Source organism: Kribbella sp. NPDC051952 (assembly GCF_040680855.1).
Taxonomy (GTDB): domain Bacteria; phylum Actinomycetota; class Actinomycetes; order Propionibacteriales; family Kribbellaceae; genus Kribbella.
Map to the genome: position 1 here is coordinate 113266 of NZ_JBFAXQ010000020.1, position 45390 is coordinate 158655.

Consider the following 45390-nt stretch of genomic DNA (forward strand, 5'->3'; position numbering starts at 1 on the left):
CCACAGCCGAGATCCACGACCGTACGAACGTCGTCGGACCGGACCCGCCCGACCAGATCGGCGTACGGGCGACCGCGCTCGTCGGCGTAGGTGCCGTACTGCTCCGGATTCCACACGGGTGACGTGCGCATGGCGAACAACCTCTCTGACGCATTTATCTTGACATCGAGATACTCTAGCGCCGCCACTTGTCTTGATGTCAAGAGTCTTGATGGCGTAGTCTCACAGCATGGAAGACGAGGTCGATCGACTGGTCGAGGCCTGGCGCCGCGAGCGGCCCGACCTCGACGTGACGCCGATGGAGGTGCTGTCCCGGGTCAGCCGGCTGGCGCGCCACCTGGATCGCGCCCGCAGCCAGGCGTTCGAGACCCACGGGCTGGAGTCCTGGGAGTTCGACGTACTCGCGGCGCTGCGCCGGGCCGGAGCGCCGTACCAGCTCTCCCCCGGCAAGCTGTTGAAGGAAACCCTCGTCACCTCCGGCACGATGACGAACCGGGTCGACCGGCTGGCCGCGCGCGGCCTGGTCGAGCGGCTGCCGGATCCGGACGACCGCCGCGGCGTGCTCGTGCAACTGACCCCGGCCGGCCGGGACGCGGTCGATGCCGCGATGGCCGATCTGCTCGCGCACGAGCGCACGTTGCTGGGCACGATCAGCGAGCGGGACCAGGCCAAGATCGCCCGCGTGCTGCGCGACCTGGTCGGCCCGTTCGACCTGGAAAAGCACTGATCCCATTCGTTTGCCGGGAAAGCCGACACGCCGCTAATACAGCCGCTTGAATTGTGCCGGAATAATCCGAAAAGACATCCCGTCACTTCCGCCCGGTTTCGATCGTTGCTAGTTGCAACGAGATCGAGAGGCTGTTGTAGCCGACCGCTATCGACACTGAGTGAACGCTCGCACTAGGGTCCTCACTGTCGGTGGTTGATCGACTACGAGACGTACTGAACACGGTGACTTCGGCGGCGAGAGGTGGTCCGCCGAATGACCGCGCGGTGTCCGGGGCTCGGGGCCCGAACAACGCCGGTCGGCACGGGGCCCGCTCACCCGGTAGGCGCGGCGAGTCCCTCCGAAGTACAGGGGATCGGAGGGACTCGCCGCGACTCAGTCCGGTCCCGGCCGCAACGTGCTCGCCCCGGGCGGCTCCCGCCGGGCAGCGGAACTCCTTCTATTCGGCGCGTTCCGCGGCTTCGAACCAGGCGGTCTCGAGCTCCCCGCGTTCGTCCGCGAGCTTGCGCAGCTCGGCGTCGAGCTCGGCCAGCCGCTCGTAGTCGCTCGCGCTGGCGGCCAGCTGGTCGTGCAGTTTCGCCTCGGCCTGGGTGAGCTTGCTGAGCTGCCGCTCGATCCGGTTCAGCTCTTTCTTCGCCGCCCGGACCACTGCCGCGTCAACCACCGGCGGGTCGTCAACGGTGGTATTTCCGGCCGGCGCCAAATCGCTGGACACAATGGCCGCCGGCGTCAACGCATTTGACGGCGTACGCCGCGGAATTCCGGTCTCGAGTTCCTCGAGATACTGTTCGACGCCGCGCGGCAGATGCCGGACGCGACCATCTCCCATGATTGTATACACCATGTCACTGACCCGCTCGAGGAAGTAACGGTCGTGGGTAACAGTGACGACAACGCCGGGCCAACTGTCCAGGAAGTCCTCGAGCACCGTCAGGGTTTCGACGTCGAGGTCGTTGGTCGGCTCGTCCAGGATCAGCACATTCGGCTCGTCCAGCAGGATGCGCAGCAACTGCAGCCGCCGCCGCTCACCACCGGACAGATCGGAGATCCGGGTGGTCAGCTTGTCACCGGTGAACCCGAACCGCTCCAGCAGCTGTGAGGACGTGAGCTCGCCCCCTCGACCGGCCAGGGCCGCCGTGCGGCGGATCGAGGTGATGTGGTCGAGGACCGTCACCGTGCCGTCGACGTCCTCGAGGGTCTGGGACAGGTTGGCGATCCGGACGGTCTTGCCCTGCTTGACCACGCCGTGGTCGGGGGCGAGCTTGCCGGTCAGGACGTTCAGGAACGTGGTTTTGCCGGCGCCGTTCGGGCCGAGCAGCCCGATCCGGTCCGCCGGGCCGAGCCGGAACGTGACGTGGTCCAGCATCACCCGGTGGCCGAAGCTCAGGCTGACGTCCTCGACGTCGAAGACATCCTTGCCGAGCCGCGCGGTCGCGAGCTGGGACAGGGCGAGCTTGTCCCGCGGCGGCGGCTCGTTGGCGATCAGCGCGTTCGCGGCGTCGATCCGGAACTTCGGCTTCGTGGAACGGGCCGGTGCACCGCGACGCAACCAGGCGAGCTCCTTGCTCAGCAGGTTCTGCCGCTTCTCCTCGGAGACCTGCGCGCTCCGGGCCCGCTCGGCCTTCGCGAGGACATAGGCCGCATAGCCGCCGTCGTACGACGTGATTTTGCCGCCCTGCACTTCCCACGTGTTGGTGCAGACCTCGTCGAGGAACCAGCGGTCGTGGGTGACGACGATGAGCGCGCCGGCCCGGTCGACCACGTGATCGGCGAGCCAGTTGACCGCCTCGATGTCGAGATGGTTGGTGGGCTCGTCGAGGATCAGCAGGTCGACCTCGATCAGCAGCAACCGTGCCAGGGACGCGCGCCGGCGCTCGCCACCGCTGAGGGTGCCGACAAGGGCCTGGTGGTCCACTCCGCCGAGCAGGTGTTCCATCACCGATCGCGCGCGCGGGTCCGCAGCCCAGGTGTAGGTCTCCACGTCCCCGAGCACCGCATGCAGCACGGTCATCTCGGGATCGAGGTCATCGCTCTGCCCGAGGTATCCGAGCCGGAGGTCGCGGTTGTGGGTGATCCGCCCGCTGTCCGGCTCCTCTCGCCGGGCGAGCAGTCGCAACAGCGTCGACTTGCCGTCGCCGTTCCGCCCGACCACGCCGACGCGTTCGCCCCGCCCCACGCCGAGGCTGACCGTATCGAGGAGTGTGCGGGTCGCGAAGCCCTTGGAAACGGCTTCCAGATTGACCAAGTTAGGTGACGGCATAACTGCCCAAGGGTAACTGACGGACCCACGCGTGCCAGGATCGTCCGGGTGCTGACTACTTCCTGGCTCGACGGACTGGACCTGGGCGACCCGGTGTCGTCGGACCCGCTGGAAGGCGGATACGCCAGCAAGACCTACCGCGTGCGTACGACGCTCGGCCGATCAGTGGTCGTGAAGACGCAGACCGGGCTCCCCCTCGACCTCTACGGTTTGGAAGCCGAAGGCCTGGAGGCACTCCGCTCCACCGGCGGCTTCGCCGTACCCGAGGTCCTTCGGGTGACGCCTACGTTCATCGTCCTGGCCGATCTCGGTGCGTCGGAACCGTCCCCGACGTACTGGGAGGATGCCGGCCGCGCTCTGGCCACGCAGCACGAGCAGACGGCCGGCAAGTTCGGCTACCACCACGACAACTACCTGGGTGTCCTTCCGCAGCAGAACCCGTGGAGCACCGACGGTCACACGTTCTTCGCGGAACACAGGCTGCTCCGCTATCTGGAAGAGCCCAAGTGCCATCAAGCCCTCCCGGCCGACGACCGCGAGCGCTTGGAACGGCTGGCCGACCGCCTACCCGACCTGATCCCCCGGCAACCTCCGTCCCTGCTCCATGGCGACCTGTGGCACGGCAACCTGATCCCCACCCCCGAAGGCGAACCCGCCTTGATCGACCCAGCCGTGTACTACGGCTGGCCCGAGGCCGAGCTCTCCATGCTGGACGGCTGCGGCAAGATCCCCGACGCCTTCTTCGCGTCGTACGCCGAAGCACACCCGCTCGAACCGGGCTGGCGGGACCGTCTGCCCATCCTTCATCTCCGCGAGCACCTCTGCGTCTTGGCGCACTTCGGCGAGGTCCCCGAAACTCTCGGCAAGATCCACACCACGCTGGCCGCCTTCGCCTGACTCAGCTCTGGTTGAGGTGGAGGATGTACTCCTTCTGGTTGAGCGGGTTGCCATCGGTGCGGGCGCGAACTGGTGCGACGCCGGGGACCTGTCGGTAGGTCGTGAACGTCGGCGTGAGGATGCCCTCGCCGTGGGTCTGGCCAGGCAGCTGGGTCTCGAACGAGTGCGTGGTGGCCGCGGGGATGCTGCCCTCCAGGTGGGCGTGGCTGTCCTGAACCGTGGTTTCCTCAACCACAGCGCGGGATTCGGCCAGCAGGGACAGGACCCGGGAGACCGAGTCCGGCGGGATGTCCAGCTCGAAGTGCGTGACCGGTTCGAGCACCGTCGTACCGGCCTCCGCGATTGCCTGCATCAGGACCAGCGGGACGAGCCGGCGGAAGTCGGAGGCGCTCGTGCCCACACTGTCATAGGCGGTGTGGGTGACGTCGATCCGGCAGTTCGGGATTCCCCACCCGTACAGACCCTGCTGAAGGGTCAGGTGGACGGTCTCCTCGATGGCGGTGTGGAAGGCCCGCAGCAGCCCGCCGAGCTCGACCTCGAGGTTGTACTCGATGCCCTCGGCAACAGGTGAGACCCGGAAGCCGACGCCGGCCGCCCAGGGGTTGTCGGGGGCACCCATCTCCCGGCGGGCCGAACCCACGCCGTCCAACCGCTCGATGTGGATCGGCCGGGTCTCACTGAAGGAGACCGCGACGCCGTACTCCGTCTCCAGCAGCGACGCGATCACCTCCTTCTGCACCTCGCCGTACAGGCTGACCGTGAGATCGTCCGCCTTCCGGACATGGATGAGCGGATCCTGCTCGGCGAGCTGCGTCAGCGCCTGGAACAGCTTGACCCGGTCCCGCGCGGTCACCACCGTCTCGAGCGTCGGCGGCGCGAACAGGCGACCGACTCCACGCTCCGGTACGCCGAGTTGGTCACCGATCCGGATGTCCTTGAGCCCCCGCAACGCGACGATCTGGCCGGCCTGGACCTGGTCGACGGTCCGGCGTCCGCCGCGCTCGAAGAGCTCCATCGCCGTCGGTCGCGCCTGGTACGACGGACCGTCCGCCGGATGCACCTCGACGTACGCGCGGGTCGAGAGCGACCCGGTGTAGATCCGTGCCGACGCGACCTTCTGGCCGGCGGTCGCCCGCTCGACCTTGAAGACGCGCGCCCGGAGCGGTCCCGCTACTGAGGTTGCTCGCGGCAACCAGTCCTGGATGCCACCGATCAGCTCGTCGATGCCGTCACCGGTCATGGCCGACCCGAAGTAGACGGGGTGGAGCCGCCCGGCCGCAACCTGCCGACGGACCTCGTTGGCGTAGTCCTGCTCCGTCAACGCGTCATCCAGATAGCCACTCAGGAACACGTCGTTGTGCTCGGCAAGTAACTCGCCAAGCGCCTTGTTCTGCAGGGGAAACGGCTCGAATCGAGCCTTCCGCGTGCCCAGATCGGTCACCGAGCCCATCGGTACGGCGTTCGGCGTCAACAACCGTGCAACGTCCGCGAGGAGCTCGTCGTACCGGGCTCCGACACGGTCGATCTTGTTGATGAACAGACAGGTCGGGATGCGCAGCCGGGCCAGCGTCCGCATCAGCAGGCGCGTCTGCACCTGCACGCCCTCGACCGCGGAGATCACCAGCACGGCACCGTCCAGCACGGACAGCGCGCGCTCGACCTCGGCGATGAAGTCGGAGTGTCCCGGGGTGTCGATCAGGTTGACGGTCAGGTCGCCCAGCTCGAACGACACCACCGCGGAACGGATCGTGATGCCACGCTTCCGCTCGAGGTCCATCGAGTCGGTCTGGGTGTTCCCGTCATCGACCCGGCCGACCCGGTCGATCACACCGGCGGCGAACAGCAGCCGCTCGGTCAGGCTGGTCTTACCGGCGTCGACATGCGCCACAATGCCCATCGTCAGAGAGTTCAAGAGTCCTCGCGAATACGTCGAAGCGATCAGTACCGATGAGGTAGATCGATCCTCGGCGCATCCCGGTCTCCAGTCACTCGACGATGGGTGTTTCCGCTCGGACGCTAGCAGCGCGTCGCCGCGGCCGCCAGCGAATATCCCGGGGGTTCAAACGTTCGCTTGCTCAGGCGCCGGGAATCCCTTTGTTTTCAAGGGTTTTCGGGGCTGGCGAGGAAGCGAATCCCGGAGTAATGTCGCGGACTGCGACCGTACCAGTGAGGAGAGTAACCGGCACGGTCGTGCTCACCCATCCACCGCCGCCCCGGGAGGACCTTCGCATGAGCAGCGCGACGCCTGCCGGTGCGACCGTGGTCGTGACGCCACCCGCCAGGACCGACGGTCCGCTGTCGATCGGCCAGCTCGCCGGACCGTATCTCGCCGCTGATATCGCGGCCAGGTCGGCGCGGGTGCGGGGTGAGCGGGTGGTGACGACCGCCGGTGTGGACGTCCACCAGGACTCGGTACGTGCGCGTGCCGAGGCCGAGGGCGTCGAGGCCGAGAAACTCGCGGCCACGCTCCGGGACGAGTTCGTCGACACACTGGATGCCGCCAGAATCCGGTACGACGTGTTCCTCGACCCGCTGAGCGCTGAATACCAGCGCGGCGTCACCACCCTGGCGGCCAACCTCACCGAGGCCGGCCGGATCCCCCTGCGCAAGCGGACGATGCTCGCCTGCGCCGACTGCGACGCCCGCGCCGCGGCCGGGAGGTGCGCCCGCTGCGGCGGTCAGCCACGCTCCCTGCACGTCGCGGTCCCGGTCCTGTCGATCGAGGACTACCGCCAGGAGCTCACCGAGATCTGGCTCCGCGCCACCCTTCCCGACCGCGCCCGGCAGGCCCTCACGCACCACCTCGAGCGCCGGTTGCCCGACGTACCGATCGCCTATCCGGCCAACTGGGGCCTGGAGGGCATCGGCCCGCACGAGGGCCTCCGGATCGACCCATACGCCGAGATCGGCCTGTCCACGGTGTACGGCGTGGCACAGACGCTCCGGCCGGGATCCGTGGGACTGGAGGAGATCGCGGAAGCCTGGTCCGAGGCCGACTCGCTGTGGCACTTCAACGACTTCAACGTCTGCTTCTACTTCACGCTGCTGTGGCCGGCGCTGTACCTGGCCTGCGGCATCTCCCCGGAGACCCTGGCCGGCGCCTACGTCACCACGCCGTACCCGCAGACCGACCCGATCTGCGCGACCGAGTTCCTTCACAACGAGAACATCGACATCGCCCGGCTGTACCTGGCCTGGACCCATCCGGCGCCGATCAGCTGGCCCACGTACCGTGCCTTCGAGTCTCACGTCGATCCCCAGCTCGAAGGCACGTCACCACTTCTGGCCGAGGTGGACCTGCACCAGGCCCGCACCGCCCTCGATCCACAGACCCTCAACCCGCCCACAGCAACCAGAGCTCTGCTCACCAACCCGCACGCGACTCACCTCCGCGAGATCCTCACGGGCCGATGAGTGCTGCTAGCGGTTGACGATGGCCGGGAGGATGCGGGCTCCGGGGACCGGGGCCTCGGCCTGGCGGACCATGCGGCAGAGGCCGGACTCGGCGAGTTCGACGGCCAGGTCCACTGCGCTGCGGCTGTCGGCGGCCAGGAAGAGACAGGTCGGTCCGGACCCGGAGATCTGGGCCGCGAGGGCGCCTTGGTCCAGGCCGAACTGGAGAGTCTCGCTCAGTTCGGGGCGGAGCGAGAGTGCCGCCGCCTGGAGGTCGTTGCTGAGGGCAACCGCGAGGGCGGCCGGGCGACCGGACAGCAGTGCCGAGAGGAGTTCGGGCCGGACCTGCGGTGCCTCAACCCGGCGAAGCGGCCGGAGCCGGTCGAGTTCCTGGTAGACGGACGGCGTGGACAGCCCGCCGTCGGCGATCGCGAAGACCCAGTGGAAGGTCCCGCGTGACATCACCTCGGTCACCTGCTCACCGCGGCCCTGACCGAGCGCGGTGTGGCCGACCAGGCAGAACGGTACGTCGCTGCCCAGCTCGGCCGCGTGCTGCCGGAGCTCGGTCTGCGACAGTTGCAAGCCCCACAGCCGATTGCAGGCCACCAGCGTCGCGGCCGCGTCGGTGGAACCGCCCGCCATCCCGCCCGCGACCGGGATCGTCTTCCGGATCGTGAGCTCAACGCCCTCGTCGACGTCGTACTCCGCCTGCAGCAGCAGCGCCGCCTTCACGGCGAGGTTCGTCTCGTCGGTCGGCACGTCGTTCGCGAAGTCACCGACCACCTCGACCGAGACCGAGGGATCGTCGTCCCGCACCACCGCGGTGACATCGTCGTACAAGGCAACGGCCTGGTAGACCGTCGCGACCGGGTGGAACCCGTCCGGATGCGGCGGACCGACCGACAGACCAAGATTGATCTTCGCCGGCGACCGCACCGTGACCTCAGAGGAAGGTGGCACGGGCACAGGCTAGTGCCTCAGGCAGTTCTACCCGCACCTGCGAGCGCGGCGAAGTCGGTGATTCCGAGCATCTCGCCGCGCAGCCGTGGGTCGATCCCGGTGACGCGGAACACCTCGTCGAGGCGGTCGCGATCCGGAATCCAGCGGGCCAGCGCGGACCGCACGGTCTTCCGCCGCTGCGAGAACGCGGCCTCGATCACCGCGAACACCTCCTCCCGCGTGGCGGCGGTCGCCGGCGGTTCGCGCCGCTCGAACGCGACCAGCCCGGAGTCCACATTCGGCGCCGGCCAGAACACGTTCCGCCCGATCGGACCGGCCCGGCGGACCTCGGCGTACCAGGCCGCCTTCGCGGAGGGTACGCCGTACGTCCGGGAGCCCGGCCCGGCGGCGAGCCGGTCTGCGACCTCGGACTGCACCATCACCAGCCCGTGCCGCAGCGACGGCGAGATCGCCAGCAGATGCAACAGGACCGGTACGGCGACGTTGTACGGCAGGTTGGCGACACAAGCCGTCGGCGACCCGATCTGGTCGGGCGTGACCGTCATCGCGTCGGCCTCGACGACGGTCAGCATGCCGGCCTGATCCGGCGCGTACGACGTGATTGTCGACGGCAACGCCTGCGCGAGCAGCCTGTCGATCTCGACCGCGGTGACCGGATGTCCCGCGGCCAGCAATGCCAGCGTCAGCGACCCGAGCCCGGGGCCGACCTCGAGCACCGTCTCCCCGTCGGTCAGCTCGGCCGCGCGAACGATCCGGCGGACCGTGTTCGGGTCGATGACGAAGTTCTGCCCGCGCTGCTTGGTCGGGCGGACCCCGAGGGCGGCGGCCAGTGAACGCACTTCCGCCGGACCGAGAAGCCTCGGTCCGGCGGAAGTGGATGAATCAGACGAGCTCACGCCGTCAGTGTGTCAGCTTTAAGCCCGCTTGCCGCACACCGGCCAGGCGCCGTAGCCACCGCGGTCGGCCTTGACCTTCTCCGCGATCGCGATCTGCTGCGCCTTGGACGCGCCGTTGGCGTTGTTCGCGTACGCCGTGCCGCCGTACGCGGCCCAGGTGCCGTGGTCGAACTGCAGACCGCCGTAGTAGCCGTTGCCGCTGGCGATCGACCAGTTGCCACCCGACTCGCACTCGGCGATCCGGTCCCACGCCCCGGTGTTGCTGCTGGGCGGGGTGGCCGGGGTGTCCTCCTCGGTGGTGGTCGGCTCCTCGGGCTTCGGCTTGGTGCCGACGAGGACCTTCTCGTCCACCGGCGCCGTGACGAGCTTCGACGCGACGACCTTCGTGGCCGTCAGCTTGCCGTCCAGGTAGGTGTAGACGTAGGTGACCGACTTCGAACCGTTGGTGCCCTTGGCCGAGGTCTTCTTGGTGCCGACCTCGAGCGTCGCCGACTTGGTCTCGGCGGTGCCGTGGGCAACGGCAATGGTCTTGGTGACCGTCTTGACGTCGACCTTCACATACCCGATCCGGTTGACTCCCGGCTTGAGTGCGGTGGTCGGTGCCGGGCTGATCCGGTCGTCCTTGTCCCAGACGATCTTCGCCCCGGTCAGCGCCTCGCCGACCGTGCCGGCCATCGACTTGACCGTGGCGGTCTTGCCCTGGTGGACGATCTGCACGGTCTTCGGGGTCTTGACGACCAGCTCCAGGCCTTGGCGGCCGAGTGGCGCGCTCCGGCTGGTGGAGAAGAACGCGGAGCTGTCGTACCGCAGACCCAGGTCGGCGAGCGCCTCGTTCACGCTGTCGGCCGTGGTCCAGTAGGCCTTCTTGGTGCCGTCGGCATTGACGGTCAGCTGGCGACCGAACTGAACGGCGATCTCCTGACCGTCCTTCAGCTTCGAGTCCGGTGACGGGGCAACCACATCGTGGTCCCCGACCTGAACCTTCTCGGCCTTCAGGGCGTCTGCCACGGTGGAGCCGAAGGTGTGGACCTTCTGCACCTGACCGTCGACGGACAGACTGACCGTCTTGCTCTTGGTGGCATAGGCCACCGAGCCGCCCGCGACGGCGAACGCAGCCGTCGCACCGACGACCGCGATGATGGACTTACGCACTAACGCTCCCAGGTAGGGCTACCCGGGCACGGGGTGGGACAGCACAGGCGCGGGCCGCGAACGCCAGGCTGGAGGCCTGGAAACCACGGTCGACGCCGAGGGGCGTGCTGTGCCCGGAACCTTCCCCGATCCCGGCCAACATCACGGGACCATAACGAAGATATCCCGGAAGCGCCAATCCTCTCGTCGGCGAGTCGCCAAAAGGTGTAATGGGGCCGTCACGCCCGGTGATTACCCCACTGGCCTCTGTGCACGACTTCCGCCGTACTCCGGCGTCCGCGCTTGAGCGACGGCGACCGCTTGTCCGGGGCCCGGTAGCCGACCGACAGCACCCCGATCAGGTCGAATCCGACCGGTACGGCGAACTCGGCCAGCAGATCCTCGACCATCTCCGCCCGCGGGCCGAAGAAGCACGCTCCCAGGCCCTCGTCGACCACCGTCTGGAGCATCAGCAGGACCGCCATACCGGTGTCGACGTACCAGTACGGCGCGGTCCAGTGGGACTCGGAGCGATCGGTCCAGCCCTTGTCGGCCGCGGCGTACCGATCGAGGTACGCGTCCTTGTGCGCGAAGGCGAGGATCAGCAGCGGCGCACGGCGCAGGCCAGTGATCCATTCCACATACTTCTCGTCGGGGTCCTTGGCCGCGATCTGCCAGTACCGCTCCCGGTCGTCACCCTCGAGCGTCAGGAACGCCCAGCCCTGGGAGAACCCGCCCGAAGGCGCCCGCAACCCGTTCTCCAGGATGCGTTCCCGGATCTCGTCCGGCACCGGCCGGTCCGGGTCGTAGTTCCGCACCATCCGCCGCCGCCGGACCACCTCACTGAACTCCATGAGGTGTGTCTATCAGCGACGTCACCCGACGTCGTCGCCAACCTCCAGGTGGCGCCAGAACTCGACGGCCGGCCGGGTGGTCACGCCGGCTGCCGCCATGATCTGCTCGATCTGCGGCCCGGACCTTTCGAAGAAGGCCTGGAACGAGGCTTCGTCGTCCCACTCGTCGACAACGAGTATTTCGCTGTCGCTGCCGTAGAAGTGATGTGAGATCAGACCGCGGCCGGTCGCATCCGCGATCACCCCCTGGAAGAGCGCGCCGTCATCGGCCGCCAACTTCTCTACCGCCACCGGATCCCCAGTCACCCGGAGCGTCATCAGAACGCTCATGAGACCCCTCCCGTGTTGGTCGGCCTCGACCGAGGCCGACGCCCTCAGACTGCGCTCGTCCGGTACCGCGTGCAACGGTTCGCAGAAACGTTGACGGTCGGCGTCCGGACGGTCACGAAACCAGCCGGGCCAGGACGCCCCGGTCGAGGGCGCCGACGGTGAAGATGAGGTCCGTTTACCAGGAACCGCCGAAGACCCGGTCGGCATTGTTGCTGAGGGCATCGCAGAGTTCGGCGACCGAGATGTTCAGGACGCCGGCCATCTTCCGGACCGTGTGCGGGACCAGGTACGACGCGTTCGGCTGACCGCGGTGCGGGGACGGAGTCAGGTACGGCGCATCCGTCTCGACCAGCACCCGGTCGAGCGGGGTCACGGCCAGCGCGTTCCGCAGGGAATGGGCGTTCTTGAACGTCACCACCCCGGCGAAGCTCAGGAACGCACCCCGGTTGACGCACTCGCGGGCGAACTCGGTGTCGCCGGAGAAGCAGTGCATCACCAGGCGATCCGGCACACCCTCGTGGTCCAGGATCTTCAGGATGTCGTCGTGCGCGTCCCGGTCGTGGATCATCAGCGTCTTGTCCAGACGCTTCGCCATCGCGATGTGCGCCGCGAACGACTCGTGCTGGGCGGCCCGGCCGTCCTCGCCGGTGCGGAAGTAGTCCAGTCCGGTCTCACCGATCACCCGGACCTTGTCCGAGCTCGTCGCGAGCCGCTCGATCTCGGCCAGCGCGCTGTCCAGCTCACCCGCGGCCTTCAGCTTGGGCGCCTCGTTCGGGTGCAGGGCGACGCCCGCGATCAGGTTCGGGTACTGCGTCGCGGCCTCGACGGCCCACTGCGCGCCCGGCAGATCGCAGCCCACCTGGACGATCCGGGTGACGCCGACCGACGAGGCCAGCTTGATCGCTTCACCCGGACTCAGCCAGGCACCGTCCTCGCCGTCGGCGATGTCGAGATGGCAGTGCGCGTCGACCACACTCATCGGCAGCGGATCGGGCACCGCCGGCCGGCTCCGATCCCGTGACCTGCCGTCCTCCCCGATCGCAGCCCGCTCCCGGGTCGGCCGCTCGACCTCCACACCATCGTTCGCCATAGGGATCAGATTACTTCGGCCGCTTCCTTGACCTTCGCCACCAGCGACTCCCACATTTCCTGCGAGTGCTTGGCCTCCTCCTCGCTGCCGTTGTTGTCCTGCGTCAGCTTGAGGTGGGTCTCGTCGTCACCGGTCAGCTCATACGTGAGCGTGTGATAGTTCTCCGGTACGTCGGGCTGCCCGGTCAACGGGCTGTAATGGGTCAGCTTCAGCAGCCGCTCCGGCTCGACCGCGAGGATCTCGCCCTTGTCCTGGTAGGGCTTCCCCTCCCACTCACCACTCCACGTGATGGCACTCCCGACCTGCCAGTCCGTCTGCACCTCCGCGCCGAACCACAACGCCTTCAACTGCTCCGCATCGGTCAGCACCGCCCAGACCTGCGCCGGAGTAGCCGCGATATCGGTCTCAGCAACCGCCAGATATCCAGTCATCACCTTCAACTCCTCTCAACCCCAGACCGTACGGCCCCGGTACCCCGTCCGCTTGTAGAAAAGCGTCATTCCAGCAGCCGGATTGTGCAGGAAGTCAGCAGGTGGAGGGATGTCGGGCGTGGCGGTGGGCGGATTAGGTTGCGTGTCGGTTCCGCCCGATGACAGGAGCAGCCGATGATCAGGATTACTGCCGTCCTCGCCGTACTGGGTGTGGTGCTGGGGGTCGGCGCACCGACGACCACAGCCGCCGCCGGTGCTCCGATTCCCGTGCAGGTGTTGAGTTTGACGGATCTGCACGGATATCTGTCGGAGAGTGAGAACCTGACGATCGCCGGTCCGTCCGGGACGCTTGCGGTTGGCGGCGCCGGCTATCTGAAGGCGCATCTGGACGAGCTGCGGGCCGGTCAGGCGAACAGCTTCCTGATCGGGGCGGGCGATCAGTTCAGTGGGTGGCCGGACTACACGCAGGCGTTCGCGAACGAGCCGACCATCGAGGTGCTGAACGCGTTCGGGATGGACTTCGATGTCGCCGGCAACCACGAGTTCGACCGGGAGTTCCCCTTCCTGCGGCGGATGACGACTGGCGCGTGTTACGGCACGCCGGGGTTCGACAGCTGCTTCAAGGACTCGACCGGGCGGAGCTTCCACGGCACCGATTACGCGTACCACGCGGCCAACATCGTCGACCCACGGACGAAGCGGCCGGTGTTGCCGCCGTACTGGATTGCGAAGGCGGGATCGCAGCGGATCGGGTTCATCGCGCTCGGGTTCCCCGGGACGCCGACGGAGACGCTGTCGATCGAGGGGTCCGGGTTCGAGTTCCAGGGCGTGATCGACGCGGCGAACCGGGCCGCGGCCGCGCTCAAGGCCCAGGGTGTGAACGCGATCGTGGTCAGCGTGCACGAGGGCGGCCAGCAGGGCGGGCTGTACGATGAGTGCAAGAACCCGACCGGCCCGATCTTCGACGCCGCGCGGGCGATGTCGCCGGATGTCGACGTGATCCTCGGCGGGCACTGGCACACCGCGTTCAACTGCATGATCCCGGACCCGAACGGCGTACCGCGACCGGTGCTGGAGGCAAGCAACCACGGCCGCGTTCTCGGCGAGGTGAACCTGTCGCTCGACCCGGTCACCGGTGACGTGATCCGCTCGGCGACGACCGCGACCAACCACGCGGTGACCAAGGACCTGACGCCGGATCCGAAGATCCAGAAGATCGTGAAGTACTGGATGGACAAGTGGACCGCCCGGCAGGCCCAGCCGCTCGCGAAGCTCGACCGCGACCTCGACTTCGCCACCACCGCGGAGAGCCGGACCGGCAACCTGGTCGCGGACCTCTACCGATCACAGGCCCGCGCCGACTTCGCCCTCGTACCGGCTGACCTGGGCGTCGACGTGATCGCGGCCGGCCTGAAAGCCGGGACGGTGACGTACGGCGAAGCCTGGCCGGTGGTCGGGATCTCGCCGATCACCACACTGTCGATGAAGGGGTCGACGATCGAGGCCGCGCTCGAGCAGCAGTGGATCCCACCCGCGTACGGCTGCCAGCGGCTGTCCTCGCTCGCCACCTCTGCCAACCTCCGGTACAGCTACGACCTGGGCCGGCCGGTCGGCGATCGCATCGATCCCGCCAAGGTGCTGATCAATGGCAAGCCCTTGCGGCTCGACCAGACCTACCGCGTCGCCACCAGTGCGGCGATGCCGTTGCACGGGGCGCAGTACGGCTACCCGGCGTTCCAGCAGTACACCAAGCTCGTCCGGGCGCCGAAGATGGGCCAAGAGGTCTTTCTCAACTACCTCCGCACGCACCCGCGACTGAAGGCGCCCGCGCTCGGCCGGGTGACCGCGATCCCCGGCACACCGCCTCCGGTCGATGGTCCCTTCGGTCCGCTGAATCTCCTGCCACAGAGGGAGATGACGGCCACCGCGACGAGTCAAGGGTCACCGGCGTACAGCGCGGCCGGGGCGATCGACGGGAGCTGCACGACCATGTGGCACTCGAACTGGAGCCCACATGCCCCGCTGCCGCAATACATCACGCTCGACCTCGGTACGACGCGATCGATCGAGGCGCTCGTCTACACCCCACGCCAGGATGCGGACGTCCCGAACGGCCGGATCTCGTCGTACGACGTCCAGGTCAGCACCGACGGGACTGCGTTCACTTCGGTTGCCAAGGGCAACTGGGATGGCACGGTCGACGCCAAGATCGCCAAACTCCCGGCCGGTACGACGGCCCACTACGTCCGGCTCATCGGGTTGGCGGGAGGTGCAGACTACGCCGCCGCGACCGAGCTCAATATAGCTCTAGCTCCGGGTTCCTGACCGCGCTGCGATGGCTGGTCGGGGCCATCCCAAAACGGCGGCCGAACTGCCGGCTGAAGTAGTGCGGCGACTCGAATCCGACCGCGCGGGCGATCTGCGCGACGGACATGTCGGTCGCGCCGAGCAGTTCGGCCGCCCGCTGCAGCCGCAGCGCGACGACGACGTTCATGATCGAGTCGCCGACCTGCTCCTTGAACAGGTGGGCCAGCCGGGACACCGAGATCTGGGCGATCCCGGCCAAGGAGGTGAGCGTGTGCGGCCGGGCGGGATCCGTCCGGATCGCGTCGAGGACCAACTGGACGCGTGGATCCAGGTGCTGGGTGTTCTGGCGCAGGCTGGCGGCCGCGACCAGTAGCACCTCTTCTATGCCGTTCATCGTCAGTTCGGTTGCCACACTCTTCTCCAGCAGGTTCAACTCGGTGTCACCGGTCGGTGAGAGACCGGCCCGCTGCGCGTCGCGGTGCAGCCGGTCGAACGCCGACACCACCCGGTCCGTCTCCGACGACCGGGTCAGCCGCACGTACGACAGCCCGGGCATTGCCTGCGGCAACGACAGCCACCCGTGCCACTCGCGCCGCGGCTGGAAGTGTGCCCACCAGGACTCCCAGTACGTCCCGACGGTTCCGTAGTCGTGCGGCGTACCCGGGCTGACCAGCACCAGGTCCCCGTGCCGCAGGGTGAGCCGGTCCGGACCGAGCAGGTACTGACCGGTGCCACCGGCTGTGTAGAGCAGGTACCAACTGCCCACGCCGTCCGGCCGGACCACCCGATAGTCGCCGCCGCTGTGGAAGTGCCCGGTGACCAATTTGCTCGGCGGCGGGATCTCGCTGTAGAGCTCGATCAGCACCTGGGTAGCAAGATCGTGATCGAAGTCAGCAGGCTCAGTCATGGTCGTCCCCTCGCTCGGCGCTCAAAGATTAGCCCCACAGCAGCAAGATCCTGTACCCCCAGCGAATCGAGGATCCCGTGGGTTTCAGCACCGTCGCCGAGCTCCAGTACGACGCCAGCACGCTCGTGTTCGAGCATGGCTGGCAGTCGTGGAGCCCCAGCGGCTGGTACCGGCTCGACGCCAGCCCACCCCGGCCGACGGCGCCGAACCACCACGTGATGGCGTACCGCCCCGACGTACCGGCCGTCCGGTTCCAGGGCGAGGGACTGCTCGCGGTCGCGACCGGAGGAGAGGTCGTCGTTGCCGCGGTCACCTCCCCCGACGTCGTCCCGTCGATCCGCTGCGAGATCCGCGACGACCGGCTGGTGATCTCGTCCGACGGCGAGATCGCGGTGACCACGAGCACCCAGGCGAACCCGAACCAGGCATTGGCCGACTGGGCCGACGCCTTCGCCGCTGGTACGCCGGCCGTCCGGGTCTTCGGGCCCTCGTGGTGCAGCTGGTACGCGTACTGGGGCAAGGTCACCGAGCGGGACGTGATGACCGACGTACGGCAGTTCGACCAGCACGACCTGAGTGTCGACCTCGTCCTGCTCGACGAGGGCTACCAGGCGGAGATCGGCGACTGGCTGACTCCCCGCGACGACTTCGGCTCGACCGTCCGGCTGGCCGCCGACATCCGCTCGAGCGGCCGCCGGGCCGGGATCTGGGTGGCGCCGTTCCTGGTCGGGAGCAACAGCGAGACCGCCCGCCGGCACCCCGACTGGCTCGTCCCGGGCATCAGCGCGGGCACCAATTGGGGCCAGGAGCAACTGGTACTCGACGTGACGCATCCAGGTGCCGCCCGCCACCTGCAAGATGTGTTCACCGAGCTCTGCCGGCAGGGCTACGACCACTTCAAGCTGGACTTCGTGTACGCCGGTGCGATCGAGGGCCGGCGGCACGAACAGGTGGACGGGATCGCCGCCTACCGGCACGGGATGCGGCTGCTGCGGGACGTGGTCGGACCCAACCGGATCCTGCACGGCTGCGGCGCACCGATCCTGCCGAGTCTGGGCCTGGTCGACTGCATGCGCATCTCCCCCGACACCGACCCGCTGGTCGAGCCGCCGTCCGGCGACATCAGCCAGCCAGGTCAGCGCGGCGCGCGATCCACCTCAGTGGCGCGGGAGTTCCTGCACGGCCGCTGGTGGGCGAACGACTCCGACTGCCTGATCATCCGACCCAACGTCCAGCAGCGGGAGCAGTGGGCGGACCACATCGAACGCGGTCCCGGCCTGCGGATGTCCAGCGATCCGATCGCCGAGCTGGACCGCTGGGGACTCGACCGCACCCGGGAACTGCTGACGCCGAGCTCACCCCGGCCGCATCCCCTCAAGGATCCCGATGCTTAGGCCCGCACCCCGCCGTACCCGCCGGATCGGACAGGCGCGGCAGACGTTGACGGCGTACGCCTTGCTGGCGCCGAGTCTGGTCGGGGTCCTCGGCTTCCTGCTCGCGCCGGTGCTGATCGTGATCGTGCTCAGTCTGTTCGACTGGAAGTTGCTGTCGACACCGGAATTCATCGGGCTGGCCAACTATCGCAAGCTGTTCGGCGACTCCGATGTCTGGCACTCGATGCTGGTCACCTTGTACTACGTCCTGGTCTGTGTGCCGGGTACGACGATCCTCTCGCTCCTGCTCGCCCTGCTGGTCGACCGCAAGCTGCGGTGGATGAAGTACTTCCGCGCGCTGCTGGTGATTCCGTGGATGGCGACGCCGGTCGCGCTCGGTCTGGTCTGGACCTGGATCTTCGACCCCGGCCGCGGCGCGCTCAACCAGTTCCTCGGGCTGTTCGGTATCGACGGACCGGCCTGGCTGTCGTCGCCGGTGCTGGCGATGCCGAGTGTCGCGGCGGTCCACATCTGGCAGTTCGCCGGGTACAACATGCTGTTCTTCCTGGCCGGTCTGCAGAACATCCCGCAGTCGTTGCGGGAGGCATCGGCACTGGACGGCGCGTCCGCGGTGAAGCACTTCTTCGCGATCACGCTCCCGCTGCTGCGGCCGACGATGCTGTTCGTGCTGATCACCAACGTGATCGGCTCGTTCCAGGCCTTCGACACGATCTTCGTGATGACCGAGGGCGGACCCGGTGACAGCACCGAGGTGGCGACGTACCTGATCTACGACGAGGCGTTCCGCAAGTTCGACTTCGGGTACGCCTCGACGATCTCGGTGCTGCTGTTCGCGGTGGTGCTGGTCGCGACGATCTCCCAGTTCGTCTACTTCGAACGCCGTACGACCTATGAGGTGACCGGATGAGAACGCGCATCTTTCCGTACGCCGTCCTCGTGGCCGGCTGTGTGTTCGCGATCTTCCCGTATCTGCTGACCGTGCTCACGGCGTTCAAGGGCCCGGGGCAACTGTCGGAGACGATGCCGTGGGAGCCGGGGCTGCCGCCGAGTGTCTCCGCGTTCGACCGGCTGTTCGCGTCCGGGTTCGGCGGCTATCTGGTGAACACGGCGCTCGTCACGGCCGGGATCACCATCGGCCAGGTGGTGTTCGCGGTGCTGGCGGCGTACGCGTTCGCCCGGCTGACGTTCCCGGGCCGGGACGCACTGTTCTGGGTTTATCTGTCCACGCTGATGGTGCCGCCGGTGGTCACGATGATCCCGCTGTACCTGATGATGCAGAAGCTCGGCCTGGTCGACACCTGGGCCGGACTGATGCTGCCGACGATGCTCGGTACGCCGTACGCGATCTTCCTGCTCCGGCAGTTCTTCCGCGGCATCCCGGCCGATCTCGAGGACGCGGCCCGGATCGACGGCGCCGGGCGGGTCCGCACGCTGCTGTCGATCGTGCTGCCGTTGTCGAAACCGGTCCTCGTCACGGTCACCACCCTCGCGGTGGTCGCCAACTGGAACAGCTTCCTCTGGCCGCTGATCATCACCAGCAGCGAGGACAAGCGGCTGCTCTCGGTCGGCATCGCCTTGTTCAAGAGCGAGATCGGCGTCGACTACAACGCCGTGATGGCCGGCAGCCTGATCGCGCTGGTCCCCCTGCTGGTGCTGTTCGTCGTGTTCCAGCGCTTCATCGTCCGCTCGGTCGCTGTTACCGGGCTCAAGTAGTTCGGAGGCTCTCATGTCTTTGTCCAGAAGGACATTCCTGATCGGCGCCGGCAGCGTCCTCGCACTGGCCGGCTGCGGCTCGTCGAACGACGGCGGCTCGAGTGGTGGCAGTGGTGGTGGCAAGGTCGAGCTCGTCTACCGGCTGTGGGACGAGCAGCAGGAGGTCGGCTACAAGGCGGTCTTCGCCGAATTCACCAAGCAGAACCCGGACATCACCGTCCGGATGGAGGTCCTGCCCTGGGACCAGTACTGGACCAAGCTGACCACCGAGCTCGCGAGTGGTAAGGCTCCGGACGTGTTCTGGCTGACCGTCGACTACTTCCCGGACTTCGCCGGCAAGGGCGTGCTCGCGCCGCTGGACGACCTGATCTCGAAGGCCGGCCTGAAGCTCGACGCGTACAACCCGAACGTCGTGCAGTCGTACAAGTTCGAGGACAAGCAACTGGGGATGCCGAAGGACATGGGCATCGTCGGATTGCTGTACAACAAGGACCTGTTCGCCAAGGCCGGCGTGGCCATGCCGGCCGAGCTGACCTGGGCGCCGGACGGTTCGGGCAGCTTCCTCGAGGTCGCGCGCAAGCTGACCGCCGGCACCAAGCAGTGGGGCTTCTGCTCGTGGAACCACAACCAGACCCAGTGGCTGAACTGGATCGCCTCGAACGGCGGCCACGCGATGGACAAGCCGTACGGCGCCTTCGACTTCGCCGGCCAGAAGTCGGTGGAGGCACTGCAGTTCGCCCGCGACCTGATCTTCAAGTGGAAGGTGTCGCCGGACGGCACCCGGACCAACCCGCCGACCGGACAGGCGACCGAGATGTTCTACCGGGGCGAGGTCGCGATGTTCCCGGCGAACAACGCGCTGCTCCCGTTCGCGCTGCCGGAGGTGAAGTTCCCGATCGGGGTCGCCGCGATGCCGGCCGGCCCGGCCGGACGTACCGTCGTGATCAACGGGCTCGCCGAGGCGATGTTCGCGAAGACCAAGCACCCGGACGAGGCCGGCAAGCTGGTCGCCTACCTCGGCACGGAGAAGGCACAGCGGCTGATGGGCGACGCGGGGTACATCATCCCGGCGCTGACCGACGCCGGTGCCGGGTACGAGGCGTTCTGGAAGAAGAAGGGCATCGACGTGACGCCGTTCCTGGAGTCGGCGGCCGGAAGCACGGTCAACCTGCCGATCGCGGAAGGCTGGACCTCGAAGAGCACCGAGATCAACAAGGCCGCCAACGACCTGTTCCTCGACAAGACCGACGTCGCCTCGATCGCGCGGGCCATGGACAAGATCGGAAACGACAAGTGAAGGATCTCAGGGATTCGTCCCACGTGCTGACCGATGCCGAGGCGCTCCGGGCGCGGTTGGCCGACGACGGGTATCTGTTCTTCCGGGGGTTGCTGCCGTCGGATGTCGTCAGCGATGTGCACAACCAGATCGCACGGATTCTGTACGACAGCAATTGGCTCGCGCCCGGGACGGCTGCTGAGGAGCTGGTGGCCTCTGATCGGGCGGTTGAGGAGGGGTCGCCCGGGTTCTTCGGGGCGTACACGGCGATTCAGAGCACGGAGGCGTTTCATCAGCTGGCGGTGCGGCCCGAGCTGCTCGGGGTGACGGGCCGGCTGCTGGGTGAGGAGTCGTTCGCGCATCCGGCGCACATCTGCCGGATCGCGCCGCCGTCGCCCGGGGCCAACCCGACCCCGATTCATCAGGACTACCGGTTCATCCAGGGGTGTGTGGACACGCTGACGAGCTGGATCCCGCTGAGTGAGGCACCGCCGGAGATCGGCGGGCTCCGGGTGTTCGCCGGGTCACCGCGGCTCGGCGTACTTCCGGTGAAGGCGTCCGATGGGCCAGGCATGATGCGGGCGGAGGCCGACGAGAACCACCCGGAGTGGCGGACCACGTCGTACCAACCGGGTGATGTGTTGCTGTTCGGCAGCCTCACCGTGCACGGCGCGATGCCGAATCGGACGAAGCAGCTGCGGTTGTCGGCCGACTTCCGGTATCAGGCGTTGAGTGCGCCGATGGCCCGCGACCTCCTCGGCACCGGCAAGCCGCACTATCACCCGGAGGTGCCGGACTTCCCGACCCTCACCCGCGGCTGGACCTCGACAGCCTGCGTCGAGATCCCAGCCGGGGTGAACTTCGTCGACCGCTGGGACCCGCGAGTGGACGACGTACCAACGCCACCCTCGCGATTCGCCTACGCCTAGATTGCGGACCGCCAGCACTCACTAACCCGGGGCTGGCGACCGAGGCCGCGCCTGGGCACGCGCTCCCGGACGCGATCCGCCCAGGTTGGTGAGTGGTGGATGTCCGGGCGGCTACGGGACAACGACGACCTTGCCCTTGGCGTGACCGGATTCGCTGAGCTCCTGGGCCTTGGCCGCGTCGGCGAGGGCGAAGGTCTCGGCGATCCGGACCTGGAGCTGTCCGGCCGCGGCGGCCTCCAGCTGGGTGGTCAGACCGGCGGCGATCTCCTCCGCAGTTGCGGTGGCACCCATCGACGCCGTGACCCCCAGCTCCGCGGCGCCGAAGTCGGCGATCGTGATGATGCGGTCGGTGCCGCCGCGGAGCTCGATCGACTCCTTCAGGCCGCCCTGACCGGCGGTGTCGTACACCGCGTCGATGCCCTGCGGTGCCACCGCGCGGACCCGGTCGACCAGGCCGTCGCCGTACTCGACCGGGGTCACACCCAGCGAGCGGAGGAACTCGTGGTTGGCGGGCGACGCCGTACCGATGACCGTGAGACCGGCCGACTTGGCGAGCTGGACCGCGATCGAACCGACCGCTCCGGCCGCGCCGTGCACAAGCAGGGTCTCGCCGTCCTTGACCTGCAGGTCGTCGAGCACGCGCTGGGCAGTCTCCCCCGCGACCGGCAGCCCGACCGCCTCCTGCCAGCTCAGCCCGGCCGGCTTGCGGGCGACATTGCCGACAAGCGCGTACTCGGCGTACGCACCGGTCTCGGACCAGCCGACCACCTCGTCACCGACGGCGAACGCCGACCCCTCGCCGACCTCGTCCACCACACCGGCGACCTCAAGCCCGGGCGTCGCCGGGAAGGTCACGTCGATGAACCCCTTGGTCCAGCCACGGCGAACCTTGAAGTCGAGCGGGTTCACTCCAGCCGCGTGGACGCGGATCCGGGTCTGCCCCGGCCCGGCGTGCGGCTCGGCCACCTCCCGGGTCACCAGCACCTCGGGACCGCCGAACTCCTCGAATACGACCGCTTGCATATCTCTGCCTCCATCAATTGGTTGATGCTTCAAATAAATCATCCCGCGCCGCTCCGCATTCCCAACTAGCCGAACGAACGGTTGTTCGCCCTCCGAAAGACGGGCTCGGGTGGACGCATCAACCGACGTAGGCTGGTCTCATGGACGTGCTGGGGGCTGCGGCGCAGATCATCAACGGGCCGACCGAGGACCTGCTGGTCCGGCTGTCAGCCGCGACCGCCGGCCTGGTCCCGCATCGTGCGATCGCGCAGCTCGCCTCGTTGTGCGCGTCCACCCCTGTCACCACCCACGGCGAACCTGCCCTGGCCGGGGCGATCACCGGTGCCGACCTGGCCGCCCTGCTCGGCACCGTCACCGCCGGTCACCCGTGGCAGGGCGTGATAGAGATCGCCGGCTCGACCCACCCCGTCCTGGCCGTCGCCAGCGACCAGGCTCCACGCGGATCGGTGGTTGTCTTCATCCGGTACGACGAGACGCCCGTCGACGCCACCACCCTCCAGGCCCTGTGGGACCTGCTCACCGCGCACATGTACCAGCTCACCCTCGAACGTGAACCCGGCGCCCTGGCCCAGAACCGGGCAGTGGCCGAGGCACGCGCCGACGTGGCGGCCGAGCTGGGTGAGGCTCACGCAGCCACGCTCGCGACGCTTCTCGGCGTACTCCGGAACCAGCGGATCGACGACAGCGCGGCACGTTCGATGACGGTGGAGCTCGCGCTGAACGGACTGGCCGACCTCCGCACCGACGCCCAGCGGGACCGGGTGCCGAACGGCGAGGAACCGGCCGGCAAGGCGTTCGACCGGCTGGCCGACTCGCTCCGCGCTCTCCTCCGGCACGGCCCGGTCGACCTCGAGCTCGATGCCCCCGGCAACGACCGGCTGATGCCGGCCGGTGTCGCCCACCGGGCCCGCGTCGCCGTCCGCTCGGTCGTCCTCGCGATGCTCACCCAGGACCGCGTACGGCGGATCCGGGTCGGCTGGAGGTGGACCGGGACAGACCTTCAGGCGACCGTCCGCGACGACGGCCCAGGCCGGCTCGAGGACGTGCTCGACCTAGGTCAACTGGCCGAGCGCCTCCGGCTGCATGAGGACGACCTGGATCTGGACGCCGTACCGGGCTGGGGTCTGACCGCCCGGATCACCCTGCACGCCCACGAGACGATGCCGGCGATGACCACCTCGGATCCCCTGGGCACGCTCGGCACCCGCGAACTCGAGGTGCTCGAGCGCATCGCCCAGGGGCATCGCAACCGCTCGATCGCCGACGACCTGCACATCAGCGAATCAACGGTGAAGTTCCACGTCGCCAACATCCTCACCAAGTTGGCCGTCACCAGCCGAACCCAGGCCGCCGCGCTCTACCACGCGACGGCCGCGGTTTAGGCCTCTTCCAGCCTGGGGAACAGCGGGTCGCCCTTGGTCAGGACCGAGCCGGCTGGGAGCTGGCCCCAGGTGCCGGCGTCCTGGACCCGCTGGTCCTGTAGCGATCCGAGCTTGGCCTCGGCGCCGAGGAGCTCCCACAGCTTGGCGGAGGTCTTCGGCATCGTCGGGTTGTGCAGTACGGCGACCGCCCGGAGGACCTCGGCGGCCGAGTAGAGGATGGTGGCGAGGCGGTCCCGCTGGGACTCGTCCTTCGCGACCTTCCACGGCTCCTGCTCGGTGACGTAGCCGTTGACCGCGCCGACCAGCTCGTTGATCGCGGCCAGGGCATCCTGGAAGGCCAAGGTGTTGATCGCCTTGTCCGCGGTCGCGACGGTCTGCGCGAGCTTGTCGGCCAGCGCCTGCTCGGCCGGGCCATGGTCGGTGGCCTCGGGCAGCGCGCCGTCGAAGTACTTGCCGACCATCGCCGCGATCCGGCTGGCCAGGTTGCCCAGGCCGTTGGCGAGCTCCGAGGTGTAGACCGCGCTCAGGTGCTCCCACGAGAACGAGCCGTCCGAACCGAACTGGATCGTGCGCAGGAAGTAGTACCGGAACGCGTCCGAGCCGAAGTGGTCGGTGATCTCGTGCGGCGCGATCGCGGTCAGCTTCGACTTGCTCATCTTCTCGCCACCGACCAGCAGCCACCCGTGCGCAAACACCTGGCGCGGTACGGCGACCTCCGCAGCCATCAGCATGGCCGGCCAGATCACCGCGTGGAACCGGAGGATGTCCTTGCCGACCAGGTGCACGTCGACCGGCCAGAGCTCTTCGAACCGCTTCGGGTCGGTGCCGTAGCCCGCGGCCGTCACGTAGTTCAGCAGCGCGTCGATCCAGACGTACAGAACGTGGTCCTCGTCCCACGGCACCGGGATGCCCCAGTCGAAGGTCGAGCGGGTGATCGACAGGTCCTGCAGGCCCTGCTTGACGAACGCGATCACCTCGTTGCGCGCGCTGGCCGGCGCCACGAAATCAGGCTGCGACTCGTACAGCTCGAGCAGCCGATCGCCGTACGCCGAGAGCCGGAAGAAGTAGTTGGTCTCCGAGACCGTCTCCAGCTCGGTGCCGTGGATCATGCAGCGCTGGGTGCCGTCCTCGTCGGTCCGGATGTCCGCGGGGAGCTTGAACTCCTCGCAACCCACGCAGTACAGGCCCTCGTACTCGCCCTGGTAGACGTCGCCCTTGTCGTACAGCGTCTGCCAGAACTCGCGGACCCGCTCGGTGTGGCGCTGCTCGGTGGTCCGGATGAAGTCGTCGTACGCGATGTCGACGTCGACCCAGGCCGGCTTCCAGGACTCCTCGACCAGCTTGTCCGTCCAGGCCTGCGGCGACATGCCCTGCGCCTCGGCGCTGCGCATCACCTTCTCGCCATGCTCGTCGGTACCGGTCAGGTACCACTTGCGCTCGCCGCGCTGGGCGTGCCAACGGGTCAGGACGTCCCCGGCCACCGTCGTGTAGGCGCTGCCGATGTGCGGCGGAGCCGTGACGTAGTAGATCGGGGTGGTGACGTAATAGGCCTTCTCGGACATGACTCAAGCGTAGTGCCGAAGGCCAGTGCTATTTACCGGGGTCTCGGGCGGCCAGTACGGCGTCGTACACGGTCCGTTTCGGCACGTTGTACCGCTTCGCGACGTCGGAGATGGCCTGCTTGCGCGGCGTACCCGCCTCTTCGTCGGTCGCGACCTCTGCGGCGAGCTGTTCCGGCGTCATCACCCGGTTCGGGTCCGCACCGGCGACGACGACGGTGATTTCACCCCGTACGCCGTCCTTCGACCAGGTCACGAGTTCGTCGAGCGGGCCGCGCTTGACCTCTTCGTACGTCTTGGTGAGCTCACGGCAGACCGCCGTACGCCGGTCCGCGCCGAAGGCCTCCGCCATCGCCTCGAGCGACTGCGTCAGGCGGTGCGGCGCCTCGAAGAACACCATCGTCCGGGGCTCCTCGGCCAGCTCGCCCAGCCGCCGCGACCGCTCGCCGGGCTTCCGCGGCAGGAACCCCTCGAAGGTGAACCGGTCCACCGGGAGGCCGGAGAGCGCGAGCGCTGTCAGGACCGCGGACGGGCCCGGGACCGAGGTGATGTCGACCCCGGCCTCGATCGCGGCCGCGACCAGCCGGTACCCGGGATCCGAGACGCTCGGCATCCCGGCGTCCGTCACCACGACCACGGTCAGCCCGTCGGTCAGCGCCTTGAGCAGCTCAGGCGTCCGCTCCCGCTCGTTCCCCTCGAAGTAGCTCACGACCCGCCCGGCCAGCGAGATCCCCAGCTCGGACGTCAGTCGCCGCAACCGCCGGGTGTCCTCCGCGGCAATAACCTCGGCCGCCGCCAGCACCCGCCCCAACCGCGCCGAAGCGTCCGAAACGTCCCCAATAGGAGTCCCTGCCAACACCAATCGCCCGGTCACCCGGCCATCATCCCAGCCCCCTGCGACAGACGGGGGGAGGCGGTGGTACCAGGGCGTCCGTACGATGGCGGGCGTGACTGCTGTGATCGAGGACGGGGCCGCCCGGCAAGATGACGCCTCCGAGGGTCAGGAGACGCTGGGGCGGGACGTGCTCGGGAGACGGCTGCCGCCGCTGAAGGACCGGCTGTACCCGGCCATGCCGCGGGACTTCGACGGTGGCTGGATCGCGACCCTGGCGATCACCGTGATGGCCGGCATCCTGCGGTTCTGGAACCTCGAGAACCCGGTGAAGTTCGTCTTCGACGAGACGTACTACGCCAAGGACGCGTACAGCCTGCTCAAGTTCGGGTACGCGCGGCAGTTCATCGACCAGCCCGAAGGGGCCGCGGACAAGGCGATCCTGGCCGGCAACCTGGACGTCTTCAAGGACACCCCGAGCCTGACCGTGCACCCCGAGGTCGGCAAGTGGATGATCGCCGCCGGGGAGCAGCTGTTCGGGATGACGCCGTTCGGCTGGCGGTTCATGCCGGCCCTGTTCGGCACCCTGACCGTCCTGCTGGTGATCCGGACCGTACGGCGGATGACCCGGTCGACCCTGATCGGCGCGATCGCAGGCCTGCTGCTCGCTGTCGACGGCCTGTCGTTCGTGATGTCCCGGGTCGCGCTGCTGGACATCTTCCTGGCGTTCTGGATCGTGGCCGCGGTCTCGTGCCTGATCGCCGACCGGGACTGGACCCGGCGACGGCACGCGGACTCCCTCGATACCGCGGTGCCGGACGGTGAACGCCGTAGGGTCGGCCGTTGGCTGTTGATCCGGCCGTGGCGGATCCTGGCCGGTATCTGCTTCGGCCTCGCCTGCGGGACCAAGTGGTCCGCGATCTGGGTGCTGGCCGGGTTCGGCATCCTCGCGTTCGCCTGGGACTACGGTTCCCGGCGCGCTCTCGGCGTACGACTCGCGTTCCTGAAGTCTGTGCTCGTCGACGGGATCCCGGCGTTCGTCAGCATCGTGCTGGTCGCGCTCGTCACCTACCTGGCGACGTGGACCGGGTGGCTGCTGCACGACAACGCCTACGACCACGACTACGCGTCCAAGAACCCGGCCCATGGCGTGATGAAGGTCGTCCCGGACGACTTCCGGTCGCTGATCCACTATCACCACGAAGTCCTGGCGTTCCACACCGGCGACTACATCAAGCACGCCACCCACCCGTACCAGTCGAACCCGGCCGGCTGGCCGATCATCGCCCGCCCGATCGGGTTCGACGCGGTCAACGACATCAAGGCCGGTACGCCGGGCTGCAACCCGCCGGCCGGGACCAACTGCCTGTCGGTGATCTCCGCCCTCGGCACGCCGGCGCTGTGGTGGGCCGGCGCCCTCGCGCTGCTCGCGGCGCTGGTGTTCTGGATCGGGTCCCGCGACTGGAGGTACGGCGTCCCGATCGTCGGCTACGTCACCTGCTGGGTGCCGTGGTTCGCGTTCGACGACAGACCGATCTTCTTCTTCTACGCCGTGACGATGATCCCGTTCACGGTGATGGCGCTGGCCCTCGTCCTCGGCAAGATCCTCGGGCCGGCCCGGACCGCACTCGGTGCGGTGACGTCGCGAAGACTCATCGGCAGCGCGGTCGTCGGCGCCTTCGTCGTACTGGTCGTGCTGAACTTCGCCTACATCTGGCCGATCCTGACCGACAAGGTATTGCCGCATCCGGACTGGCTGAACCGGATGTGGTTCAAGTCGTGGATCTAGCCGCGTAGTCGACCGTTTCGAACGGCCAGAGCGTGGCCAGCCAGGTGCTGACGGCCTCGTAGAGAACCACGTCCAGGTCGGCCCGGTCGGCGCGGACCCAGGAGCGGACGTCGGTGACGTTCTCGTCCTTGCGGGACGGATAGATGTACAGGCAGCCGATCACGTCGCCGCTGTCCGCCTCGAGCACTGTGTAGGTGAATCCCCGGCGCTGGGCGAAATCGTCCGCGTGACGCTGCAGGTCACCGAGGTTCGCGTCCAGGCTCATACCGTCGACCGGCGGCCAACTACCCCCGAAGCCCGGGGTCGCGCGAATGTGGTCGATGCTCGTGGTCCACGCGGCGTAGTCGGCGTCGTTGTGCTCCGGGCCGAGCGGCTCCAGCCGGAACCGCGGCGTGATCAGCTCGGTCGGCACGACAAAGTCAGCTGGGACGAACGGCCGGCTGGTCATGGCGATCAGTGGCCGCCGAGCTGGTGGTGGCCCTTGCCCTTGTTCTTCTTGCCGTGGCGCTTGGCCGACGACTGACCGCCGACCCCGCCGAAGAGTGCGAGGCCCTTGACCACGACGACCGGCGCGTTCGGGTCGGGGTTGTCGCTGCCGCGGGCGCCGAAGCCACCGAAGATGCCGACGCCCTCGTTGCGAACCGTCACACCTTCGGGCACGGTGATGTCGATCCCGCCGAACACGGCGAATGCCCAGACCGTCACCTCACGGCCCTCGAACACCGCGTCGGTCATGTCCAGGTCGTGCCCGCCGAACACCGCGAAGGCGTTCGTACGCCGTTTGACCCGCCAGCGACCCGTCCGCTCGCCACCGCCGAAGATCGCGACCATGGTGTCGAAGCTCTCGGCCGGGTTCGCCGGTTCCTCGATCGGGACCGGGCTGTTCGACGTACTCGGCACCGGCACTGCGGCCGCCAGTGGCGCCGGTTGCCCCGGGACGAGGAGGTCGCGGGTGATCGGCTCGAGCTCGCCCAGGGTCCGCGCCTGCAGCGTTTGCTCGAGTCGCTCGGAGTGCTCGTCCTGCGACAACCGCCCCGACATCAGGGCATCACGCAGTACGTCGACGACCTGGTCGCGATCGGTGTCGGACGCTCGCAGGTGCGCGTGCGGATGAGGGCGGTCGGGCAGGTTCTCCATAAGACCGAACGATATATCGAAGCGGGCTCGGTGAGGACCCTCATTACCGGGCTGGCGGCCGCCGTACGCGGAGGGCGAGCAGGATGGCGAGCACAGTGATCGCGGCGAAGGTGCAGGCGGTGCCGGGATAGCCGCCGAGGCCCAGGCCGAGACCGCCGAGAGCCGCGCCGAGGAAGGTGCCGAGGCTCATGCCGGCCGCGTTGACACTGAGGGCGGAGCCGCGCAGGTCCCCACTTCGCCGTACCAGCAGGGTTGTGACGCAGGCGGCGACGGTTGCGTGGCTGGCGCCCATGAGCGCGGTGAGGAGCAGGGTGAGCGGGAGAGTCGGCGAGGAGTAGAAGGCGGCGACGCCGATGAGGGCCAGGGTCAGGCCGACGAGCAGGATCTTCTCGGGGCTGATCCAGGGGCGTTCGAGGGCGATGTAGCGGCCGGCCAGCAGGTTGCCGAGGAAGAACGAGGCGCCGCTCAGGGACCAGACGAGCGCGAACCATCCAGGTGCCAGGTCGAACTTCTCGTCGTAGAAGGCGGCCAGATAGGCGAGGTAGCCCATGAACGCGGCGGTCCGGAGCATCGCGACCGCGAGAAGCGGGAGGGCGCCGGGGACGCGGGCGAGTTCGCGGTACGTCGTCAGGTAGCTCATCCTCTTGTCCGCCTTGAGGGACGCCTTTCGGCCGCGGCCGCGGATGAAGAAGGCCGCCGACAAGGTGAGTGCGATCGCGGCGGCAGCGAGCAGATTCCCTCGCCAGCCCCAGATCAGTCCGGGTCCGGCGAGGACCGGTGCGGCGAGCATTGCCATCGCCGAGGTCGTCGCGGACACCAGGGTCGCGGCCCGTCCCGCGGCTGCCGGTGAGCTGAACCGATCTGCCGCCGCGGCCCCGATGCTCGGAGCCAGGATCGAGGTGGACGCCCCGATCAACAGGCAGAACGCCGCCAAAGCGAATACGTTGCCCACAGCCCCCAATACGGCGGAGATCCCCAGCAGCGCAAGGCCTCCCGCAGCTACCAGCTCTCGCGCCATCCGGTCGATCAATGGCGCCAGCGCGAAGCCGACGATGAGCGCCGCCAATCCACCGAGCCCGCGCAGGCCACCGATCTCCGCGACCGTCCCGTCCGCGGCGGCCGCGATCGGGACCAGGTACATGCCGAACACCGTGAACGGGATCAGGCTCACCGTCGACGCCAGCAGGAACGGCCACAACCGCTTCACCATTCGCCAATCCCCCGGCACCTCGACCGGAGCCGAGACGACCACGGGATTTGGCGACGTGCTCATGTATCCGTCCTGTCGCGATAGCGGTACAGACTCGTCGGGCGAGCGCTGAACTGGGAGAAGGGGAAGGGCTCGGCGGACAGGGCGGTGACACCGGACCCCAGGAAGGCCCGGGCGACGGCGCTTCCGGTCTGAGCATAGAGGGCCAGCGGCTTTTGTTGCTGACGGCAACGCTCCAGAAGTACGTCGAAACTTCCGTTGGACAACGTCATTCCAGTCGCTACGACGGCGTCGGCATCGTCGATTACCTGCGTCATGTCGCGGGAAACCGGGAGTCCGGAGGCGGTCTCGCGGAGGTTGAAATCACAGGGCAGGCAGAGCCCGCCGCGGGCGGTGATCGCGTCGACCAGTGGGTTCACCACTCCGATCAAGGCGACTTTGGTGCCCTCAGCAACATCGAGAAGGCCGGCGACTGCTGCGTCGCGGGCTCGCGCACGGACGTCCGGCGTACCGGCCGGGAGGATGATCTCCTCTGCTTCGGGTGCCAGGTGGTGTGGTTCGACGGAGGCCAGATACGCATCCAGGGCGGCGATCTGGACCGGGAGTGGGCTGTCCGCGATCACGTCGGCGAGCGATCGGCCGGACGCGTCCGCGCAGTACGACGGGTCCAGTTCGCCGGCCTCGAACGAACAAGCGCCGAAGACCTCGCCGACCCGGAGCAGCACGTAGTAGTTGCGGTAGGTGACCTCCGCGCCGGGAAGCCGGGTGGTGTGGTGAAGCCAGAAGGCGCTGGTGACATCCAGCTCGGACGGCGCGGGCCCGAGCTCTCCGGCGAGGACAGACGCGGTGAGAGCAGCCACGGAAGCGGTCATGGCAGATCAACCAAACCTTTCGGGGTCACAGGTGTACCTTAATGCGACGGGGTCGCAGATGGGAACTCTTCGCGCAGGGCCATGGCCGACTCGCGGCGGTCCCACGACATCGCCGACCACGGGACCGCGAGCTGGTCCAGGGAGTCGATCTCGCGCGGGCGCATCGATGCCATCGGCCGTGCCTCGGCGTGACGGGAGAAGGCGGACTCGACGTACCGGGTGCCGGTGTCCGCGGCGAGGAACACGTGCGTGCGGTCGCTGTTGCAGCCGTGCTCCCACAGCGCCGAGAGGTACGCCGCTCCCGCCGAGAGTCCCGCGAACACCCCAGAGGTCCGGAGCAGGTCCACCGCCGCCGACATCGCGTAGTCGAACGAGACCCAATGCAGCCGGTCGTACAGCTCGTGCCGGACATTGCGGAACTCGATCGAGCTGCCGATCCCCGCGATGATCATGTCCGGATCCTGCGTGTGCCCGGCGCCGAACGTGATGCTGCCGAACGGCTGCACGCCAACCAGGTTCACGTCCCGCCCACGCTCGCGCAGGTACGTCGCGATCGCGCCGGTCGATGCCCCGGTCCCGACCCCACCGACGAGACACAGCGGCCCGGCCGGCACCAATTCCGCGACCAGCTCGGCGACCGCGCCGTACCCGAGGTAATGGATGTCGTCGTGATACTGCTGCATCCAGTGGTACGTCGGGTTGTCGCGAAGGATCTCGCCGATCCGCCGGACCCGGAGGTTCTGGTCGAGTTGCAGGTTGTTCGAGGACGGGACCTGCTCGACCGTCGCGCCGAGGATCTCGAGCTGGATCTTCAAGGTCCGGTCGACCGTCGTGGAGCCGACGATGTGGCACTTCATCCCGTACCGATGGCAGGCGAGCGCCAAAGCGTGCGCATAGATTCCACTCGAGCTGTCGATCAACGTGTCCCCGGGCCGGACTGCCCCGGTCTCCAGCAGATGGCGTACGGCGCTCAGCGCGGAGTACACCTTCATCGTCTCGAACCGCAAGCAGATCAAGTGGTCGCCCACCCGGATCGGATCCGGGTCCTTGATGGCCTCCGCCAGGTGGTCGTGCAGTCGCGTCATCGGCGCGGTTCGCTCCTCGGTTCGGGAATCAACGCGGGCGGAGCTTCGGGGTGACCCAGGTGGACGGCCCTCACCAGCCGCCGGGTCAGTTCGGACACCGGTTGGGTCATCACGCGATCCGGTGGGCCTTGTTCGACCACGCGGCCGGCGTCGATCACCATGACCTGGTCGGCGAGGGCCGCGACCAGGCCGAGGTCGTGACCGATCCAGATCAGCGCCGTACCGCGGTCCTTGAGCTCGGTGAGCAGCTCGACGACGAGCGCCGTACCGTGATCGTCCAGGGCCGTGGTGATCTCGTCGCAGATCAGTACGTCGGGATGCGCGAGGACTGCCCGGGCCAGCGCGGCCCGTTGCAGCTCGCCGCCGGAGAGACGGCTCGGTGGACGGGCCGCGGTGATCGCGGCGACGCCGACGCGGGCCAGCGTGGCGACGGCTTCGGCGTGGGCTTCCTTGGGTGGCCGGCCGCGGAGGCGTTCGGCGGTGCGGGCGACCTGCTGATCGACCGGGCGGCGTTCGTCGAACGAGCCGCGGACCTCCTGCCAGACGTACTGGATCCGGCGATTCTGTTCGCGGGATCGCTTGCGGAGGACCGGGAGGGGTTCATCGTCAAGGAGGAGTTGGCCGGTGAAACGTTCGTGCAGGCCGGCCAGGCAGCGGGCGAGCGTGGTCTTACCGCTGCCGGACCTGCCGACGACGCCCAGGCAGGAGCCGGCCCGAACGGCGAGGTCGAGCTCGTGCAGGACGAGATCACGGCCTCGCGGCCGCAGCGATGCGGACAGGTTCATTGCCTGGAGCAACGGTTGTCCAGGGGTGGTGGTTCCCGTGGCGGGCAACTGCGGGGAATCCGGGATGACATCGGTGCCGATCACGTGGCCGGCGTCGAGTACGACGACCCGGGTCGTCAGGGCACGGACGAGGTCGAGATCGTGACTCAGCAACAAGATTCCCAGGCCGCCGGCTGTGAGCTCGCGCAACTCCTTGACCAGTTGCCACCGGGTGAGCGAGTCGAGGCCGGTGCTTGGTTCGTCCAGCACGAGTACCTTCGGCCGGCAGGTCAGCGCCTGAGCCAGCGCGACTCGCTGCCGCTGCCCGCCGGAAAACTGATGCGGAAACCTTCTCAGGGCGTTCCCGTCGACCTGGGCTGCTCTGACTGCCTCATCGACCACCTCTTCGCCAGGGTGATGCAGTCGCGCAAGCTCTCGCAGCGTGACTCCGACCCGCCGTGCTGGATTCAACGCACTGCCGGGGTGCTGAGGCATGTAGGCCACCACCCGACCTCGGATGTGCTGCGCAGCCGCCATCGGCCCGTTGCTGTCGACAACCACCCGGCCATCGACTTCAACGTGCCCGTCGAGCCGGACGCCGTCCCCACATTCCCCCAGCAAGCTGAGCGCCGACGTCGTCTTCCCTGACCCCGAGGCACCCACCAGCGCGGTGACTTCCCCGGCCCACACCTCGAAGGACACCCGGTCGACGAGAACCGAGGATCCGGCGGTTGCGGACAGTTGGCTGACCTGCACGATCATCGGGTTGCCACCACCAAGCGGCGGGCGTGGTGGACCAGGCGGTCGGCCAGGAGGTTGAAGCCGAGGGTGAAGGAGATGAGGAGAAGAGCGGGAGCGAGGACGGACCAGGGTTGGAGGAGGAGACCCTCGCGATTGCGGGAGACGCTGACGGCCCAGTCGGGGGCGGTGGGGCTCAGGCCGAGGCCGAGGAAGTTGACGGAGGCTACGAGGAAGACGGCGAGGGTGATGCGGGTACCCAGGTCCGCGGCTACTGGGCCTAGGACCGAGCGGCCGATGTAGCCAAGGTGGATGGGCAGCCAGGACTCACGCTGCATGCGGAGGGCTTCAACGACCGGCGAACTGGCGGCGTTGAGCGCCGCGGCGCGGACCAGCCGGGCGACGGTCGGAACGTTGACCATGGCAACAGCCAGCATGATCGCGTACGCCGACGCCCGCCACCCGACCGCAACCACACTGATCACCAGCAAGGACGGCAACGGCAGCAGTACGTCGAGCGGCCGGATCAACACCTCGTCCAGCCACCGATGCCTCGTGGACGCTGCCACCAACCCAACCAATCCACCCACCAGATAAGCGATGAGGACCGCCCCGAACGCCATCCCCAGAGCAGTCCGCCCACCCACCAACAGGAGGCCCAGCACATCCCGCCCCAACCCATCGGTGCCGAGGACACCGTCTGGCGCGTAGGGAAGGCCACGCCGGTCACGTGTCGGGACGAGGGGTCCGAAGATCGCAATGAGGAGCGGCACGAGGACAAGAACCGCCGAGACTCGCGCCTTCATCGGAGCAGCTCCGTGCGAGGAACCAACCGGTTGCACACCAGATCGGCTCCGAGGTTGATCAGGAGAGCGGCGACCGCGAGTACGAGCGTCAGCCCTTGGACGACCGGGACGTCCCGAGTCTCCACACCGTCAACCAGAGCGGTGGCGAAACCGGGGATCGCGAAGATTGCCTCGACCACCAGGACTCCCCCGAGCAGCGTGTCACCTGTCCGCGCGAGCTCCTGGACTCCGGGAACAGCAGCATTCGGAAGCACATGTCGCAGGAGGAGCTGACGCCGCGGGACCCCGAGCCGTCGCGCCTGTACGACGTACTCCGCCGAAAGCGCCGTGATCGTCCCGGCCCGCACCTGTCGCGACAACAGACACACAGTCCGCCCGAGCAGCACCGCCACCGGCAACACGAGCAACGCAGGTGATGCGAGGAGATCGCCACCGATCCACGTCGCCGGCAACCAACCTAACTTCAAGGAAAACAACGCCACCAAGAGCACCGCGATCACGAAGTCAGGGACCGCCGACAGCGCCAGCGTCACCGATGTGATGGCTCGATCGAGCCGACCGTTCTCCCGTGTCCCCATCACGATGCCCAGGGCAACGGCCAACGGAACTACTACCGCAAGCGTGGCCAGCGTGAGCACCAACGTCGCCCCGACCGAGTCCCGGACGATGTCGACCACCGGCCCACCGCTGATCGATGACGTACCCAGATCCCCCGTCAGCACCCCGCCGAACCAGTGCAGGAACCGTTCCACCGCAGGCTGATCGAGACCCAGCTGCGCCCGCATCCGATCGACCTGCTCCGGCGTGAGCGTCTCCGTGAAGCGCAGATCCGCCGCATCCCCCGGCAGCAACGACGTCAGCACGAACACGAGCACCGACAGCACAGCCAATTGAACGACAGCGAGTAGTGCTCGCTGTCCGGCGTACGACCGCATTCAGGCCAGCCACACCTTGTCGAACCGCCCGGAGTCCAAGGTGTTGGGCGGAACCGCCTGCACCCCTTGCACCTTGGCCGACACCGCGACCAGGTAGTCCGGCAGCCCCCACGCGATGATGCCACCGTCGTCCCGCAGTTCCTTCTGCAGTACGCCGTAGCGGGCCGATCGAGCCGCCTCGTCCGTCAGCACCTGCGCGGCGGCGAAGCCGGCGTCGAACGCCGGTCGCCGCCAATGCGTCACGTTGAACGGCGACCTCGTCAGCAGCCGATCGGTGATGTACTGCGGAATCGGCATCGCACCGGACCGATGGTTGCCGATGACACCCTTCGTCAGCAGGTCCTTCGCGTACGTCTGCGGACTCCCGGTGGTCACCTTCAGCTTCACCCCGGCCTCGCCGACCTGCTCGGCGAACAAGGTCGCGGCCTCGACGAATCCGGCCGACGCATCGGCGGTGAACAGCTCGACTTCCTTCCCGACCAGCCCGGCCTTCTTCAACAACGCCGTGGCCCGATCGACATCCCGCTCCCGCTGCGGCAACTCCGCCGGGTAGTACTGATATCCCTTCCCGAACAGATCGTTGCCTACGGCACCTCGCCCCGCGAGTACGACGTCCACCAGCCGCTTCCGGTCTGCGAGCAGCTTGAACGCGAGCCGGACATCCGGGTTGTCGAACGGAGCCTGATCAACCTTCATCACGAACGCCTGCATCGTGCTCGCCTTCGCGGCAACGATCCGCACGGCCTGCCCAGCCTCCGCGGTCCGCGCGAACGTCGCCGTCATGTCGTTCGCATACTCAGCCTGCCCACCCTGTACGGCGTTCGCCCGGGCCTCCGAGTCCGCGGACAGCACCTGCAGCTCCTCGATCCGCGCCGGCCCGTCCCAATATTCGTCGTACCGGCTGGCCACCATCGACCGGCCGGCCTCGAACGAGACGAACCGGAAGGCGCCCGTACCGACCGGCTTGGTCGGATCTTTGAAGCCGTCGCGGACGATCTGCGTACCGATCCCCGCCAGCAGCGCCGGGAACTCGGCGTTCGGCGCGGCCAGCACGAGCTCGACCGTCCGTGGGCCGATCGCCTTGCAACGGCGCAGATCCAGCGTGGCCAGGGACGACTGTGCGACCCGCTCGGGCGCGTTCGGATCGGCCATCCGCGCGAGGCTGTAGAGAACATCGTCGGCCACCAACTGGGCGCCGTCGTGGAACGTTGCGTCCTGCAACGTGAAGCGCCAGGTGATCGCCCCTGGGTCGTGTTCCCACTTCGACGCGAGCCGCGGAACCGGCTTCAGATCAGGCCCGAGCTCGACCAGCTTCTCGAACATCGCCTTATGCCGTGCGATGTCCACGAACAGGCTCTGCTCGTGCGGATCCAGGACCTCCTTCGCCCCGCCACCGGCGTACACGGCGCGCAGCCGCCCGCCCTGTTTCGGCTCGGCAACCGCCTCGCCGTCGGCCCCGCACGCGGTCAGTGCAGCCAGACCGACACCGCCGGCCAGGCCCAGGAAACCTCGTCTGTTCAGCGCGTCCGACATCCCACACATCCTCACGTTAGTGAAAACGGTTGTCAAATTCAGCGCGCATCCGAACGAGACGACTCTCATTCTTTCGACCCCGCCCCACCGCCCGCCCGCCGTAACGGCGTGTCACCGCTTAGCTACCCCTGGGTACGAGGAGTCACCACTGCGACCCGTCTCGACTAGTCGTCGCAGTCCGGGGTGGAGCAGGGTTCGCCGGGGATGTTGGTGGCGATGCGGTCGAGGAGTCCGGCCAGCTGGGTCTGTTCCTCGGCGGTCAAGTGATCGAAGAAGTAGGTGCGGACAGCGTCGACGTGGTCCGGCGAGGCGGCGTCGATCGCCTTCCGGCCGGCCGCGGTGAGGCGAACCATCGAGCCGCGGGCGTCCGAGGCGCACTCCTCGCGGCAGACCAGGCCGCGCCGCTCCATCCGGCTGACCTGATGGGACAACCGGCTGCGCTCCCAGCCGACCGACTTACCCAGGTCGCGGGTGCGCAGTACGCCGTCCTCGGCGACGGACAACGGATGCAGGAGCGCGTAGTCGGCGCCGGACAGTCCGGTGGTGCGGATCAGCCGGGCTTCGAGGGCACGCATCAGGTCGCGATGCGTGTCACGGTACGACTGCCACAGCCGCGCCTCTCGCGCGTCAAGCCACTGCGGTTCCGTCATCCACCCATTGTACGGACATCTGTTGACATGTCACCGACAAGCGAGTCATGGGGTGCGCGACAGGGCAATCGCGAGGCCGACCGTGGCGGCCATGATGAGTAGCTCGACGGCGGCCAATCGGCGGAAGGCTGCTGGGTTTCCGGTGGACAGTTCTGGGAGGGTTGCGCGGCGGTGCCACCAGCCGACCGTGACCAGGATGGCGAACGCGACTGCCTTCGCGAAGACCAGGGCGCCGTACCCGCTTGTCACCCACTGGGTGATCAACGCCCAGCCCTCCTGCCGCCCGCCGAGGTGGATCTCGGCGGTCAGCAACCCGGTGATTCCCATCGTCACCGCACACACCAGCGCGAGCGCGCTGAACAACTCAACCGCCTGACGCGAACGCGCATACCGCAGTACGCCGCCCAGTCCACCGATCCATGCGGTCGCCGCGAAGACATGCACCACCAGCGACGACGTAGCGAGCAGCGACCACGCGCTGGTGCGATCCAGCGCCCCATGACCGGTCAACAACGGCCCCGTCAGCGCAGCCGCCGTAAGCACCGCCGCAATCCGAGCACCCCGCAACGTACGGCAACCACTCAGCACAACAGCAAGAAACGCCGTGAGTACGACGGCAACCGCAAGAGCCCTGACCTGGTTGAGCTCGCTCGCCGGCGACGCATGCTCGGCAAGATGCGACAGCGGAATGCCAAGAATCACCGCAGCCGACGTCACCAGTCCACCGATGCTTGCCACAGCCCAAACCCCTGCAGCCAAAGCGGCATCCTGACAAGCCCGCAATGCAGTCGCACCGAGCTTCCCATCGGTCGCCGGCAGGAACAGTACGACGGCAACCACCGCCCCACCCGTCACCACAGCAGCCGCATCCGCGACGAACCGCAGCACCGGAACCGACCAGGACAAAGGCATCCCGGCCCCGAGCAGTCCGGCCGGCAACGGCTGCGGAGACCCACCCGCGGCGAGCAGGGCGACGACCATCACGACGATGCCCGCAGCAACCATTCCGGCGCCGATCACCCAGCTCTTGCTCAGGACCGGGCGGGCGGCGCCGACCTCGCGCTCGCTCATTGCGATGCCGGGCGGCGCCGTACGATCACGACGGCCAGGGCCACCACGACCAGCATGACCAGGCACATCGCGACGATGGTGACCGTGTTCGAGTTGTCCTTCGGCGGTGTGGCCGAGCTGCCGACCGGCTGGACGGCGGGGTGACCGGCGTGCGTCACGGTGAAGGACCCGACCACCGTGATCGGGTGGCCGTCGGCCGACACCACGCGAGCGTCGACCTCGTACTTTCCGGCCTCGATCATGGCGCCGACCGGCTGGGTCACCGTGTTGTCGACCACCTGCACGTCCCCGCTTGCGACGTTCGTACCGCTCGGTGCCTTGACCTGCACCTGGGTGCCGTTGCTACCGATCGGCTCGTTGAAGGTCAGGACGACCTTGGTCGGCGGCGCGGCCATGGACGACCCGTCGACCGGGGTCATCGACTCGAGTTTGGCGTGCGCCGCCGCCACTCCGGTGGAAACCACCAGAGCGAGCAGCGACGCCACCAGTACTGCGATCAAGCGGCGCACGGCTACGACTGCGCCTTTGCCGGAGCTGCCTTCCGCGGCCTCAACCCGAACGCGAGACCGAGCAGACCCACGAGCAGCCCGCCGCCACCGAGCCAGCGAGCCAGCGCATCGGAGGAGTCCTTGGTCTCGGTGGTGGTCGCGGCGACCGGAGTGATCGCGGCGGCCAGCTTCAGTGTCGGCGCCGGGTGCTCCGCCTCGGCGCCGTCCTTCGCGACGTCGGCCCACTTGACGACCTCGCCGTCGCTGTAGGTCTGGTCGGCGGGGAAGCTCAGCGCGTCCACACCTTCGGGCAGCTTCCCGACCGACAGTGAGAACTCGTCGAAGTCGTTCGGCGGGATCCCGGCCGTGGTAGCGGTCCAGGTGATCGTGGTGATCGCCTTGGTCAGCGTGACGTCACCGACCTTGACCGGAGCCGGCAGCTTCTCTTCCTTCTTGTCCACCTTCCAGCCGTCCTTCACCTGCGCACCGACATGCGCGAACGGGTGGTCCTTGGGCAGCGAGACGACGAGCTTGGTGGTGCTGGTGTTGTCGGACTCGGTCGGCACGCGGAAGACCAGCTTCGCGTACCCACCGGGCTTGGCGTCCGGCGAGGACACCGTGACATGGGCCGACGCCGAGGTGGCGGCACCGGCCAGGACGAGCGCGGACACAGCGGCGATCGCGCCGGCCCGCAGGACGAATCTCCTGGGCATGAGAGAACCTTTCGAGGGCGTACGAGTAACCCGGCCGAGCGGCCGGTCAGTTGACTAGGACTACTCGTACGACGGGAGGTCCACGCAGGCAGACGTTCGAGGTCAGCCACGCACCAACCAGCCGTGGCGGTGAAGTGAGACGCAGTACGGCGCCAACCCGCGGCACCACATGCACAATCGGCAACCGCGGCAGCAACCGGGCAAAAGCCCGCGTCACCCGATGAACCCACCGGTGGGCCCGGCTGATCGCCAGGACGCCCGCCAACAGGACAGCCAAGTGGGTGCCGGTCATGAACAGGCTGCTGCCGACCCCGCTCGGCATCGCCATCTCGTGGTCCATCGGCGGGTGGACCGCATCGAGCGTCACGTGCACGAACAGCTGCACCCCGGCCAGGACAAGGACCGTCAGCAACCGCTCCCCGGCGAGGTACTCACCGAGCAGCCAGCACACCCCGGCCAGTGCAGCCAGCGGCACCAGCACACCGAGCGGGACCGTGCCGCCACCGACGAGCACATGACCGACCACTGCGACCGCGACGCTCAGCGCCGCAACCACAGACGTCGTACTGCTCTCGACCGGCATGACCTTCTCCTCGCTCCAGTCACTCTACGGTCAGGGAGACAAACTGGTTCCCTGTTCACACGGAGTGCGGAAAAATGTTCCGTGCCGATGCAACCGATTGGTTTGCCAACGCGTTGGATCGACATGACTGGGGGTCAGCGCGGATGAAAGACGAGGTCGAGAAGGACTACGTCGACTTCGTCACCCATCAAGCTAACTCTCTGTGCCGGACCGCCTACTTACTGTGCGGAGATTGGCGCCGGGCCGAGGACGCGACCCAGGAAGCCCTGATCCGGCTGTACCGGGTCTGGGGCCGGATCCAGCGCAAGGGCGCGGTCGGCGCGTACGCCCGCAAGGTGGTGGTGTCGACCACCCTGGACGCGTTGCGCCGCAAGTCCAGCCAGGAGCTCGTCGGCGGTGAGGACTACTTCGCCGCCGAGGCCGACGGCTCCGATCCACTCGGCCTCCTCGAGAACCGGCTCGTCATCACCCAGGCTCTCGCCGAACTCCCGCCCCGCCAGCGGGCGTGCGTCGTACTGCGGTACTTCGACGAGCTCTCCGTCGAGGAGACCGCGGCCGCACTGGACTGCCGGCCGGGGACGGTCAAGAGTCAGACGATGCGAGCCCTGGAGAAGCTGCGCACCCATCCGGCCCTCCTCGAACTCTCGAACTTCGTGGGGCTGTCATGAATCCGGACCTGAAGATCCTGATGGATCGCGCGACCGATCGGCCGGTGCCGTTCACCCCCGATCCGGGCGCCATCCTCGCCGCCGGGCGGCGACGGCGACGCAACCGCCGGATCGTCGGCTCGATGGCGACCCTCGCCGCGGTCGCGGTGATCGCGGGCGGCGTCACGGTGGCCTTCGAGCTGCAGGATTCCCGCAGCGTCGCGCCGGCCACCCAGCCGACGACAGCCCAACTGTGTACGACGTCGAACGGCACGATGCTCCGTGACAGGGCCAACGGGTGGATCGAGGTGATCTCGGTCAGCGACAAGTACGGGACAGCCGCCATTCTGCGCGCCCCTGACGAGTCCCAGTTCGCCTACTGCGTGACGCAGTCGAAGGGCGATCCCACTGTTCCGCTCGGAGCCCGGGGCGGCGTACTGGTTCGCAAGGCCTCGATCGGCCCGGGCACCAGCGTGACCACCGTCTTCGGCCGTGCCTACGGTACGAAGCCGCAGACCATCGTCGAGACCGGCGACGGGAAGATCGGCAACGCGGTGGTGAAGTCGAGCTTCTATCTCTACCGGCACGTCGAGGCGCGGCCGTGGCCGGGCACGACGCCGACCGTCATCGCCCGGACGCTCGATGCGCGCGGCAACTTCATCTCCATCGGGAGATGGTGAGCCGACCGGTCGTGGATGATGTCCACATGGATGTAGCAGTACTGGAAATCGGGGGAAGCCACGTGACGGCGGCGGTTGTCTCGCCGGACGCGTGGACCGTGAACGTCGTGGACCGGGCGAAACTCGAATCCCAGCTGGCACCCGAGGCGGTTGTCGGTCAATTGGCCGACGCGGCCCGGAAGTTGCCGCTGGCAAATGGTCTGGCGGTGGCCCTGCCCGGGCCGTTCGACTTCGCCACCGGCGTCGCCTGGTATCGCAACCAGGGCAAGTTCGACCAGCTGTACGGCTACAACCTGGGTGACAACCTGAAGACCGAACTCAGGCTCGATCGCGTCATGTTCATGAACGACGCCGAGGCCTTCACCGTCGGGGAGTGGACCGCGGGCGAGGTCCGCGGCGTCGAACGCTGCGTCGGCGTCACCATCGGCACCGGCATCGGTACGGCGTTCCTCGCCGACGGCCGCGTGGTCCGCGAGGGCGAGACCGTGCCGCCCGGCGGTGAGCTCTACAAGACGTCGTACGACGGGAAGCCGCTGGAGGACTCGATCTCCGCCCGGGCCATCCAGCGCGCGTACCCGGGCAAGGTCCCGGGGGTCAAGGAGATCGCGGACCTGGCCCGCGCCGGGGACCGGGTCGCGGGCGACGTGCTCCTGGCGGCTTTCGGCGCGTTGTCCGCCGCCCTCAAGCCGTGGATCGATCGTTTCGGCGTGACCAGGACAGTGCTCGGGGGCTCGATCTCCGGTGCCTTCGACCTGGTCGAGTCGGTCTTCGACTTCCCGGTCTCCGCCACCCAGGACACTGAGCAGTCCGCGCTGATCGGTGCGGCCGCCCATTACCTGCGCTCGTCCTGAACTGTCCGCGGCTCTGGTTACGGTCTCCCCATGAAGATCGCTGCGCCGCGGCTGCGCGCCCACCTCGACCCCGCGTCGCCTGCACCTGACGACATCGACGACGAGGTGCGGCTGCTCGATCTTGCCTTGGAGGACGTGGACCTGAGCGATGTCGAGGCTGAGCACCTCGAGCTGAGCGGTTGCCGGCTGACCAGGTGCAAGCTCGCCGGTTCGGACCTGGACAAGCTGATCCTGGTCGACACCGAGCTGTCCCAGTGCGACGTTGCGAACGCGCGCTGGTCCGACGCAGTGGTGACGCGGGTGGCGATCACGTCGTCCCGGCTGACCGGGTTCGCCGGGCCGGGAATGAGCCTGCAGCACACCACGATCCGTGACAGCGTGCTGGACTTCGGGTCGTTCCGGTTCGCGAAGTTCGTCAAGGTCGAGTTCGCCGACTGCCGGCTGCAGAGCGCGGACTTCGTCTCCGCCGACCTGACCGGCACCGTCTTCCGCGGCTGCGACTTCACCGGAGCCGAGTTCTCCCAGGTCAAGGCGGCCAAGGCGGTCTTCGTCGACTGCATCTGGGAAGGCGCCAAGGGCCTGACCTCGCTGGTCGGCGCGACCGTGGCCGCCTCCTCCCCCATCGACACTCTGACCTTCGCCAGCGCGGTCACCACCGCCGCCGGCATCACCCTCACCCACCCGGACGAACTCGACGGAGCGTGAGCCTGCCCACGTGCCAGCGGTACCGATCGAGCCGCCCATTAGGGTGGGGCTGTGACTGACTCGACGATCATCTACACCCACACCGACGAGGCTCCGGCGCTGGCCACGTACTCGTTCCTCCCCGTGATCCAGGCGTACGCCGGTCAGGCCGGTGTCGGGGTGGAGACCCGGGACATCTCACTGGCCGGGCGGATCATCGCGCTCTTCGGCGAGTTCCTGACCGAGGACCAGCGGATCGCGGACGCGCTGTCCGAGCTCGGCGAGCTCGCCAAGACGCCCGAGGCGAACATCATCAAGCTGCCCAACGTCTCGGCCTCGATCCCGCAGCTGAAGGCCGCGATCGCGGAGCTGCAGGCGCAGGGCTACGCGCTGCCGGAGTACCCGGACGAGCCGAAGACCGACGCCGAGCGGGAGATCCAGACCCGCTACGACAAGGTCAAGGGCTCCGCGGTGAACCCGGTGCTGCGCGAGGGCAACTCCGACCGCCGCGCGCCCGCCTCGGTGAAGAACTACGCGAAGACCCACCCGCACCGGATGGGCGCCTGGACGGCCGACTCCAAGACCAACGTCGCGACGATGGATCAGGACGACTTCCGCTCCACCGAGAAGTCGGTCGTGATCGAGTCCGCCGGGTCGCTACGGATCGAGCTGGTCGGCGACGACGGCACCACGACGGTCCTGCGTGAGTCGGTGCCGGTGCTGGCCGACGAGGTCGTCGACGCCTCGGTCATGCACGTCGCCGCGCTGCGCGAGTTCCTGACCGCGCAGGTCGCCCGGGCCAAGGCCGAGGACGTGCTGTTCTCGATCCACCTGAAGGCCACCATGATGAAGGTCTCCGACCCCATCGTGTTCGGACACGTCGTACGGGCGTTCTTCCCGGAGACCTTCGCCCAGTACGGCGACGTCCTGGCCAAGGCCGGCCTGACTCCGAACGACGGGCTCGGCGGGATCCTCAACGGCATTGCATCGCTGCCGGAGGGCGCCGAGATCAAGGCCTCGTTCGACGCCGAAGTGGCCGCCGGCCCGGCGCTGGCGATGGTCGACTCCGACAAGGGCATCACCAACCTGCACGTCCCGTCCGACGTCATCGTCGACGCGTCGATGCCGGCGATGATTCGTACGTCGGGGCACATGTGGGGACCGGACGGCGCCGAGCACGACACTCTCGCCGTACTGCCGGACAGCAGCTACGCGGGGATCTACCAGGTCGTCCTCGACGACTGCCGCGCCAACGGTGCGTTCGACCCGGCCACGATGGGCTCGGTCCCGAACGTCGGCCTGATGGCGCAGAAGGCCGAGGAGTACGGCTCGCACGACAAGACCTTCGAGATCCAGACCACCGGCTCGGTCCGGCTGGTCGACGAGGCCGGCAACGTCGTACTCGAGCAGGCTGTCTCGGCGGGCGACATCTTCCGCGCCTGCCAGACCAAGGACGCGCCGATCCAGGACTGGGTCAAGCTGGCCGTGAACCGCGCCCGCGCGACCGGTGACCCGGCGGTGTTCTGGCTGGACGAGACCCGGGCGCACGACACCCAGATCATCACCAAGGTCCAGAAGTACCTGTTCGACCACGACACCGAGGGCCTGGACATCCGCATCCTGGCGCCGGTCGACGCGATCAAGTTCTCGCTCGAGCGGATCCGCCGGGGTGAGAACACGATCTCGGTGACCGGGAACGTGCTGCGTGACTACCTGACCGACCTGTTCCCGATCCTCGAGCTCGGCACCAGCGCGAAGATGCTGTCGGTTCGCGGCGCTCCTCGCCACCCCGTTCTTGATGACAGCCGGGAACGTCGCACCCAACTCCCCGCTCCACCCGGCCTCTTTCACCAGCCGCGCCAC

Annotated in this window: 44 protein-coding genes (1 of these 44 only partly in view); 16 read left to right on the forward strand and 28 right to left on the reverse strand. The window is 68.0% G+C overall.

Features of this window, described 5'->3' with window-relative positions; genetic code table 11:
• A protein-coding gene (locus AB0L70_RS30895; RefSeq protein WP_363690288.1) for a methyltransferase domain-containing protein crosses the window boundary here: on the reverse strand, nt 1-131 show its beginning. The gene continues 655 nt to the left of window position 1, outside the view; the window shows 131 of its 786 coding nt (coding positions 1-131); the start codon lies at nt 129-131; its stop codon lies off the left edge, out of view.
• A 98-nt stretch (nt 132-229) separates the two neighbouring features.
• On the opposite strand from AB0L70_RS30895, the gene AB0L70_RS30900 reads away from it, so the two are divergent.
• Nucleotides 230-727 carry a MarR family transcriptional regulator gene (locus AB0L70_RS30900; protein ID WP_363690289.1) on the forward strand — a complete coding sequence of 166 codons (498 nt, stop codon included), beginning with the start codon at nt 230-232 and terminating at the stop codon, nt 725-727.
• Between the two features lie 439 nt (nt 728-1166).
• Here AB0L70_RS30900 and AB0L70_RS30905 read toward each other — a convergent pair whose 3' ends face one another.
• Nucleotides 1167-2987 (reverse strand): ABC-F family ATP-binding cassette domain-containing protein, encoded by a 1821-nt coding sequence (locus AB0L70_RS30905; RefSeq protein ID WP_363690290.1) that lies wholly within the window; start codon nt 2985-2987, stop codon nt 1167-1169.
• A gap of 48 nt (nt 2988-3035) precedes the next feature.
• Between AB0L70_RS30905 and AB0L70_RS30910 the strand changes: the two genes are divergently transcribed.
• Nucleotides 3036-3884, forward strand: coding sequence for a fructosamine kinase family protein (locus tag AB0L70_RS30910; RefSeq protein WP_363690291.1), 849 nt, complete (start codon nt 3036-3038; stop codon nt 3882-3884).
• 1 nt (nt 3885) lies between these two features.
• On the opposite strand, the gene AB0L70_RS30915 is transcribed toward AB0L70_RS30910, so the two are convergent.
• The gene (locus AB0L70_RS30915; protein WP_363690292.1) at nt 3886-5781 is read right to left on the reverse strand and encodes a translation factor GTPase family protein; all 1896 of its coding nucleotides are present in this window, start codon (nt 5779-5781) and stop codon (nt 3886-3888) included.
• Nucleotides 5782-6113: 332 nt separating this feature from the next.
• On the opposite strand from AB0L70_RS30915, the gene AB0L70_RS30920 reads away from it, so the two are divergent.
• A complete protein-coding gene (locus AB0L70_RS30920) occupies nt 6114-7298 on the forward strand; it encodes a class I tRNA ligase family protein (RefSeq protein WP_363690293.1) in 1185 nt (394 codons plus the stop codon).
• 6 nt (nt 7299-7304) lie between these two features.
• On the opposite strand, the gene AB0L70_RS30925 is transcribed toward AB0L70_RS30920, so the two are convergent.
• The 7 genes from AB0L70_RS30925 to AB0L70_RS30955 all read right to left on the reverse strand — a co-directional run bounded on the left by AB0L70_RS30925 (nt 7305) and on the right by AB0L70_RS30955 (nt 12969).
• Nucleotides 7305-8237 carry a 4-(cytidine 5'-diphospho)-2-C-methyl-D-erythritol kinase gene (locus AB0L70_RS30925; RefSeq protein WP_363690294.1) on the reverse strand — a complete coding sequence of 311 codons (933 nt, stop codon included), beginning with the start codon at nt 8235-8237 and terminating at the stop codon, nt 7305-7307.
• A gap of 17 nt (nt 8238-8254) precedes the next feature.
• Nucleotides 8255-9133: a 16S rRNA (adenine(1518)-N(6)/adenine(1519)-N(6))-dimethyltransferase RsmA gene (gene rsmA / locus AB0L70_RS30930; protein WP_363690295.1), complete on the reverse strand. Its 879-nt coding sequence runs from the start codon at nt 9131-9133 to the stop codon at nt 8255-8257.
• A gap of 18 nt (nt 9134-9151) precedes the next feature.
• Nucleotides 9152-10285 carry a ubiquitin-like domain-containing protein gene (locus AB0L70_RS30935; protein ID WP_363690296.1) on the reverse strand — a complete coding sequence of 378 codons (1134 nt, stop codon included), beginning with the start codon at nt 10283-10285 and terminating at the stop codon, nt 9152-9154.
• Between the two features lie 218 nt (nt 10286-10503).
• Nucleotides 10504-11118, reverse strand: coding sequence for a nitroreductase family protein (locus AB0L70_RS30940; protein WP_363690297.1), 615 nt, complete (start codon nt 11116-11118; stop codon nt 10504-10506).
• A 21-nt stretch (nt 11119-11139) separates the two neighbouring features.
• Nucleotides 11140-11448 (reverse strand): hypothetical protein, encoded by a 309-nt coding sequence (locus AB0L70_RS30945; RefSeq protein WP_363690298.1) that lies wholly within the window; start codon nt 11446-11448, stop codon nt 11140-11142.
• 175 nt (nt 11449-11623) lie between these two features.
• Nucleotides 11624-12538, reverse strand: coding sequence for a TatD family hydrolase (locus tag AB0L70_RS30950; RefSeq protein ID WP_363690299.1), 915 nt, complete (start codon nt 12536-12538; stop codon nt 11624-11626).
• Between the two features lie 5 nt (nt 12539-12543).
• Entirely contained in the window at nt 12544-12969 is a 426-nt protein-coding gene (locus tag AB0L70_RS30955) for an SRPBCC domain-containing protein (RefSeq protein ID WP_363690300.1), read from the reverse strand.
• A 174-nt stretch (nt 12970-13143) separates the two neighbouring features.
• Between AB0L70_RS30955 and AB0L70_RS30960 the strand changes: the two genes are divergently transcribed.
• Entirely contained in the window at nt 13144-15294 is a 2151-nt protein-coding gene (locus AB0L70_RS30960) for a discoidin domain-containing protein (RefSeq protein ID WP_363690301.1), read from the forward strand.
• Here AB0L70_RS30960 and AB0L70_RS30965 read toward each other — a convergent pair.
• On the reverse strand, nt 15266-16183 hold the full coding sequence (locus AB0L70_RS30965) for a helix-turn-helix domain-containing protein (protein WP_363690302.1): 918 nt from the start codon (nt 16181-16183) through the stop codon (nt 15266-15268). The genes AB0L70_RS30960 and AB0L70_RS30965 overlap by 29 nt on opposite strands.
• A 77-nt stretch (nt 16184-16260) precedes the next feature.
• Here AB0L70_RS30965 and AB0L70_RS30970 point away from each other — a divergent pair, with 77 nt between their 5' ends.
• The 5 genes from AB0L70_RS30970 to AB0L70_RS30990 are packed head-to-tail and all read left to right on the forward strand — an operon-like array spanning nt 16261 to nt 21495.
• Nucleotides 16261-17577 (forward strand): glycoside hydrolase family 36 protein, encoded by a 1317-nt coding sequence (locus AB0L70_RS30970; RefSeq protein WP_363690303.1) that lies wholly within the window; start codon nt 16261-16263, stop codon nt 17575-17577.
• A complete protein-coding gene (locus tag AB0L70_RS30975; protein WP_363690304.1) occupies nt 17570-18484 on the forward strand; it encodes a sugar ABC transporter permease in 915 nt (304 codons plus the stop codon). The genes AB0L70_RS30970 and AB0L70_RS30975 overlap by 8 nt, the downstream gene beginning before the upstream one ends.
• Nucleotides 18481-19290 carry a carbohydrate ABC transporter permease gene (locus tag AB0L70_RS30980; protein WP_363690305.1) on the forward strand — a complete coding sequence of 270 codons (810 nt, stop codon included), beginning with the start codon at nt 18481-18483 and terminating at the stop codon, nt 19288-19290. The genes AB0L70_RS30975 and AB0L70_RS30980 overlap by 4 nt, the downstream gene beginning before the upstream one ends.
• Before the next feature lie 13 nt (nt 19291-19303).
• Nucleotides 19304-20587 carry a sugar ABC transporter substrate-binding protein gene (locus tag AB0L70_RS30985; protein WP_363690306.1) on the forward strand — a complete coding sequence of 428 codons (1284 nt, stop codon included), beginning with the start codon at nt 19304-19306 and terminating at the stop codon, nt 20585-20587.
• On the forward strand, nt 20584-21495 hold the full coding sequence (locus AB0L70_RS30990; RefSeq protein WP_363690307.1) for a phytanoyl-CoA dioxygenase family protein: 912 nt from the start codon (nt 20584-20586) through the stop codon (nt 21493-21495). Before AB0L70_RS30985 ends, AB0L70_RS30990 begins: the two co-directional genes overlap by 4 nt.
• A gap of 111 nt (nt 21496-21606) precedes the next feature.
• On the opposite strand, the gene AB0L70_RS30995 is transcribed toward AB0L70_RS30990, so the two are convergent.
• Nucleotides 21607-22518, reverse strand: a complete 912-nt coding sequence (locus AB0L70_RS30995) for an NADP-dependent oxidoreductase (RefSeq protein ID WP_363690308.1) — start codon at nt 22516-22518, stop codon at nt 21607-21609.
• A gap of 140 nt (nt 22519-22658) precedes the next feature.
• Here AB0L70_RS30995 and AB0L70_RS31000 point away from each other — a divergent pair, with 140 nt between their 5' ends.
• Nucleotides 22659-23900 (forward strand): helix-turn-helix transcriptional regulator, encoded by a 1242-nt coding sequence (locus AB0L70_RS31000; protein WP_363690309.1) that lies wholly within the window; start codon nt 22659-22661, stop codon nt 23898-23900.
• Here the strand turns inward: AB0L70_RS31000 and metG are convergent.
• Complete coding sequence (gene metG, locus AB0L70_RS31005) at nt 23897-25462, reverse strand: methionine--tRNA ligase (RefSeq protein WP_363690310.1); 1566 nt, start codon at nt 25460-25462, stop codon at nt 23897-23899. The two genes, AB0L70_RS31000 and metG, sit on opposite strands and share 4 nt — an antisense overlap.
• A 28-nt stretch (nt 25463-25490) precedes the next feature.
• On the reverse strand, nt 25491-26333 hold the full coding sequence (rsmI, locus tag AB0L70_RS31010) for a 16S rRNA (cytidine(1402)-2'-O)-methyltransferase (protein WP_363690311.1): 843 nt from the start codon (nt 26331-26333) through the stop codon (nt 25491-25493).
• Between the two features lie 196 nt (nt 26334-26529).
• On the opposite strand from rsmI, the gene AB0L70_RS31015 reads away from it, so the two are divergent.
• Nucleotides 26530-28080 carry a phospholipid carrier-dependent glycosyltransferase gene (locus tag AB0L70_RS31015; RefSeq protein WP_363690331.1) on the forward strand — a complete coding sequence of 517 codons (1551 nt, stop codon included), beginning with the start codon at nt 26530-26532 and terminating at the stop codon, nt 28078-28080.
• Here the strand turns inward: AB0L70_RS31015 and AB0L70_RS31020 are convergent.
• The 14 genes from AB0L70_RS31020 to AB0L70_RS31085 all read right to left on the reverse strand — a co-directional run bounded on the left by AB0L70_RS31020 (nt 28064) and on the right by AB0L70_RS31085 (nt 40665).
• Nucleotides 28064-28528 carry a hypothetical protein gene (locus AB0L70_RS31020; protein ID WP_363690312.1) on the reverse strand — a complete coding sequence of 155 codons (465 nt, stop codon included), beginning with the start codon at nt 28526-28528 and terminating at the stop codon, nt 28064-28066. The genes AB0L70_RS31015 and AB0L70_RS31020 overlap by 17 nt on opposite strands.
• 5 nt (nt 28529-28533) lie before the next feature.
• Nucleotides 28534-29217: a DUF1707 domain-containing protein gene (locus AB0L70_RS31025; protein ID WP_363690313.1), complete on the reverse strand. Its 684-nt coding sequence runs from the start codon at nt 29215-29217 to the stop codon at nt 28534-28536.
• Between the two features lie 43 nt (nt 29218-29260).
• Nucleotides 29261-30490: an MFS transporter gene (locus tag AB0L70_RS31030; protein ID WP_363690314.1), complete on the reverse strand. Its 1230-nt coding sequence runs from the start codon at nt 30488-30490 to the stop codon at nt 29261-29263.
• Complete coding sequence (locus AB0L70_RS31035; protein WP_363690315.1) at nt 30487-31299, reverse strand: DUF364 domain-containing protein; 813 nt, start codon at nt 31297-31299, stop codon at nt 30487-30489. Before AB0L70_RS31035 ends, AB0L70_RS31030 begins: the two co-directional genes overlap by 4 nt.
• 38 nt (nt 31300-31337) lie before the next feature.
• On the reverse strand, nt 31338-32384 hold the full coding sequence (locus AB0L70_RS31040; RefSeq protein WP_363690316.1) for a pyridoxal-phosphate dependent enzyme: 1047 nt from the start codon (nt 32382-32384) through the stop codon (nt 31338-31340).
• Nucleotides 32381-33910, reverse strand: coding sequence for an ATP-binding cassette domain-containing protein (locus AB0L70_RS31045; protein WP_363690317.1), 1530 nt, complete (start codon nt 33908-33910; stop codon nt 32381-32383). The genes AB0L70_RS31040 and AB0L70_RS31045 overlap by 4 nt, the downstream gene beginning before the upstream one ends.
• Nucleotides 33907-34692, reverse strand: a complete 786-nt coding sequence (locus AB0L70_RS31050; protein WP_363690318.1) for an ABC transporter permease subunit — start codon at nt 34690-34692, stop codon at nt 33907-33909. Before AB0L70_RS31050 ends, AB0L70_RS31045 begins: the two co-directional genes overlap by 4 nt.
• Complete coding sequence (locus tag AB0L70_RS31055) at nt 34689-35627, reverse strand: ABC transporter permease (RefSeq protein WP_363690319.1); 939 nt, start codon at nt 35625-35627, stop codon at nt 34689-34691. The genes AB0L70_RS31050 and AB0L70_RS31055 overlap by 4 nt, the downstream gene beginning before the upstream one ends.
• A complete protein-coding gene (locus AB0L70_RS31060; RefSeq protein WP_363690320.1) occupies nt 35628-37160 on the reverse strand; it encodes an ABC transporter substrate-binding protein in 1533 nt (510 codons plus the stop codon).
• Between the two features lie 164 nt (nt 37161-37324).
• Nucleotides 37325-37810, reverse strand: a complete 486-nt coding sequence (locus tag AB0L70_RS31065; RefSeq protein ID WP_363690321.1) for a MarR family winged helix-turn-helix transcriptional regulator — start codon at nt 37808-37810, stop codon at nt 37325-37327.
• A gap of 45 nt (nt 37811-37855) precedes the next feature.
• Entirely contained in the window at nt 37856-38881 is a 1026-nt protein-coding gene (locus tag AB0L70_RS31070) for a CopD family protein (RefSeq protein ID WP_363690322.1), read from the reverse strand.
• Nucleotides 38878-39390 (reverse strand): copper resistance protein CopC, encoded by a 513-nt coding sequence (locus AB0L70_RS31075; RefSeq protein WP_363690323.1) that lies wholly within the window; start codon nt 39388-39390, stop codon nt 38878-38880. The genes AB0L70_RS31070 and AB0L70_RS31075 overlap by 4 nt, the downstream gene beginning before the upstream one ends.
• A gap of 2 nt (nt 39391-39392) precedes the next feature.
• A complete protein-coding gene (locus AB0L70_RS31080) occupies nt 39393-40082 on the reverse strand; it encodes a YcnI family protein (protein WP_363690324.1) in 690 nt (229 codons plus the stop codon).
• Between the two features lie 46 nt (nt 40083-40128).
• The gene (locus AB0L70_RS31085; protein WP_363690325.1) at nt 40129-40665 is read right to left on the reverse strand and encodes a hypothetical protein; all 537 of its coding nucleotides are present in this window, start codon (nt 40663-40665) and stop codon (nt 40129-40131) included.
• 143 nt (nt 40666-40808) lie between these two features.
• On the opposite strand from AB0L70_RS31085, the gene AB0L70_RS31090 reads away from it, so the two are divergent.
• From AB0L70_RS31090 to AB0L70_RS31110, 5 genes are all read left to right on the forward strand, one after another.
• Nucleotides 40809-41333 carry a SigE family RNA polymerase sigma factor gene (locus AB0L70_RS31090; RefSeq protein ID WP_363690326.1) on the forward strand — a complete coding sequence of 175 codons (525 nt, stop codon included), beginning with the start codon at nt 40809-40811 and terminating at the stop codon, nt 41331-41333.
• Nucleotides 41330-41992, forward strand: a complete 663-nt coding sequence (locus AB0L70_RS31095; protein ID WP_363690327.1) for a hypothetical protein — start codon at nt 41330-41332, stop codon at nt 41990-41992. Before AB0L70_RS31090 ends, AB0L70_RS31095 begins: the two co-directional genes overlap by 4 nt.
• Before the next feature lie 26 nt (nt 41993-42018).
• Nucleotides 42019-42843, forward strand: a complete 825-nt coding sequence (locus AB0L70_RS31100; protein WP_363690328.1) for an ROK family protein — start codon at nt 42019-42021, stop codon at nt 42841-42843.
• 30 nt (nt 42844-42873) lie between these two features.
• The gene (locus tag AB0L70_RS31105) at nt 42874-43548 is read left to right on the forward strand and encodes a pentapeptide repeat-containing protein (RefSeq protein WP_363690329.1); all 675 of its coding nucleotides are present in this window, start codon (nt 42874-42876) and stop codon (nt 43546-43548) included.
• A gap of 51 nt (nt 43549-43599) precedes the next feature.
• Nucleotides 43600-45390: NADP-dependent isocitrate dehydrogenase (locus AB0L70_RS31110; protein ID WP_363690330.1), on the forward strand; the 1791-nt coding region annotated here is incomplete at its 3' end.

Excerpts from the sequence above, each read along its gene's own strand:
- AB0L70_RS30900 (WP_363690289.1), top strand. The coding sequence starts at position 230 with ATGGAAGACGAGGTCGATCGACTGGTCGAGGCCTGGCGCCGCGAGCGG.
- AB0L70_RS30985 (WP_363690306.1), top strand. The coding sequence starts at position 19,304 with ATGTCTTTGTCCAGAAGGACATTCCTGATCGGCGCCGGCAGCGTCCTC.
- AB0L70_RS31025 (WP_363690313.1), bottom strand. The coding sequence starts at position 29,217 with ATGGAGAACCTGCCCGACCGCCCTCATCCGCACGCGCACCTGCGAGCG.
- AB0L70_RS31090 (WP_363690326.1), top strand. The coding sequence starts at position 40,809 with ATGAAAGACGAGGTCGAGAAGGACTACGTCGACTTCGTCACCCATCAA.
- AB0L70_RS31085 (WP_363690325.1), bottom strand. The coding sequence starts at position 40,665 with ATGCCGGTCGAGAGCAGTACGACGTCTGTGGTTGCGGCGCTGAGCGTC.
- AB0L70_RS30955 (WP_363690300.1), bottom strand. The coding sequence starts at position 12,969 with ATGACTGGATATCTGGCGGTTGCTGAGACCGATATCGCGGCTACTCCG.
- AB0L70_RS30915 (WP_363690292.1), bottom strand. The coding sequence starts at position 5,781 with ATGGGCATTGTGGCGCATGTCGACGCCGGTAAGACCAGCCTGACCGAG.
- AB0L70_RS30940 (WP_363690297.1), bottom strand. The coding sequence starts at position 11,118 with ATGGAGTTCAGTGAGGTGGTCCGGCGGCGGCGGATGGTGCGGAACTAC.
- AB0L70_RS31070 (WP_363690322.1), bottom strand. The coding sequence starts at position 38,881 with ATGAGCGAGCGCGAGGTCGGCGCCGCCCGCCCGGTCCTGAGCAAGAGC.
- AB0L70_RS31105 (WP_363690329.1), top strand. The coding sequence starts at position 42,874 with ATGAAGATCGCTGCGCCGCGGCTGCGCGCCCACCTCGACCCCGCGTCG.
- AB0L70_RS31060 (WP_363690320.1), bottom strand. The coding sequence starts at position 37,160 with ATGTCGGACGCGCTGAACAGACGAGGTTTCCTGGGCCTGGCCGGCGGT.
- AB0L70_RS31080 (WP_363690324.1), bottom strand. The coding sequence starts at position 40,082 with ATGCCCAGGAGATTCGTCCTGCGGGCCGGCGCGATCGCCGCTGTGTCC.
- AB0L70_RS30965 (WP_363690302.1), bottom strand. The coding sequence starts at position 16,183 with ATGACTGAGCCTGCTGACTTCGATCACGATCTTGCTACCCAGGTGCTG.
- AB0L70_RS31035 (WP_363690315.1), bottom strand. The coding sequence starts at position 31,299 with ATGACCGCTTCCGTGGCTGCTCTCACCGCGTCTGTCCTCGCCGGAGAG.
- AB0L70_RS30920 (WP_363690293.1), top strand. The coding sequence starts at position 6,114 with ATGAGCAGCGCGACGCCTGCCGGTGCGACCGTGGTCGTGACGCCACCC.
- AB0L70_RS31095 (WP_363690327.1), top strand. The coding sequence starts at position 41,330 with ATGAATCCGGACCTGAAGATCCTGATGGATCGCGCGACCGATCGGCCG.
- AB0L70_RS31100 (WP_363690328.1), top strand. The coding sequence starts at position 42,019 with ATGGATGTAGCAGTACTGGAAATCGGGGGAAGCCACGTGACGGCGGCG.
- AB0L70_RS30995 (WP_363690308.1), bottom strand. The coding sequence starts at position 22,518 with ATGCAAGCGGTCGTATTCGAGGAGTTCGGCGGTCCCGAGGTGCTGGTG.
- AB0L70_RS31040 (WP_363690316.1), bottom strand. The coding sequence starts at position 32,384 with ATGACGCGACTGCACGACCACCTGGCGGAGGCCATCAAGGACCCGGAT.
- AB0L70_RS31030 (WP_363690314.1), bottom strand. The coding sequence starts at position 30,490 with ATGAGCACGTCGCCAAATCCCGTGGTCGTCTCGGCTCCGGTCGAGGTG.
- AB0L70_RS31020 (WP_363690312.1), bottom strand. The coding sequence starts at position 28,528 with ATGACCAGCCGGCCGTTCGTCCCAGCTGACTTTGTCGTGCCGACCGAG.
- AB0L70_RS31000 (WP_363690309.1), top strand. The coding sequence starts at position 22,659 with ATGGACGTGCTGGGGGCTGCGGCGCAGATCATCAACGGGCCGACCGAG.
- AB0L70_RS31050 (WP_363690318.1), bottom strand. The coding sequence starts at position 34,692 with ATGAAGGCGCGAGTCTCGGCGGTTCTTGTCCTCGTGCCGCTCCTCATT.
- AB0L70_RS31015 (WP_363690331.1), top strand. The coding sequence starts at position 26,530 with ATGCCGCGGGACTTCGACGGTGGCTGGATCGCGACCCTGGCGATCACC.
- AB0L70_RS30905 (WP_363690290.1), bottom strand. The coding sequence starts at position 2,987 with ATGCCGTCACCTAACTTGGTCAATCTGGAAGCCGTTTCCAAGGGCTTC.
- metG (WP_363690310.1), bottom strand. The coding sequence starts at position 25,462 with ATGTCCGAGAAGGCCTATTACGTCACCACCCCGATCTACTACGTCACG.
- AB0L70_RS31045 (WP_363690317.1), bottom strand. The coding sequence starts at position 33,910 with ATGATCGTGCAGGTCAGCCAACTGTCCGCAACCGCCGGATCCTCGGTT.
- AB0L70_RS30945 (WP_363690298.1), bottom strand. The coding sequence starts at position 11,448 with ATGAGCGTTCTGATGACGCTCCGGGTGACTGGGGATCCGGTGGCGGTA.
- AB0L70_RS31055 (WP_363690319.1), bottom strand. The coding sequence starts at position 35,627 with ATGCGGTCGTACGCCGGACAGCGAGCACTACTCGCTGTCGTTCAATTG.
- AB0L70_RS30960 (WP_363690301.1), top strand. The coding sequence starts at position 13,144 with ATGATCAGGATTACTGCCGTCCTCGCCGTACTGGGTGTGGTGCTGGGG.
- AB0L70_RS30980 (WP_363690305.1), top strand. The coding sequence starts at position 18,481 with ATGAGAACGCGCATCTTTCCGTACGCCGTCCTCGTGGCCGGCTGTGTG.
- AB0L70_RS31065 (WP_363690321.1), bottom strand. The coding sequence starts at position 37,810 with ATGACGGAACCGCAGTGGCTTGACGCGCGAGAGGCGCGGCTGTGGCAG.
- AB0L70_RS30975 (WP_363690304.1), top strand. The coding sequence starts at position 17,570 with ATGCTTAGGCCCGCACCCCGCCGTACCCGCCGGATCGGACAGGCGCGG.
- AB0L70_RS30950 (WP_363690299.1), bottom strand. The coding sequence starts at position 12,538 with ATGGCGAACGATGGTGTGGAGGTCGAGCGGCCGACCCGGGAGCGGGCT.